Source organism: Flavobacterium cutihirudinis, from assembly GCF_003385895.1.
Lineage (GTDB): Bacteria > Bacteroidota > Bacteroidia > Flavobacteriales > Flavobacteriaceae > Flavobacterium > Flavobacterium cutihirudinis.
In genome coordinates, this window is record NZ_QRDQ01000007.1 from 1268772 (window position 1) to 1326442 (window position 57671).

General features: G+C 32.6%; 50 protein-coding genes (2 of these 50 cut by a window edge). 30 read left to right on the forward strand and 20 right to left on the reverse strand.

All coding sequences use genetic code 11. The features are described 5' to 3' along the window. From BD847_RS05540 to BD847_RS05605, 14 genes are all read left to right on the forward strand, one after another. Positions 1–1634: the 3' portion of a glycoside hydrolase family 28 protein gene (locus BD847_RS05540; RefSeq protein WP_115887241.1), read on the forward strand. It extends 46 nt beyond the left edge of the window; the window shows 1634 of its 1680 coding nt (coding positions 47–1680); its start codon lies beyond the left edge, outside the window; its stop codon occupies positions 1632–1634. Between the two features lie 158 nt (positions 1635–1792). After that, the gene (locus BD847_RS05545) at positions 1793–2554 is read left to right on the forward strand and encodes a Rossmann-like and DUF2520 domain-containing protein (RefSeq protein WP_115887242.1); all 762 of its coding nucleotides are present in this window, start codon (positions 1793–1795) and stop codon (positions 2552–2554) included. After that, positions 2538–3065, forward strand: coding sequence for a KdsC family phosphatase (locus tag BD847_RS05550; RefSeq protein ID WP_115887243.1), 528 nt, complete (start codon positions 2538–2540; stop codon positions 3063–3065). The genes BD847_RS05545 and BD847_RS05550 overlap by 17 nt, the downstream gene beginning before the upstream one ends. 96 nt (positions 3066–3161) lie before the next feature. Then, positions 3162–4088 carry a geranylgeranylglycerol-phosphate geranylgeranyltransferase gene (locus BD847_RS05555; RefSeq protein WP_115887244.1) on the forward strand — a complete coding sequence of 309 codons (927 nt, stop codon included), beginning with the start codon at positions 3162–3164 and terminating at the stop codon, positions 4086–4088. Further along, the gene (locus BD847_RS05560) at positions 4081–4665 is read left to right on the forward strand and encodes a Maf-like protein (protein WP_115887245.1); all 585 of its coding nucleotides are present in this window, start codon (positions 4081–4083) and stop codon (positions 4663–4665) included. The genes BD847_RS05555 and BD847_RS05560 overlap by 8 nt, the downstream gene beginning before the upstream one ends. A gap of 11 nt (positions 4666–4676) precedes the next feature. Continuing rightward, on the forward strand, positions 4677–5207 hold the full coding sequence (locus BD847_RS05565) for a mechanosensitive ion channel family protein (protein ID WP_115887246.1): 531 nt from the start codon (positions 4677–4679) through the stop codon (positions 5205–5207). 113 nt (positions 5208–5320) lie between these two features. Then, the gene (locus tag BD847_RS05570) at positions 5321–6421 is read left to right on the forward strand and encodes an AI-2E family transporter (RefSeq protein ID WP_115887247.1); all 1101 of its coding nucleotides are present in this window, start codon (positions 5321–5323) and stop codon (positions 6419–6421) included. 85 nt (positions 6422–6506) lie between these two features. Further along, positions 6507–8339 (forward strand): BamA/TamA family outer membrane protein, encoded by a 1833-nt coding sequence (locus tag BD847_RS05575; RefSeq protein ID WP_115887248.1) that lies wholly within the window; start codon positions 6507–6509, stop codon positions 8337–8339. A 186-nt stretch (positions 8340–8525) separates the two neighbouring features. Then, positions 8526–9023, forward strand: coding sequence for a hypothetical protein (locus BD847_RS05580; RefSeq protein ID WP_115887249.1), 498 nt, complete (start codon positions 8526–8528; stop codon positions 9021–9023). A gap of 241 nt (positions 9024–9264) precedes the next feature. Then, a complete protein-coding gene (locus BD847_RS05585) occupies positions 9265–10854 on the forward strand; it encodes an LVIVD repeat-containing protein (protein ID WP_244201562.1) in 1590 nt (529 codons plus the stop codon). A gap of 213 nt (positions 10855–11067) precedes the next feature. After that, positions 11068–13599 carry a PIG-L family deacetylase gene (locus BD847_RS05590; protein ID WP_115887251.1) on the forward strand — a complete coding sequence of 844 codons (2532 nt, stop codon included), beginning with the start codon at positions 11068–11070 and terminating at the stop codon, positions 13597–13599. A 122-nt stretch (positions 13600–13721) separates the two neighbouring features. Further along, positions 13722–15443, forward strand: a complete 1722-nt coding sequence (locus tag BD847_RS05595) for a sodium:solute symporter (RefSeq protein WP_115887252.1) — start codon at positions 13722–13724, stop codon at positions 15441–15443. 39 nt (positions 15444–15482) lie between these two features. Continuing rightward, positions 15483–16796 (forward strand): serine hydrolase domain-containing protein, encoded by a 1314-nt coding sequence (locus BD847_RS05600; protein ID WP_115887253.1) that lies wholly within the window; start codon positions 15483–15485, stop codon positions 16794–16796. Positions 16797–16985: 189 nt separating this feature from the next. Continuing rightward, positions 16986–17615 carry an MCP four helix bundle domain-containing protein gene (locus BD847_RS05605; protein ID WP_115887254.1) on the forward strand — a complete coding sequence of 210 codons (630 nt, stop codon included), beginning with the start codon at positions 16986–16988 and terminating at the stop codon, positions 17613–17615. Between the two features lie 131 nt (positions 17616–17746). Here the strand turns inward: BD847_RS05605 and BD847_RS05610 are convergent, their stop codons facing one another. From BD847_RS05610 to BD847_RS05630, 5 genes are all read right to left on the reverse strand, one after another. After that, positions 17747–18589: a DUF2911 domain-containing protein gene (locus BD847_RS05610; RefSeq protein ID WP_115887255.1), complete on the reverse strand. Its 843-nt coding sequence runs from the start codon at positions 18587–18589 to the stop codon at positions 17747–17749. A gap of 69 nt (positions 18590–18658) precedes the next feature. Beyond that, positions 18659–19321, reverse strand: a complete 663-nt coding sequence (locus tag BD847_RS05615; protein ID WP_115887256.1) for an HAD family hydrolase — start codon at positions 19319–19321, stop codon at positions 18659–18661. Between the two features lie 105 nt (positions 19322–19426). Beyond that, on the reverse strand, positions 19427–20143 hold the full coding sequence (locus BD847_RS05620) for a tRNA threonylcarbamoyladenosine dehydratase (protein ID WP_115887257.1): 717 nt from the start codon (positions 20141–20143) through the stop codon (positions 19427–19429). Between the two features lie 93 nt (positions 20144–20236). Beyond that, positions 20237–20893 carry a TatD family hydrolase gene (locus BD847_RS05625; RefSeq protein WP_115887258.1) on the reverse strand — a complete coding sequence of 219 codons (657 nt, stop codon included), beginning with the start codon at positions 20891–20893 and terminating at the stop codon, positions 20237–20239. Next, positions 20893–21492 carry a DUF1684 domain-containing protein gene (locus tag BD847_RS05630; protein WP_115887259.1) on the reverse strand — a complete coding sequence of 200 codons (600 nt, stop codon included), beginning with the start codon at positions 21490–21492 and terminating at the stop codon, positions 20893–20895. Before BD847_RS05630 ends, BD847_RS05625 begins: the two co-directional genes overlap by 1 nt. A 98-nt stretch (positions 21493–21590) precedes the next feature. Here BD847_RS05630 and BD847_RS05635 point away from each other — a divergent pair, with 98 nt between their 5' ends. The 9 genes from BD847_RS05635 to BD847_RS05670 all read left to right on the forward strand — a co-directional run bounded on the left by BD847_RS05635 (position 21591) and on the right by BD847_RS05670 (position 29853). Then, a complete protein-coding gene (locus BD847_RS05635) occupies positions 21591–22808 on the forward strand; it encodes an MDR family MFS transporter (RefSeq protein WP_115887260.1) in 1218 nt (405 codons plus the stop codon). 164 nt (positions 22809–22972) lie between these two features. Further along, a complete protein-coding gene (locus tag BD847_RS05640; protein ID WP_115887261.1) occupies positions 22973–23341 on the forward strand; it encodes a BlaI/MecI/CopY family transcriptional regulator in 369 nt (122 codons plus the stop codon). 7 nt (positions 23342–23348) lie between these two features. Further along, positions 23349–24206 (forward strand): M56 family metallopeptidase, encoded by an 858-nt coding sequence (locus tag BD847_RS20940; protein ID WP_244201563.1) that lies wholly within the window; start codon positions 23349–23351, stop codon positions 24204–24206. Continuing rightward, entirely contained in the window at positions 24178–24966 is a 789-nt protein-coding gene (locus tag BD847_RS20945) for a hypothetical protein (RefSeq protein ID WP_244201564.1), read from the forward strand. The genes BD847_RS20940 and BD847_RS20945 overlap by 29 nt, the downstream gene beginning before the upstream one ends. A gap of 28 nt (positions 24967–24994) precedes the next feature. Next, a complete protein-coding gene (locus BD847_RS05650) occupies positions 24995–25363 on the forward strand; it encodes a BlaI/MecI/CopY family transcriptional regulator (protein WP_115887262.1) in 369 nt (122 codons plus the stop codon). A gap of 5 nt (positions 25364–25368) precedes the next feature. After that, the gene (locus BD847_RS21115; RefSeq protein ID WP_115887263.1) at positions 25369–27213 is read left to right on the forward strand and encodes a M56 family metallopeptidase; all 1845 of its coding nucleotides are present in this window, start codon (positions 25369–25371) and stop codon (positions 27211–27213) included. 90 nt (positions 27214–27303) lie between these two features. Beyond that, positions 27304–28731 carry a serine hydrolase gene (locus BD847_RS05660; RefSeq protein WP_115887264.1) on the forward strand — a complete coding sequence of 476 codons (1428 nt, stop codon included), beginning with the start codon at positions 27304–27306 and terminating at the stop codon, positions 28729–28731. Positions 28732–28808: 77 nt separating this feature from the next. Then, positions 28809–28949 carry an SsrA-binding protein gene (locus BD847_RS05665; protein ID WP_115887369.1) on the forward strand — a complete coding sequence of 47 codons (141 nt, stop codon included), beginning with the start codon at positions 28809–28811 and terminating at the stop codon, positions 28947–28949. 58 nt (positions 28950–29007) lie between these two features. After that, positions 29008–29853, forward strand: coding sequence for an EamA family transporter (locus BD847_RS05670; protein ID WP_115887265.1), 846 nt, complete (start codon positions 29008–29010; stop codon positions 29851–29853). Between the two features lie 85 nt (positions 29854–29938). On the opposite strand, the gene BD847_RS05675 is transcribed toward BD847_RS05670, so the two are convergent. Then, positions 29939–30493 (reverse strand): fasciclin domain-containing protein, encoded by a 555-nt coding sequence (locus BD847_RS05675; protein WP_115887266.1) that lies wholly within the window; start codon positions 30491–30493, stop codon positions 29939–29941. Between the two features lie 211 nt (positions 30494–30704). On the opposite strand from BD847_RS05675, the gene BD847_RS05680 reads away from it, so the two are divergent. Further along, the gene (locus BD847_RS05680; RefSeq protein WP_115887267.1) at positions 30705–31241 is read left to right on the forward strand and encodes an ExbD/TolR family protein; all 537 of its coding nucleotides are present in this window, start codon (positions 30705–30707) and stop codon (positions 31239–31241) included. 119 nt (positions 31242–31360) lie between these two features. Here the strand turns inward: BD847_RS05680 and rpsA are convergent, their stop codons facing one another. The 8 genes from rpsA to lon form a co-directional block, all read right to left on the reverse strand. Next, entirely contained in the window at positions 31361–33136 is a 1776-nt protein-coding gene (rpsA, locus tag BD847_RS05685; RefSeq protein WP_115887268.1) for a 30S ribosomal protein S1, read from the reverse strand. Between the two features lie 398 nt (positions 33137–33534). Then, positions 33535–34776: a TPR end-of-group domain-containing protein gene (locus tag BD847_RS05695; protein WP_115887270.1), complete on the reverse strand. Its 1242-nt coding sequence runs from the start codon at positions 34774–34776 to the stop codon at positions 33535–33537. Between the two features lie 143 nt (positions 34777–34919). Further along, the gene (locus tag BD847_RS05700; protein ID WP_115887271.1) at positions 34920–36296 is read right to left on the reverse strand and encodes a nucleoside permease; all 1377 of its coding nucleotides are present in this window, start codon (positions 36294–36296) and stop codon (positions 34920–34922) included. Positions 36297–36365: 69 nt separating this feature from the next. Next, entirely contained in the window at positions 36366–37058 is a 693-nt protein-coding gene (gene cmk / locus BD847_RS05705; protein WP_115887272.1) for a (d)CMP kinase, read from the reverse strand. A 43-nt stretch (positions 37059–37101) separates the two neighbouring features. Further along, a complete protein-coding gene (locus BD847_RS05710; RefSeq protein WP_115887273.1) occupies positions 37102–37671 on the reverse strand; it encodes a murein L,D-transpeptidase catalytic domain-containing protein in 570 nt (189 codons plus the stop codon). A 139-nt stretch (positions 37672–37810) separates the two neighbouring features. Further along, positions 37811–38413: a murein L,D-transpeptidase catalytic domain-containing protein gene (locus BD847_RS05715; RefSeq protein WP_115887274.1), complete on the reverse strand. Its 603-nt coding sequence runs from the start codon at positions 38411–38413 to the stop codon at positions 37811–37813. Positions 38414–38417: 4 nt separating this feature from the next. Next, positions 38418–39437, reverse strand: a complete 1020-nt coding sequence (gene porQ / locus BD847_RS05720; RefSeq protein WP_115887275.1) for a type IX secretion system protein PorQ — start codon at positions 39435–39437, stop codon at positions 38418–38420. Positions 39438–39652: 215 nt separating this feature from the next. Beyond that, positions 39653–42106, reverse strand: a complete 2454-nt coding sequence (gene lon, locus BD847_RS05725; RefSeq protein ID WP_115887276.1) for an endopeptidase La — start codon at positions 42104–42106, stop codon at positions 39653–39655. A gap of 281 nt (positions 42107–42387) precedes the next feature. On the opposite strand from lon, the gene BD847_RS05730 reads away from it, so the two are divergent. The 5 genes from BD847_RS05730 (at position 42388) to BD847_RS05755 (ending at position 47360) form a co-directional block, all read left to right on the forward strand. Beyond that, positions 42388–42942, forward strand: coding sequence for an RNA polymerase sigma factor (locus BD847_RS05730; protein WP_115887277.1), 555 nt, complete (start codon positions 42388–42390; stop codon positions 42940–42942). Then, on the forward strand, positions 42939–43475 hold the full coding sequence (locus BD847_RS05735; protein WP_115887278.1) for an anti-sigma factor: 537 nt from the start codon (positions 42939–42941) through the stop codon (positions 43473–43475). The genes BD847_RS05730 and BD847_RS05735 overlap by 4 nt, the downstream gene beginning before the upstream one ends. Then, the gene (locus BD847_RS05740; protein WP_115887279.1) at positions 43459–44517 is read left to right on the forward strand and encodes a DUF4097 family beta strand repeat-containing protein; all 1059 of its coding nucleotides are present in this window, start codon (positions 43459–43461) and stop codon (positions 44515–44517) included. Before BD847_RS05735 ends, BD847_RS05740 begins: the two co-directional genes overlap by 17 nt. Before the next feature lie 21 nt (positions 44518–44538). Then, on the forward strand, positions 44539–45264 hold the full coding sequence (locus BD847_RS05745; RefSeq protein WP_115887280.1) for a head GIN domain-containing protein: 726 nt from the start codon (positions 44539–44541) through the stop codon (positions 45262–45264). A 248-nt stretch (positions 45265–45512) separates the two neighbouring features. Continuing rightward, positions 45513–47360 (forward strand): serine hydrolase, encoded by a 1848-nt coding sequence (locus tag BD847_RS05755; RefSeq protein ID WP_115887282.1) that lies wholly within the window; start codon positions 45513–45515, stop codon positions 47358–47360. 10 nt (positions 47361–47370) lie between these two features. On the opposite strand, the gene BD847_RS05760 is transcribed toward BD847_RS05755, so the two are convergent. The 6 genes from BD847_RS05760 to BD847_RS05785 form a co-directional block, all read right to left on the reverse strand. Continuing rightward, a complete protein-coding gene (locus tag BD847_RS05760) occupies positions 47371–48687 on the reverse strand; it encodes an MFS transporter (RefSeq protein WP_115887283.1) in 1317 nt (438 codons plus the stop codon). 153 nt (positions 48688–48840) lie between these two features. Beyond that, positions 48841–49653 (reverse strand): M48 family metallopeptidase, encoded by an 813-nt coding sequence (locus tag BD847_RS05765; RefSeq protein WP_115887284.1) that lies wholly within the window; start codon positions 49651–49653, stop codon positions 48841–48843. Between the two features lie 85 nt (positions 49654–49738). After that, entirely contained in the window at positions 49739–52138 is a 2400-nt protein-coding gene (locus BD847_RS05770; RefSeq protein ID WP_115887285.1) for a glycoside hydrolase family 31 protein, read from the reverse strand. 192 nt (positions 52139–52330) lie between these two features. Beyond that, the gene (glgB, locus tag BD847_RS05775) at positions 52331–54235 is read right to left on the reverse strand and encodes a 1,4-alpha-glucan branching protein GlgB (RefSeq protein ID WP_115887286.1); all 1905 of its coding nucleotides are present in this window, start codon (positions 54233–54235) and stop codon (positions 52331–52333) included. A 72-nt stretch (positions 54236–54307) separates the two neighbouring features. Continuing rightward, the gene (locus BD847_RS05780; protein ID WP_115887287.1) at positions 54308–55588 is read right to left on the reverse strand and encodes a glucose-1-phosphate adenylyltransferase; all 1281 of its coding nucleotides are present in this window, start codon (positions 55586–55588) and stop codon (positions 54308–54310) included. After that, complete coding sequence (locus tag BD847_RS05785; protein ID WP_115887288.1) at positions 55578–57005, reverse strand: glycogen synthase; 1428 nt, start codon at positions 57003–57005, stop codon at positions 55578–55580. The genes BD847_RS05780 and BD847_RS05785 overlap by 11 nt, the downstream gene beginning before the upstream one ends. 137 nt (positions 57006–57142) lie before the next feature. Here BD847_RS05785 and BD847_RS05790 point away from each other — a divergent pair, with 137 nt between their 5' ends. Further along, positions 57143–57671 carry the 5' portion of an alpha/beta hydrolase gene (locus BD847_RS05790; RefSeq protein WP_115887289.1) on the forward strand. The gene runs 338 nt beyond the window's last position, so 529 of the gene's 867 nt are visible here — the first part of the coding sequence; its start codon is at positions 57143–57145; its stop codon lies beyond the right edge, outside the window.

A 57671-nucleotide genomic window follows, 5' to 3' on the forward strand; every position in this document is an offset into this window, starting at 1 on the left:
TTTCCAGCGTAGCAAACCGAACTCTTGCCCAAAATTCAAAATCAAATGATTCTTATAAAGGTATTGAGTTCAAAATGACAAAAATTCCAGAGCCTGTAATTCCAAAAAATTCTGTAAGTATTACAGATTTTGGAGCAGTAAACGGTGGTTATGTTTTAAACACAAAGGCTTTCGCCGATGCTATAGAAGCTCTTTCAAAGAAAGGCGGAGGAAAAGTAATTATTCCACCCGGAATTTGGCTTACAGGTCCAATTATTTTGAAAAGCAACATCGAACTGCACGCCCAAACTGGCGCATTGATAAAATTTTCAACGGATAAAAGCTTATATCCAATTATCGAAACTAGTTTTGAAGGTTTAAATACATGGAGATGCCTCTCTCCTATTTACGGAAAGAATCTTGAGAATGTTGCTTTTACAGGAAATGGAGTTTGGGACGGTTCCGGCGAGGTTTGGCGTATGCTTAAAAAAGAAAAAGTAACTGAAAGTCAATGGAAAAAAGTAATAACTTCCGGTGGTGTGCTTAACGAATCAAAGACAAGTTGGTATCCATCTGAACAATATTTAAAAGGAAATAAAAATGCAGATCAAAATGTACGTTCAGATTTAAAAACTAAAGAACAATTTGAAGAAATTCATGATTTTCTTCGTCCAGTGTTGGTTAGTATTCAAAATAGTAAACGAGTTCTTTTTGACGGTCCTGTTTTTCAGAATTCACCAGCTTGGAATATTCATCCACTGATGGTTGAAGATTTAATTATTCGAAATATAACAGTTCGAAATCCCTGGTATTCCCAAAATGGCGACGGACTTGATGTTGAATCCTGTAAAAATGTTTTAATCGAAAATTCAAGTTTTGATGTTGGAGACGACGCAATTTGCATTAAAGCCGGCAAGGACAAAGACGGCCGTGATCGTGCTGTTCCGTGTGAAAACATCATTGTAAAAAACAATATTGTTTACCATGGTCATGGCGGTGTAACGGTTGGAAGTGAAATGTCGGGAGGTGTAAAAAAACTTCATGTTTCTAATTGTTCTTTTATGGGAACTGATGTAGGCTTGCGTTTTAAAAGTACCCGCGGACGTGGTGGAATTGTCGAAAACATCTTTATTTCGGATATTTATATGACCGATATTCCTTCTCAAGCGATTTCATTTGATTTGTATTATGGCGGAAAATCTATTGCAGAAACATTGGCGGAAGGTGGTGTTCGAAATAAAACAATGCCTGTTAGTATCGAAACACCTCAATTTAAAAACATATCAATTAAAAATGTGACAATCGCAGGAGCTTATCAAGCTGTATTTTTGCAAGGTTTACCTGAAATGAATCTGGAAAACATAGAAATTTCTAACTTGATCGCTAAAGCAGAAAATGGTTTTTCAATAATCGATGCAAACGGAATAAAAATTACCAATGCTAAACTGGATATCGAGAAACCAACCGTTTTTGAAATTTATAACGGAAAAAATATTTCTTTTAAGAATGTTGAATTCAGTTCAAAATCAGAAAAAGCCATTTCAATCAATGGTGAAGGAAGTCATAATATAGAATTTGTCAAAAATGTAAATTTTGATTTTTCTAAAATAATTTCAATTGGCGCAGAGGTTTCAAAAGGCGCTGTAAAATTCTAAAAAGATTAAAACCAAAGAACTAAACCCGCTTTCTTATAAATAATTAAGGAGCGGGTTTTTCAATTCTTAGAAAAGGAAAGAATAAATGAAGTTTAAAATTCTATCTAAACGAAAATAAACCAATCCGCTTTTAAAAAAAATAATGTTAATTTTGTCGTATGATTCGACTATCAATAATTGGTTCCGGAAATGTAGCGCAACATTTAATTAAAGCTTTCATAAAAAGTGAAGCTGTCGAAATTGTGCAGGTTTTTTCGAGAAAAAAAGAAGTTTTATTTCCAATTATTGACCCATCTAAAATTATTTCTGCTTTTGCCGATTTAAAGCGAGCTGATTTATACATCATTGCAGTGTCAGACGATGCTATTGCTGAAGTTTCTCAACAATTGCCTTTCCAAAACCGACTTGTAGTACATACCTCTGGTGCCGCTCCTATCGATACATTAGATTCAAAAAATCGTCGAGGCGTTTTTTATCCGCTTCAGACTTTTTCTAAAAATAAAACTGTTGATTTTTCAACAATTCCAATGTGCTTGGAAGCTGAAAATACGATCGATTTTGATCTCTTAGAAAAAACAGCAAAGAGTATTTCAAAGGCTGTTTTTGCTATTGATTCGGAACAGCGAAAAGCACTTCATGTTGCAGCCGTTTTTGTGAATAATTTCACGAATCATCTTTACCAAATCGGAAAGGACATTTGCGATGAACATCGTGTTCCTTTCAAAGTATTAAAACCTTTAATTAAGGAAACTGCAGAAAAAATCAATGCGCTGGAACCAATCGATGCACAAACAGGTCCCGCTAAACGCAATGACTCCGGTACTATAGAAGCCCATTTGGCGCTTTTATCCAATGAAAATCAAAAGAATATTTATAAAATACTAACACAATCTATACAGAATAATGGCAAAAAGTTATAAAGAAATAATGAACGACATCACCACTTTTATTTTTGACGTTGATGGCGTACTTACAGACAGTTCGGTTTTTGTAACCAATGAAGGTGAAATGCTTCGCACGATGAATATTCGTGACGGCTATGCAATGAAAGCGGCAATAGAAAGCGGTTACAATGTTTGCATTATTTCTGGTGGAAGCAACGACGGAGTACGTATTCGTCTAAATAATTTGGGTGTTAAAGATGTACATTTAGGAACTCCGGATAAAGTGCAAACTTTTAAAGACTATATCAGTACCAACAATATAAATCCAGAACATGTGTTGTATATGGGTGATGATATTCCTGATTTTCATGTTATGAAATTGGTTGGACTGCCAGCCTCTCCTCAAGATGCAAGCCCGGAAATTAAAAATATCTGTCGCTATATTTCGCACGTAAAAGGTGGGCGTGGTGCTGCACGTGATGTAATTGAACAAGTAATGAAAGTGCAGGGTAAATGGATGGAATATTTTAATGGAAAACACGACTAATATAATTGTGAATTATGAATTGTAAATTGTGAATTATCACTTTTTGCTGATAACCTTTGCCCCTCTGAACCTCAAAACCTTTGTAACTTAAAACAAATGAAATATCTAAAACTTGTTCGCTATAAAAATTTGCTTATGCTTGCTTTCATGCAGGTTTTATTTCGTTATGCATTTCTAAAACAACAAAATATTCCACTTGCATTGACCGACTGGCAATATGGATTACTAGTTTTAAGTACCGTTTTATTAGCAGCGGCTGGTTATGTAATCAATGATATTTTTGACATACCAACAGATATGATCAATAAACCAAATAAGGTTATTATTGGAAAAGGAATTTCAGAAACAAGAGCGTATAACATTTACATTGGGTTAAATATTACGGGGGTTGCTATTGGTTTTTATTTATCAAATGTAATTTTGAGACCAAGTTTTGCAACCATCTTTATTTTGATTGCGTCATTGCTTTATTTTTATTCTACGAGCTTAAAGCAAATAATGATTTTAGGCAATTTTATAGTAGCGCTTCTTTTAGCATTAAGCGTTATAATAATTGGTGTTTTTGATTTGTTTCCTGCTATAGATGCTGAAAACCAAGCGCAGATGGCTAGTCTTTTTTCAATTTTAATTGATTATGCCTTATTTGCTTTTATGATTAATTTTATTAGAGAAATAGTTAAAGATATTGAAGATGTAAATGGTGATTACAATCAGGGAATGAATACATTACCAATTGCAATAGGAATTAGCAGAGCTGCAAAAATCGCACTAGGATTTGCCATTATTCCGTTTATTTTGTCGTTGCTTTACATCAATACTTATTTCATGCAAAACAAACTTTATATCGCTACAATTTATGGGTTTGTTTTTGTTTTGGCACCTTTATTATATTTTATAGTGAAAATTTTTAGTGCAAAATCTCAGAAAGAATTCCATCATTTGAGTACGGTTCTAAAACTTATTTTGCTTTTCGGAATTTTATCAATTCTTGTAATTACTCTTAATATCAAGTACAATGCTTAAGGAAAAACTTAAAAAATACACTTTGATTCTTGCATCAGGATCACCTAGAAGACAGCAATTCTTTAAAGATTTGGATCTTGATTTCGAAATTCGCTTAAAGGAAATTGAAGAAATCTACCCGCCTGAATTAAAAGCTGTCGAAATAACTAATTTTTTAGCCGAATTGAAAGCGAGCGCTTTTGAGGGCGAATTAAAAGAAAATGAAATTTTAGTAACCAGCGATACTATCGTATGGCACAAAAATAAAGCTTTAGGAAAACCAAAAAATGCCACAGAAGCTTTTGAAATGATCAAATCCTTGTCAAATACAACTCACGATGTAATCACATCAGTTTGTTTTAAAACAAATACTTCTTCTACTCTATTGCATGATGTTACAAAAGTGACATTTAATGACTTGTCAGATGAAGCAATTTTATATTATATAGAGAACTACAAACCGTATGATAAAGCCGGAGCTTATGGCATTCAGGAATGGTTTGGTTTTATGGCAGTTGCAAAAGTTGAAGGTTCTTATACCAATGTAATGGGGCTTCCAACGGCTAAAGTTTACGAATATTTGAGTACATTAGTGTAAAAAATTATTTTATGTTTTCTTTTAAAGAATATAGTCAGGAAATCATTGCTACAATAGTTCTTCTTTTTGCTTTACTGGCATTGAGAGTTATTATAGCTAAATTGATTAGGCGTTATGCCAGCAGCAGTCAGTTGTTGGAACATCGTACAAATTTGGTGATAAAGTACATTCATTTGCTGATGAATATTTTGGTTACAATAAGTTTAATTGTAATTTGGGGAGTTGAAACTAAAGATATTTTCATAACAGTTTCTTCAATTGCAACAGTAATTGGCGTGGCAATGTTTGCTCAATGGTCTATACTTAGTAATATCACTTCAGGGATGATTCTTTTTTTTTCATTTCCATTTAAGATTGGAGACACGATAAAAATTCATGATAAAGATTTTCCTATTGAAGCTGAAATAGAAGATATTAGCGCTTTTCATGTTAACCTAAAAACGAAAGACGGCGAACGAATTATTTTCCCAAATAACCTTCTGCTTCAAAAAGGAATCTCAATAATGCCAGTTCAATACGAGGAAAAGGAGTTTTTTGATTAAAAATGTTAATGGAAATTTTATAAACTAAATACAAAAAGGTAAAACGAACTTACACTTATAAAGTTTAATATTTGTTTACACCAATTTTAAGTTTATTTAATACTCCAAAAAAAATGATTCATTCAGTAAAATTACCTTTTTATGCAAAGCTTGCTTGCGTATTAATTAGCTTAATTTCTTTTGCCTATATTTTTTGCATCGCCAAAGATGTAATAACGCCAGTACTGATGGCGTTTTTGTTTGCAGTTTTATTATTACCAGTCTTTACTTTTTTTAATACCAAACTGAAGTTTCCGCGACATCTTGCCGCAATTATTTGTGTTTTGCTTTTCGCTGCTTTTATAATCGGAATATTAGTGTTCATATCCTATGAAGTCACAGATATGGCAAATGATTTTGAAACTATTAAAAAAAATGCAAATGCCTTTATTTCGGATCTTCACAGATTCATTAAAGAAAATTTTAATATCAGTATAGGAGAACAAAAAAAGTATCTGGATAATGTTACTAAAGATTCTGTAAAAAATGGAAATGCCACAATTGGTTCAGCATTAATTTCGATTACAGATCTTCTTGTTGACTGTACCATTATTCCAATTTATACTTTTCTGTTTTTAATTTATAAAGACCATTTTATTCTGTTTCTAGCCAAACTGATTAATAAAGAAAATCATGCGGCATTAAAGGATATACTGTCTCAAATCAAAGTTTCGATAAACAATTACATTGTTGGTCTTCTTATAGAAATGACTACAGTTGCCGTTTTAACAAGTTTAGGACTTTGGATAATAGGTATAAAATACTTTATTTTATTGGGACTAATAACGGGAATTCTAAATCTAATTCCTTACATCGGAATATTAATTGCGGGAATTATTACCGTTCTTGCTTCACTAACAGGATCAGGTGAAACCTCAATAATTCTTGGAATTCTGATCGTTAATGTTATTGTTCAATTAATTGATAATAATTTATTAGTTCCTTTAATAATTAATTCTAAAGTCGAAATCAATGCCTTTGTTTCTATTATGGGAATTATTGTTGGTGGTGCTGCCGCCGGAGTTTCAGGAATGTTTTTGGCAATTCCGCTTTTGGCAATGCTAAAAATTATTTTTGACCGCATAGAATCCATGGAAGCTTGGGGTTATTTGATGGGAAATCATGTTCCGCGAAAGTTTACATGGCGAGTAAGAAGAGTCAAAACTGAAAGTTAAAAAAAAGCCTGTTTTTGAAGATATTCGCGTTATTTAGCTTATATTCATATAATAATCAACAAACCTAAAGTCAAAAAAAATCTGGATGCTTTTAAATAGAAAAATAGTAGTTTTTATCTTGCTATGCTTTTGCCTTCAAAGTATTCATTCTCAAACAGATTCGATAAAAAACAAAAAAACCGAAAGAAAAGACACTACCGAAGTCTATAATCGAATTCGGAATTATTCAAAAAAGAATAAATTTACACAAACCCTTCATAAGCTTCTTTTTAAAGCGAAAAAGCCAAGAAAAAAAGAAGAACTTTTGATTCAAACAGATACAGCCAATTATAATGGAAAAATAATCCGTCATATAAATATTGTGACTTTAGATCCATTTGGCCATTCTGTTGCCGATACAACTCAAATGCCAAGAAACTGGGGAGAACGCACTGGTAATAGATTACATCTTAAAACAAAGAAAATTGCGATTTACAATTTGCTTCTGTTTAAACGAAATTCCACTTACGATAATTATAAAGTTCAGGAATCGGAACGTTTAATTCGTGCGCAAAAATATGTGACAGCAGTTCGAATAACAAAGCAGCTAGCGGGTCAAGCTTCAGATTCTGTTGATGTTACCATTCGGGTTTTAGATTCTTGGAGTACAATTCCAAAGTTTTCAATTTCAAGTAACCAAATGTCTATCGGCTTTAAAGAGAAAGATTTTTTTGGTTCGGGGCAACAATTAGAATACCGTTATACCAATCGTTTTGATGATGGTCGAAATGGCAACGAAGTTACTTATACTGTACCAAACATAAAGAATACTTATATTGGAACAACACTTTACTACAAAATGGATTTGGATAATAATTATCTAAAATCAATTAATGTAGAGCGTTTGTTTTATTCTCCACTTACACAATGGGCAGGAGGTGTTTATGTGGGCCAAAGTTTTAGAAAAGATACGTTGCAAGCACCTGATATGACATTTGCGTTTCAGCCTTTTAAATACAATTTCCAGGATTTTTGGGGAGGAAAAGCCACCAAAGTTCATGAAGATAGTGATAACGGAATAACCAATTTGGTCACTACTGCCCGATTTTTAAACGTCGATTATTCAGAATCTCCTTCTGATGTATACGATCCGACGCATTTTTATTCCGATGAAAAATTAATTCTTACCGGAATTGGACTAAACAGAAGAAAATTCATAAAAGACAGTTATATTTTTAGAAATGGTCAAACCGAAGATGTTCCCATAGGCCGAATCTATGGACTCACATTTGGATATCAGTATAAAAATCAAATGTGGCGGCCATATGCAGGAGCTCAGTTTTCTTTTGGGAACTATTACAGACTCGGTTTTTTAAGTATGAATTTTGAGGCTGGAACCTTTTTTCATCAATCGAAAACGTATCAAACCGCGTTTTTGATGGAAACCAATTATTTTACAAAACTTTACAATATAGGAACCTGGAGATTAAGACAGTTTGTGAACCCTAGAATTGTTCTTGGTAGTAACCGCGAAGATATTATAGGTGATCAATTAAATATTAACGATCAAAATGGTCTTGCCGGTTTTAACGCGGCGGTATATGGCACGAGTAAAATGGTTTTATCTTTGCAAACCCAAACTTATTCGCCACATGCTGTTTTGGGTTTTCGTCTAAATCCATTTTTTAATTATTCTGTTGCTGTATTGGGAAGTCCTGATAATGCAATGTTAAGAAGTAAACCTTATTCAAAATTTACATTGGGTGTAATTGTCAGTAATGATTATTTGGTTTTCAGTTCATTTCAATTGTCATTGTCTTATTATCCAACAATACCTTATCAAGGAGATAATGTTTTCAAAACAAATACCTTCGAAACAACCGATTTTGGTCTACAGAGTTTTGAACTTGCGAAACCAAGGGTTGTCGATTACAAATAATTTTTATTTTTTTTTAAAACAGAAAAAACACTCAAAACCTTTCATAACCAAAACCTTAGATATAAACCAAGCCGAGAACAACTCGTTAAAATGCATATTTTATCCGACGAAATACATATTGTTTTTATTTTTGGCACAGTATATGGATATTACTAGACAAGAATAACATTAAAAAATTTAGAAAAAATGAAAACAATAAAAATAGCAATCGTCGGATTATTTCTATTGGTTGCAAACGCCACACAAGCTCAAGTATCAATTAATGTTAATATTGGAACTCCACCAGCTTGGGGACCTGCAGGATACGCAGAAATGGAATACTATTATCTTCCGGATATTGAAGCTTATTATGATGTACGAGCATCTCAGTTTATTTATTTCGGAGGAGGAAGATGGGTTAGAACAACGTATTTGCCAAGACAATACAGAAACTACGATTTGTATGGTGGTTATAAAGTAGTTTTGACAGATTACCACGGAAGAACTCCTTATACTTATTTTGATCGTCACAGAGTGAAATATTATAAAGGATATCACGGTGCACCGCAAAGACCTTACAAACCTAGACCGGTTTATGGTTACAATGACCGTCATGATCACAGAGACTACAAACATTATGATAAAAAACATCATGGAAAACACGACCACGATGATCATGATGACCATCACCACGGCAGAAGATAATATTGCTAAATATTTAATTATCAACACAAAAGAGTATCAAAAATTTGATACTCTTTTTTTTATGCATGCATAGTAATTCTACAAATTGTTAATAATTTAAATAATCTTCAAAAATTATACAGGAATCGATTATATTTATAACAATTGTCTTATATTAATATTATTGTACCTTATATTTGCACAATATTTTAAAAACTAGCAGATTATGAGGAATAATTTCTATCTATTCGCCTTTTTAACTATGTCACTTTTTATTTCGTGTGACAACAATGATGATAACTCAGGCAACCAAAGTTTAGAGAACGGTATTACAATCAATTCAGATGCCGCAACTCTTAATAAAAGACTTGACTTTACCAATTCTGGAGTTATCGCAATCAGTAATACTTCTACATCAAAATCATTAAGCAGCGCACAAGCAGCGAGTGATTTGCCTTTGGTACAGATTGCAGAAGTAAACCCGCCAACAGACAGCAAAGGAAGAACTTTACAGGCAAATCATGTGGCTGTAAACGGAAACTATGCATATGTAGCTTATACAATGATGGGAGATGCTTACTCTGGCGCTATTGATGTTATTGATGTTACGGATCCGTATAAACCGAAATTACTTACATCGGCATTAGTTGCTGATACTGATATTACATCTCTTACTTATTCTAACGGAAATTTAATCATTGCCGGAGCAAAAGATATTGACAAAGATGCTTCTTTGACAAATCCTGCAATTGTAATTAATATGCAATTGAGTTCTGGAATGCTTACTGATAAATATACTGTAACTAAACTTGAAAGTAAAGTTACAACTGACGTGGCTGCTAATACTTCTTCTTATTTTGCTGTTACTGGAGATACTGGAAGTTTGTTCAAAATTAGTAATTCTACTAAAGAAGTAACTGCAAAAGTTGCTGTACAAGATTTGCGTACTGTAGCAATAAGCGGAGACAAAATTGTTACTTTGAGCGGAACTAAAGGAGTAAACATTTATAATGAATCTACTCTTGCGCTTCAAAAATCGTTTACAACAAGCAATGATGTTAGTGCTGCGAAAAGAACAATTGATTTTGATGGTACTAAATTATTAGTTGCTGAAGGATACAATGGTTTAGGTGTTTACGACATCAACAGTGGAGCTAAAGTACAAACTATTAGCCTAATTGCTTCTGGAGGCGACAATGTAACAAATGCTGTTTCTGTAAACGATGGCTATGCTTTTGTAGCAAACGGTGCTGCAGGATTAAATGTTTATAAATCTGGAACTACGCTTAGTGCTGTTGGAACTGTTGGAATAACAGGTTCATCAAACTACGTAAAATCAAGTGGAAACTATATTTATGTTGCAAGTGGAAAAGGTGGTTTGAAAATCATTAAGATGGAAAAACCAAATCCTGCGTTTGCAAATTGTTCTTCATACGGAACTTATAACCAAGGTAAAGATTTGATTTTGAATTCTAATGAAGTAAAATCATACAATGGTTCAACAGCTCTTAATTCTATAATTGTGAATTCTGGTGGTGTTTTAACGCACTGTGGATCAATCACTGTTCAAAACTCTTTAATTTTAAACAGTGGAGGAACATTTAATATGACTGGAACTTTGGCTCAAGGCAAATACCAACAGTCAAACCCGACTGAGCTTATCATCAACAGTAACGCATTATTGCAAGTTGAAGGTTCTGTAGTAATCTGGGGTGACTTAAGATTAAACAGCGGTGCAAAAATCAATTTTATTGGAAACGATTCGTCAATTACGATATACGGAAAAGTTACAAAAAATAGTGGTGTTACCATTACCGGTACCTACAAAGACACAGAAAACAAGTTGAAATAATTTTTTCTGAATCCTAAGAAATACCACTCGATTTAATTTATTAAATCAATTCTTAAAAAAAAATGCCGTCGGAGATAATCTGATGGCATTTTTTTTGTGGAGTAGTTTTTCTTAAAAAAGGAAATCAATAACCAAACATTAACAATTCATTTAAATAGTCTTCAGGAATATAATTGCTATTTTTGAAGCTCTTTCAAAAACACTAACCACGCTATGCGAAAAATTCAGTTACAAATTCTTCTATTTTTTTTAACAGGAATTTCAATTTCTTTTGCACAACAACCTCAAAAACCAAGTTCTGTAGAGATTTATAATCAAATCAAAAAATTAAATTTTCTAGGCTCCGTTTTATATGTTGCAGCGCATCCTGATGATGAAAATACGCGATTAATTTCCTACATGGCAAACGAAATGAATGCCAGAACAGGTTATTTGTCATTGACACGTGGCGATGGAGGTCAAAATTTGATTGGTCCGCAACTTCGTGAATTGTTAGGTGTTATAAGAACTCAGGAATTAATTGAAGCCCGTAAAATTGATGGTGGTGAACAGTTTTTTTCGCGTGCAAATGATTTTGGTTTTTCAAAAAATCCAAGTGAAACTTTAGAAATATGGGATAAAGACAAAGTACTTGCGGATGTTATCTGGACTATTAGAAAATTTCAGCCGGATGTTATTATAAATCGTTTTGATCATCGTTCTCCGGGTACAACGCATGGACATCATACATCATCGGCAATGTTGAGTGTCGAAAGCTTTAAATTGACAAATGATCCAAAAATATATCCTGAACAATTAAAATATGTAAAGCCATGGCAGGTAAAACGCCAATTCTTCAATCCATCATGGTGGTTTTACGGAAGCCAGGAAAAATTTGACGCAGCCAATAAAACAAAATTTTCAAAATTAGAAACTGGAGTTTATTATAGCGGAATTGGAAAATCGAATCAGGAAATTGCAGCTTTAAGCAGAAGCCGCCATCAGTCTCAAGGTTTTGGAAGTACCGGAGCACGTGGCGAAGAAGCAGAATATCTTGAACCAATAAACGGAGAAGCACCAATAGAAAGAGATAATATTTTTGATGGAATTGATACGTCTTGGAACCGTGTTAAAAACGGAAAACCAATTGGAGAATTAATTTCAAAAATTATTGCGAAGTACGATTTCAGCAATCCATCGGCGAGTATTCCTGAGTTAGTACAAGCCTATAAAATGATTGAAGCTTTAGACGATGATCATTGGAAACCGTTAAAAGCAACTGCAATCAAAAACATAATTGCATCATGTACAGGTCTATACCTTGAAGCTGTTGCTACAGAACAAGAAGCAACTCCAGGAAGTTCTATCAAAATAACACTTGAGGCAATCAACAGATCTGCTGTAAAAATGGAATTGCTAAGCGTAACTTCTTTACCGGATAATAATTCACTAAATCAAAACACGGATTTAAAAAACAATAAAAATCAGAGAATCGTTTTTCAAATGCAGCTTCCGTCTTCTCTTGAATACACACAGCCTTATTGGCTAAAAGAAAAAGCGACTGTTGGAATGTACACGGTTTCTAATCAGGAAATTATCGGAGTTCCCGATATTATAAGAGAAGTAAAAGTTGTTTTTAATGTCAAAATAGATGATGTTGAGTTCCCGTTTGAGCGTACTGTTGTTTATAAATACAATGATGGCGTAAAAGGCGAAATGTATAATTTTCTGGATATTGTTCCCGAAGTTACCACTTCAATTTTAGAAAAAGTATTAATTTTTAAAGACACTAAAAGTAAAATGATTCCGGTAAAAGTACGTGCCGGAAAAGATGGGATTTCGGGTAATTTACAATTGGAATTGCCTAAAAGCTGGGTGGTTTCGCCAAAGCAAATTCCGTTTGCTTTAGACAAAAAAGGAACGGAACAAATTTTCTATTTTGAAGTTACTCCGCCTGTAAATCCTGAAGAAGCGACCTTAAAAGCGATTGCTGTTGTTGGAAACAAAAGTTTTGACAAAGATGAAACTATTATCGATTACAGTCATATTACTAAACAAATGGTTTTAAAACCAGCTGAATCAAAATGCATCCGAATAGACTTAAAAACTTCTGGTGATGCTATTGCTTACGTAATGGGCGCTGGCGATGAAGTTCCTGAAAGTTTAGCCCAAATGGGATACAAAGTAACTATTTTGAAACCGGAAGAAATTACGCCTGAGCGTTTAGAATCTTTTAGTACGGTAATTACCGGAATACGTGCTTACAATACTGTAAATGCTTTGGCTAATAAGCAAAAAATACTTTTTGATTTTGTAAAAGGCGGAAAAAATATGATTGTGCAGTACAACACTTTTGGAAAACTAGTTACCGATCAAGTTGCGCCTTATCCTCTTAAAATTTCTAATGATCGAGTTACTGAAGAGAATGCTAAAATTACCTTCTTAGCGCCAAATCACCCCGTTTTAAATACACCCAATAAAATCAGCGAAAAAGATTTTCAGGGATGGACACAAGAACAAGGTTTGTATTATCCGGATCAATACGATTCTGCCTTCACTCCTATTATTTCGTCGCATGACAAAGGTGAATCTCCAAAAGATGGCGCTTTATTGGTAGCACCATACGGAAAAGGATATTATATTTACACAGGATTAAGTTTCTTTAGGGAATTGCCGGAAGGCGTTGCGGGCGCATATCGCTTATTATCAAACATAATTTCGCTAAAGCAACCTATTGAAGCTCCTAAACCAGAATTTAAGAAGTAAATTTTAAAAAAATGGAAGCCAAAAAAACAAAAAAATGGAAAAAAAGCTACACCTATGTTTTGGTGGCTAATGCTATTTATATTCTTATTTTCTTCTTAATCATGCAATTATACTCTTAACCTATGCAGCTATTTGATTGGATCGTACTTATTGTTACACTTTTATTCATTGTTGGATATGGTTCCTGGAAAACCAAAGGGAGTAAAAATGTTGAAGATTTCATTTTAGGAAACAACGAAACACCTTGGTATACTGTCGGTCTTTCAGTAATGGCGACTCAGGCAAGTGCTATTACTTTCCTGTCTACGCCCGGACAAGCTTATCATGACGGAATGGGGTTTGTCCAGTTTTATTTTGGATTGCCAATTGCAATGATTGTCATTTGCGTAACGTTTATTCCGCTTTATCATAAAAATAAAGTTTTTACAGCTTATGAATTTCTTGAAAAACGTTTTGATGTAAAAACCCGTTCGCTGGCTGCAATTCTATTTTTGGTTCAAAGAGGATTAGGAACTGGTTTGACTATTTATGCTCCCGCAATTATACTTTCAGCTTTGTTAGGCTGGAATCTTACCATTATGAATGTTATCATTGGTGTTTTGGTTATAATTTATACCTTTTCCGGTGGAACCAAAGCAGTAAATGTTACGCAAAAACAACAAATGTTTGTCATCATGTCGGGAATGTTTATTACTTTTTTCCTGATTTTGCATTATCTGCCAAACGATATGACTTTTACCAGTGCCTTGCATATTGCGGGGGCAAATGATAAAATGAATATTGTTGATTTTTCATTCAACCCAGAAGAAAAATATACTTTCTGGAGCGGAATTACGGGAGGTTTCTTTTTGGCCCTTGCCTATTTTGGAACAGATCAATCGCAAGTTGGTAGATATTTATCGGGAAAATCTGTTGCTGAAAGTCAGATGGGACTTATCATGAACGGACTTTTAAAAGTACCTATGCAATTTTTTATTTTGCTAACCGGAGTAATGGTTTTTGTGTTTTTTCAGTTTAATCCTGTTCCGTTAAATTTTAATCCAAACAATAAAATTGTAATCGAGAAATCGGCTTATAAGGAAGAATATCATACTCTGGAGAAAAAACTTGTAAAACTTTCCGAAGATAAAAAAGTCATCAATCTTCTTTATATCGATCAGTTGAATCAGGATTACGACAATCCAATTTTGCGAAAAGAACTTGTAGCCTTATCAAATAAAGAAAAAGATTTACGTGATCGCGCCAAGGAAATCATTTCAAGAGCCGATAGCAATAGCGAAACCAATGATAAAGATTATGTGTTTTTTCATTTCATTCTTCACTATTTACCAAAAGGTCTAATTGGTTTATTGCTTGCGGTAATTATTTCGGCAGCAATGTCATCTACAGCTTCAGGTTTGAATGCACTGGCTTCTACAACGGCAATCGATATTTACAAACGAAATTTAAAAACCGAAAAATCAGAGAAACATTATCTTAATGCTACAAAGTTTTTTACATTATTTTGGGGGATTGTAGCAATACTTTTTGCATGCGTAGGAACATTGTTTGAGAATTTGATTCAGTTGGTAAACATTATTGGTTCGATATTCTACGGAACTGTTTTAGGTATATTCCTTGTTGGTTTTTATCTTAAAAAAGTAAAGGCAATGCCTATGTTTTATAGTGCAATTATTAGTCAGATTACCATTTTTGTAATCTATTATTTTATGATTTATACGCAAGAAAAATTAGGCTATTTATGGTTGAATTTTATTGGAGCAATCTTGACAATTATACTGGCACTTTTATTTCAGCTTTTGTTTTTTGAAAAAGAAAAAACAAATAATCCAATTAAGTATTAAAAAAAGTTGATCTTAGCTTAAAATTGATATTGAAATAAAATGAAATTAAAATTTTGTGCGGCTTTTGTTTTTGGAATTGTAACGCTTAGTGCAAATGCACAAAAACTAGATAACATTAAACTCGACAGTCTCTTTCAAGCTTTAAATGAGAAAAATCTTTTTATGGGAAATATTTCTATTTCTAAAAATGGAAATGAAATTTACTCCAATTCCATTGGGAAAGCTGATGTAGAAAGCAATAAAGCATTAACAAAAGACACTAAATTCCGAATTGGTTCGACTACAAAAATTTTTACCTCTGCGTTAGTACTAAAAGCGGTTGAAAACAAAAAGATTACATTAAACCAAACCATCAATACTTTCTTCCCAACGATTGTAAATTCACAAAAAATTACAATTCGCAATTTACTGAATCATCGCAGTGGAATTCATGAACTTTTGTCTGCTGACGAATTTTCCAACGGATATACTGAAGCAAAATCTCAGGAAGAAATGATTTCCATAATTAGCAAATTTCAAAGTGATTTTGAACCAAATACCAAAGCTGATTATAGTAATTCCAATTATTATCTGCTTACTTTAATTCTAGAGAAAGTTTACAAAAAAACATACTCAGAATTATTAAACGAACAAATAATAAAACCTTTACGACTAAAAAACACCTATTTCGGAGGAAAAATCAGTATCCAAAATAATGAATGTTATTCGTATTATTTTTCAACAAAATGGGAAAAAGATACTCAAGGAGATATGTCTGTCCCTTTAGGTGCTGGCGCGATAGTTTCTACTACATCCGATTTGACATTTTTTATTGAGAAACTTTTCGAAGGAAAAATAATTAGTAAAGAAAGTTTAAAGACAATGACTCAGATTCAGGATAAATATGGCATGGGGATTTTTGAACTTCCTTTTTACGATAAAAAAGGTTTTGTGCATCGCGGTCAAATAGATAGTTTCAGTTCGCTCCTATCATATTTTCCTAATGAAAAATTATCGATTGCAATCATCACAAATGGTGCTGTTTACGATAAGAAAAAAATATTAACTGCAGCATTAAGTAATTATTTCAATAAGCCAAATTCAATAAACTTTGAAACTTATCAGCCTGCTCAACAGGATCTGGAAAAAATAGCAGGAACTTATAAAAATCCCAAAAACCAACAAGAAATTACAATTACGATTAATAATAAAAGACTTTACGCAAATTTTAGAAATCAATCGCTTTTTCTTCTTGAACCAGTATCAAAAGATAAATTTGAGAATATTTGGGAAGGGAATAAAATCGATTTTCAACTTCCTAATGAAATGACTTTTGAGGCTGACGGAGAAAAGCTTAAGTTTTTAAAAATATAAAATTAATTTTTAAGAAGTCTTGTTTAGTTCTCAAAAGCAAGTTTGCAATTTAAAGTACTATGAAGATGTTCTTAACTGTTTGTACGTAAAAAAACATTATTTTAGTACGTTTAAAGACTGATTTAAACCAAACCCAAAATAATAAAAGCACACAATTAATAAAGCTTTATTTTTTTACAATACATCCTTATGAAAGATTTAAAAAGATATAGTAACAAGACAAAAGCCGCTTTCATCTTATTGATTGTCATGCTGATCATTTTATTGGGAAACTTCAATACCCTTCAGAATTCCAGAAAGGTAAATGAAAATATAAATGCTATTTACAAAGATCGTCTGGTGGTGGCACATTATATTTTTCAGTATTCAAAACAACTTCATTTTATAAAAGCCGAAGCCGAAAAGCTCGACTTAAGTGATAATATAAAGAAAGATGAAATTGCTCATACACTAACAATCATTCATAATATCGATGATCTTTACGCCAAAACGGTTTTAACAGACAAGGAAAAGCAATATTTTGACACTTTCCTAAGTTCCTGTAAAGAAATCAACAATCAGGTTGAAATGAAAAACTGGGGTAAAATAGCCAACTCAAGTGCTGAAGCTTTAAAAACCCTAGAATCTTTATCGCAAATTCAAATTGAAGAAGGAAAATCGAAACTTGCTGCTGCCAACGCCATGTATAATAAAAACAATAGTTTAGGTCAATTACAAATTGCTTTGCTTATCATTTTGGGCGGAATCACTTTTTATCTTTTAATTGTCAAGAAAATCAAAAGAACCATTAAAATTCCTGAGCCACCAAGTATGAATTAGAAATTTTAAACTTTAAAATTGCAACCTCCAAATTCTAAATTCCAAAACGTTACAGTTAAAAAAAGGCATAAAAAAATTCCAAAACCCGAAAGCTTTGGAATTTGGAATTTTAATATTGAGAATTTAGACAATTATCTGCTCCATTCAGCGATACTATCTTTGTTCATTTTTACGTAATCCTGATTGTTTGCAGTTTCAGCAGCAGCTAAAGAAGCTTTTGCAGTTTCAACAGCTCCTTTTTTATCACCTTGTTTTGCCTGAATCAACGATTTTAATCTTAAAATGAAATACGGTTTCTCTGTAACCATATCTAAAGATTTGTCAACATAAGTTCTTGCAGTTTCGATATTTCCGTTTGATTGAAACAAATATTGTGCAGCTGCAAAATAGTCATTTGAAGATGGTCCGGCCAAAGTTTTTTCGATACTTGCTGTAGCAGTTTTTGCAGTTGGAACTTCAAATTTTAAAGCAACGTGAGAGTTTTCCCAAGCCATTTCCAAATATCCAAAATTCGGATCCAATCCATTAATTCCGATAGTAAATGTTTCAACTGGAGTTGGTAATGCATCTTCTTTTACTGTAGTTCTTAACGCTACATAAGAATCGCTCCAGTTTTCAGGTAATCCCCAATTGTCTGTTGAAAGGTAAAAAATAACTTCCCAGCTTTCGATTTTTGGAATCGTGTAAAGTGCATATTTTCCTTTTTTCAGTGTTTTTCCATCGATAATCACATCATCACTGAAATTAATAATTGTATTTTCGTTTGCACCAGTTCTCCATAATTTACCAAATGGAACCAAATTTCCGAAAACAGCTCTTCCGCGTGCGCCAGGTCTTGAATAAGTAACTTCAACATCTGTTAAACCAACTGTTTGTTTGATATACGCTTTTGGGCTTGCTTGTGGTGTTTTAACTTGAGCTTCAGCTGTAAAAGGAGCTATTACAATCGCTAATGCAATAAGTAGTTTTTTCATCTTAGTATTATTTTGTTTTGTTCAAATTTACAAATTCAAAAAACGAACAAATGTTAAATTTTATATAATTCAAGCATTGATCTGTGATATTTTTTCTGCATTCAATTCATTAAAATGATTGATAATCATATCCGCTTTTGATAAATCCTGGAGATTCGAATGAATACTATTATAACCCACACAATAAATTCCGGCAGCTTTTGCCGCTAATACTCCATTTGTGCTGTCTTCGATAATAATGCAGTTCTCTTTTGGCGCAACCGATAAAGATGCGGCATGAATAAATATAGCCGGATTTGGTTTAGACTGCGGAAAATCTTCTCCACTAACAATAGCCGAAAAATACTGGTGCAAATTAAATCTTGTAAAAACGCGATTTATCGTAACTTTTGAAGCTGAAGAAGCTAATATTAACTGAATTCCATTATCGTATAAATCCTTAATCAGATCTTCTACTCCATCAAGCAAGTACAAATCGTCTTTAGTATCGAATGCATCATTGAAAATATCTCTTTTTCTTTGAATTAAATCTTCTACTTCGTGTTCGATTACAGGAAAAAATCCTTTTAAAGTCTGAAATGTATTTCGGGTCGAAAATCCAGTAAAAGAAGTATACATTTCTTCTGAAACTTCAATATTTAATTCTGAAAATTGCTTGTAATAGGCATAACGATGAACGGGTTCTGTATCGACAATTACGCCGTCCATATCAAAAATTACTGTTTTAATCATTTTTTTAAGTTGCTAAGGTTCTAAGCTACTAAGTTGCTAAGTTTCTCAATTGATACTAAAAAAACTTAGCAACTTAGAATCTTAGCATCTTAGAATCTTCTTTATCTATTCTTTTTTCAACAAGTGACGAATTACGGTTTCAGCTGCATGAAGACCAAATAATCCGGGCATATAGCTGTTTGTTCCGTAAAAGGATTTTTTAAAATTTTTTCCGTCAGTTAATTTCAGACTTTTTTCATCTTGGATTTCAGATGAAAAAACCACTTTAAGTTTATTGATTTTTACTGCCTTTAATCGTTTTCTGATTGTTTTAGAAAAATAACAGTTTATTGTCTTAGAAATATCTGCAACTTTTACTTTAGATGCAAGCATCTTACCTCCTGCTCCCATGCTGCTTATGGTTTTAACTCTTTTGCGTTTTGCGGCAATAATTAAATTCAATTTCGGCGTGATACTGTCAATACAATCCATAACATAATCAAAATCGGAAGAAACAATTTCGAATGCACGTTCCGGCGATAAAAATTCCTGAACACGAGTTAGATTCAATTCCGGATTAATATCCATTAAGCGATCTCCGACAATTTTGATTTTTGGCTGACCAACGGTAGAATGCAATGCGGGTAATTGTCTGTTGATATTTGTAATATCAACCACATCACCATCAACAATTGTCATATTTCCGACACCGGCTCTTGCTAAAAATTCAGCTGCAAAAGATCCTACGCCACCTAAACCAACCACCAAAACGTTAGCATTTTTCAAATTTTCTAATCCTTCTTTTGTAAATAAAAGTTCGGCTCTTTCTGTCCACTCTGCCATATGTAATCTTTATGTTTGTTTTATTTTTTGTTTCACGTTTCACGTTTCAAGTTTCAGGTTTAACGCTCAGCCTGACAAAATCTTACGTTTAACCTATGATAAATCACTTTTAAATATTCTTAAATAATTACTTAAAATAATATCTTGTAATTCTTTTAATTCTAATTCTTTATATTCAGCAGCTAAACTATAAACTTGCTGAATTTTTTCTTCAATTGTATCGGTTTCCAAAAGAAATTTATCATTCGGAACATTTTGGAAAACTGTCTTTAGATCCGGATTTTTTAGCAGATATTTTCCAAATGAAATATAAAAACCTTCTTTAATAAGCTGATTGGCAACCTGACTATTTTTAGAAAATCCATGAATAATCATCGGAACCGAAATATTCAATTTCTTTTTTATTTCAATTACTTCCTGAAAAGCAGCTACGCAATGAATCACAACTGGTTTTTTATATTTTTCGGCTAAAGCCAATTGCTTTTCAAAAACTACTATTTGATTTTCAAATGGCTGCTCACTTCGTTTATCCAGACCACATTCACCAATCGCCAAACAATTTTCTGTTTGCAGTTTTTCTTTTATAATCTTCAAATCAGTTTCCAGCCTTTCTTCTGAAATATGCCACGGATGAATTCCAATGGAATAAAATGGTATCGATGCATCAAATTCATGTGGATATTGATTCACCAATTCCAAAACATTGGATTGATTTGTAAACTGATGCGTATGAAAATTAAAGAATTCCATTAATGAAATGTTTTAACTCCAGCTTTTATCTCAACATTCAAGTCATTTTCCAAAGGAACAAGCGGACATGAATATTTATGATTATAAGCACAATATGGATTATAGGCTTGGTTAAAATCGATTGTTATAGAATCTCCTTTCGGAATTTTTAGATCAATATATCTTCCGCCGATATAACTTTCTTTTCCGCAGGTCAAATCAGAAAAAGGCAAAAACAAATGATCTTTATATTCTTTTTGTTTTGAAAGTTCAATGTTTCTATAAACATTTAGTTTTAGTTCTGTGCCGTTTAAAGTAAAATAAAGTGTTCCAAACTTTATATATTTTGGTGTTCTTGTGCCGGTTGTTTTCATTTCAAAAACCTTTTCGTTTTCGGCTTTTACAAATTTTGCATTTACAAAATACTGACTGTTTATAGGATAAAATTCGAGTGTTTTAAAAACTTTCAAATCCTCTTCCATCAATGGACTTGTCTTAGCATCAGCATATTCAGAATTAATTTGCTTCTGAAACTTCTCAGCTTCTTTCTGACTGAATTTCTTTTGACTAAAGCCAAAAGTAAACACCAATAAAAAAAATAGGATAAGGTTGTTTTTCATCTTTAAAAATTTTCTGCAAAAATAGTTTAAAAGTAACAAAGCAACAACCGTTCTACGTTACAAAGTTTCCTAACTTTGTTGCAAATACAAGAATTCTAATGCTTAAAACTGCTTTCAACCATTACATCAATAATTTTAAAGGATTTACTAGAGAAATTTGGATACTTACTTTGATTACTTTTATCAATCGCGCGGGAACAATGGTACTTCCGTTTCTATCGAAATATTTAAAAGAAGATCTTCATTTCACTTACAATCAGGTTGGTTGGATAATGGTAGCTTTTGGTTTGGGTTCCATGTTGGGTTCCTGGCTAGGAGGCAAACTCTCAGACAAAATTGGCTTCTATAAAGTAATGATCTTCAGTTTGTTTACCAGCGGAGTTTCACTTTTTTTCGTTCAATATATTACAACATTCTGGACGCTTTGCTTTGCAATGTTTGTATTAATGACCATTGCCGATATGTTTAGACCGGCCATGTTTGTCTCTTTAGGCGCCTACGCAAAACCTGAAAACAGAACTCGTGCTCTGACTTTAGTAAGATTAGCGGTAAATTTAGGATTTGCTGCCGGCCCTGCTCTCGGAGGTTTAATTATAATGGGAATGGGATATTCTGGCCTTTTTTGGGTTGATGGCGCGTCGTGTATTCTCTCGATTTCAATCTTTGCACTATTGGTAAAAGAAAAGAAAAAAGCGATTCACGATGATAAAGCAGAAAGTGCGGGAGATATCAAATCGGTTTTTCATGATAAAATTTTCTGGGTATTCTTATTTGTAAGCTTTGTGACGGCAATGATTTTCTTTCAGTTGTTTACGACATTGCCTTTATATCATAATGAAAAATTTGGTCTAACGGAATTTCAGACTGGTTTATTAATGACCTTAAACGGGCTTCTTATTTTTGCTCTCGAAATGCCTACAGTTGGTTTTATGGAGCGAAAAGGTGTTCCTAAAATCAAAATTATAATTGTAGGATCTTTTGTAATGGCATTTAGCTTCATGCTCTTATTAATTAATGTTTGGGCCGGAATCCTGGTTATTGCAATGATTTGTATTTCGATTGGAGAAATTTTAACCTTTCCTTTTTCCAATGGATTTGCTTTGAGCCGCGCTCCACGTAGTCAGGAAGGACGCTATATGGCGCTTTATACGATGAGTTTTAGTTTGGCTCATATTGTAAGTTCTAAAGTTGGCTTCGAAATTATCGCCGATTTTGGCTATCAGACCAATTGGTTCTTTATGGCTTGCATTGGTGTTTTTGCAACATTCTGTTGTATTTGGGTAAAAAAAGCATTGGTCCGCGAAAAAATATCTTAAAGTTTATTTTCTTCTAAATAATTAAATTTCAATTCATTACATTTGAATTGAATTAGCTTTTTACATCTAAATCTAAACCTTTAACTTAAAAAATAGTTAAATAACTACTTTTATAGTTGCGTAACTATAAAAATAGTTGTAGGTTTGAATTAAAATTAAAAGAGATGCAAAAGTTAACCAACAAAGAAGAAGAAATAATGCAAATTTTATGGAAGCTTAAAAAAGCATTCGTAAAAGAGATTCAGGCCGAGATAACTGAAGACCAACCGCATTATAACACGCTTTCGACTATAGTTCGAAATCTGGAGGAAAAAGGTTTTGTGGCGCACAACGCATTTGGAAATACACATCAGTATTACCCAATTGTCACTTTAGAGGCGTACAGCAAAAAGTACATGAAAACAGCTATCGATAATTATTTCAACAGCTCGTATAAAAATATGGTTTCATTTTTTGCAAAAGAAGAAAAAATTTCTGCTGCAGAACTTCGTGAAATTCTGGCAATGATCGAATCTCCAAAAGAAGAAAAATAATAGTTCTATGGAAGCACTTCTTATTTATATTGCAAAATCTACAGGTTTAGTTATTCTATTTTTCTGTGCTTATCATTTTTTACTGCGAAAAGAAACTTTTTTTAATAGTAATCGTTGGTTTCTGCTTATTGGTTTAATTACTTCAGCTGTTTTGCCACTTGCAGTTTATACAAAAATTATCTGGGTCACTCCTGCTCCAATCCGCAATTTAAATATGAACCAGATTGCTTCCATTCAAAACTCACAAACTGAAAAAATCTTTGAGATCAATTGGTTCATAATTGCCACTACTATATATTTTATTGGCTTTCTTGTTCTAATGATAAAACTGGCAATGGATTTTTACAGTCTTCATTCTATTTTAAGAGGAAAGAAAATTCAGCAGCAAGCCGACTTTAAATTTATCGATACAACCGAAAACATTGCTCCATTTTCTTATTTTGAATATATCGTGTACAACTCATCAATGTATACTGATTCAGAATTGAAAAACATTATCGAACATGAAAAAGTACACAGCGATCAAAATCATACTGTTGATGTTCTTGTATCCCGCTTTTTTTGTCTGATATTTTGGTTTAATCCCGTAATCTGGCTTTATAAAAAAGCGATTACTCAAAACCTGGAGTTTATTGCTGATAAAGAAGCTGCTGAAAAAATAGCAGATAAAAAAGCGTATCAGTACACCCTTTTAAAAATCACAACACATGAAAGCTGTGTTGCAATCACCAATCATTTTTATCAATCATTAATCAAAAAACGAATTGTTATGTTAAACAAAAATCAATCAAAAAAAAAGAAGTTCCTGGAAATTCTACGTAGTGATTCCGGCGCTTATGGCTTTTGTTTTGTTATTTCAGATTGAAATAATTGCAAAAGAGAAAAGATCAATCAAAACAGAAGTTCATCAGAGTAAAAATACTTCTGAAGATGTGTACAAAATCAGTAAAACAACATCCGATAAGGAAATCAAAGAAATTATTGAGAAATTAAAGAAAGACCACAATATCGAAGCTATAATTTCTGACGTTGAACGAAACTCTAATAATGAATTAACAACACTAAAGATTGAGCTAAAAAGAAATACTGAAGAGGCGCAAGTTTTTTTAATTAGAGGAAGTGTAGCTATTAAGGATTGTCAAATTGTGATAGGTACTGAAAGTGATGGTTCAAAAAAGATCGATTTTTTAACTGAAAATGATATTGATGAAGTAAAAGTCGTAAAACAAGACCAGAAAGTTGAAGTGAAAAAAATTAAGAATTCTAAAATCAATTGCGATGTTAAAACTAATAGTAATACTCATACAAGCATTAGTACAAGCACTTGTACAAATACTGCCGATGTTAATGTAAATGTAAATACAAACGTTAACACAGATGCTAAACCTATCGTTGTAAGCTATAACTCTAACTTTTCAAATGAACCTAAAATTGTATACGTTTCAACAAATGAAAAGGGTAAAGTAAAATATGAAACAAAAGTTGTGTACATAGATAGAAATGTTTCAGATGATGCAAAAGATAAAGACAACAGTACATTTAAAATCAAAACCATCAATATCAAAAATGGCGAAGATGCTTCAAAGGATAACAAAGAAAGTGTAATTGAGATTGAAAGAAATTAAGAATCCTCTTTAAAAAGTAAAAAAAACAATGCAAAAACTCACCAATAAAGAAGAAGAGATAATGCACATTTTATGGAAGTTAAAAAAAGCTTTCGTAAAAGAAATTCAGGCAGAAATAACTGAAGATCAACCGCATTACAACACGCTTTCGACTATAGTTCGCAATCTTGAAGAAAAAGGTTTTGTAGCACACAATGCTTTTGGGAACACACATCAATATTATCCTGCAGTTACTTTAGAAGCCTATAGTAAAAAGTACATGAATACAGCTATTGATAATTATTTTAACAGCTCATATAAAAATATGGTTTCATTTTTTGCAAAGGAAGAGAAAATTTCTGCCGATGAATTGCGTGAAATCTTAGCTATGATAGAAAACCCAAAAGAAGAAAAATAACCACTATGGAAGCACTTTTCATTTTTATCGCCAAAGCCAGCTGTTTAATAGCAGTATTTTATTTTGCCTATTATTTCCTGCTACGCAAAGAAACTTTTTTTACAGGAAATAGATATTTTCTACTGGCTGGATTACTAACTTCTGTTATTCTACCCTTTATAATTTATACAAAAGTCGTTTGGGTAGATCCTGTTCCTGTTTCGTACGCGCCAGTTGCAAATTATCATTATGCATCTTCATATACACCACAAATTGCAGAAGAAGAATCTTTCGAAATCGACTGGAATTTAGTTTATCTGGCAATTTATGTCATCGGGTTTTCGGCATTTATGATAAAGTTTGCTATAGATTTTTACAGTTTAAATTCTGTTTTAAAAGGAAAAAAAATTAAGCAACAGGAAGATTTCAAATTGGTAGACGTTAATGAAAACATTGCACCTTTCTCCTATTTTGACTATATCGTGTACAATTCATCACTGTACAGCGAAGCAGAATTGCAAAGTATCCTGGAACATGAAAAAGTGCACAGCGATCAACATCATACAGTTGATGTAATCATTTCAAGAATTTTCTGTATTCTTTTTTGGTTCAATCCGCTTATATGGTTTTATAAAAAAGCCATTCTTCAAAATCTGGAATTCATAGCGGACAGTGAAGCTTCCAAAAAAATATCAGACAAAAAAGCCTATCAGTATACGCTTTTAAAAATAACAACACATGAAACTTGTGTTGCAATCACCAATCATTTTTATCAATCATTAATCAAAAAACGAATTGTCATGTTAAACAAAAATCAATCAAAAAAATGGAACTATTGGAAGTATTATGCAATAGTTCCGGCACTTGCAGCATTTGTACTTTTATTTCAAATAAAGACCATTGCGCAGGAAAAAGCAGCGACGGCAAAAACTATAAAAGAAAGCTCAACATCAGCTAATCAGGATTCAGAGACTTTCAAAATTACCAAAACAACTACAGATCAGGAATTAAAAGTAATCGCTGAAAAAATCAAACAAAGTCATGGTTTTGATGTTGCTATTTCTAATATAAAAAGAAATGCAAATAAAGAATTAACAGGTATAAAAATAAACATCAAGAGAGGATCTCAAGAAGTTCAAACTGTACAAATTAATGGAGATGAGGCAATAAAAAGTTTTGGTCTTGTAGTGTCAACAGAAGGGAATGATGTCAAAAAAATTGGCGTTGTAACAGATGCTGAAACAAACAAATCAATGCAGCTTCAAGATCGCATCGCCGATGCTGAAGAAGTAAACAGCCCAGCAAATAACGATATTGTGCCTCCTACACCTCCAACTCCTGCGAGTGTAGGCAATATTGTGCCTCCGGTACCACCAGTTGCTCCGGTATTTCCTGCAGGAGCGCTTCCACCTGCGCCAGCTGTCGACATGTCTAAAATGCCAAAACCTCCAGTTCCACCAAAGAATACAATGGACAAAGTTGCCATGCAAAAATTTGAAAAGGAAATGGAAGAATTTGAAAAAAAGATGGAAAAATTTCAGCCTAATATAGATGCAATGTCTGCATATGGTGACGCTGTTAGTGAAATCATGTCGAAACGCGGAGCTATCTTTGAAAAAGAAATGGAAAAATATGAAGTTGCCATGCAAAAATTTAATTTTGACATGGACAAATTCAACATGGACATGAAAATGAAATTTGGTCCTGATTCACAAGAATATGAAAATAGCATGAAACAGTATCAACAGGATATGAAGCAACATCAACTTGAAATGAGACAATATCAATTGGAGATGAAGCAAAAGGAAAAACAAATGAAATTACGTGAAAAAGAATTGAAAAGATGGGAAAGAGAGAATAAAAAATCTTAATCTATAGTTTAAACATCATTTAAAAACCAGCGCCAAAAGCACTGGTTTTTCTATTAATAAAGTATTTTAATTTTATAAGAATAATATAAAATGGAAAAAAAACTTATAATTCTTTTTTTATGTTTTAGCTTTTCAGTTTTAGCACAACAAAACACAAAAGACATTTATATTCTGATGGATAAGACAGCTTCTGTATTAAAAGAAAAATCAAAAGCTAATTCTATCTCTATTGGCGTTGTCAAAAATGGCAAAACATATACGCGTCATTACGGCGAAATTGACAAGGGAAAAGAAAATATTGCCAATAATAATACTGTTTTTGAAGTAGCGTCTATTACTAAATTATTTACTGGTTTACTTACCGCCCAAGCTGTTCTAGAAGGAAAATTAAACCCTGATGACGATATTAGAAAATATATTTCAGGCTCGTATCCAAATTTAGAATATAACGGAAAACCAATAACTGTAAAGGATTTAGTCTCTTTTAGAACTGGTTTTAACAAAGATCTTCCGGATAATGATGAACTCCGAAAAAATCGCAATGATAGTAGTTATTTAGCTTTCAAAAAAATTGATGAATCTTACACCAAAGAAAAATTCTTTGAAGATCTCAAAACCATAAAACTGGACACTTTACCGGGAACCAAGTTTAAATACAGTAACGGAAGTTTGAACCTGACAGCTCATATCTTAGAAAATGTCTACAAGAAAAGTTACGAAACCCTGCTAAAAGAAAATATATTCTCTAAGCTGAATATGACGTCAACTGGAATAAATTTAGATTCAAACACAGTTATCGCAAATGGTTACAATCTAAAAGGAGTTCGAATGCCTGGCATTTCTGATAATCTTTGGGGTGCTGCTGGTAAGTTAAAATCTACTTTAAGTGATTTGACTAAATTCATTGCTTATGAGTTGAATAACAAAAATAAAATTGTTCAGGAATCGCAGCGAAATCTCTTAAATAGCTCAACAACCTGGAACGGTTATTTTTGGGATTATATAGAAGTTGATGAAAACGGCAAAAATTGTTGGAAACATGGCGGTGCATTTGGTACCCAAAATATGCTTCTCATATATCCTGAGCGACAACTTGGTATATCTATTATTGTAAATATAAGTGATGAAAATACCGGAAATGCTTTAGGAGAAGCAATTATAAAATTATCTACTGATTTACTGAGTGAGAATAAAAAACAATCCGGAATTTATGGCTATAAAATAGTTGATGATAAAGTTGTTTTTACATATGAATATGACAAATCTTTAAATCCTGATCTAGTTAAAACTGTTTCAATTGCAGGTTCGTTCGATAATTGGAATCCAAATGACAAAAATTATCAAATGATTCAGAAAAACAAAAACACATTTGAGTTAGCGATTCCAAAATCGCAATTTGAAAAAGACAAAACGTACTTATTCAAATTTGTGATTAATAAAACCGGATGGATGGAAGCTCCAAAAAATGTGATTAACAGAGAGGTCGATGGTGACGAAAATCTCATTCTTAAAATCTGATTTTTCAATATTCTAAACTCAAAAAGACTTTGCAGGTGCAAAGTCTTTTTTTGTATATCTTTGCAAAAAAATCTCCTATGTATAAAATTTTAGCCAAACTAAATAAAATCCTTTTACCAAGCTTTACGAAACAAGGTTTAGATATCTCAAAAGCAAAGAAATGGCAAATGGCTTTAATTGGCTACCGTGCTTATGTAACGAAGCGCGCTTTAGGATAATCAGTAAAAATACAGTCTCTATTAGGCAGAAAAATTTTCTTTTTCTGTGTCTTTTATAATGAAAAATAAAGAAATTACCCTTCCTCCCGTTCCTGCAGTATTATTGGCAATTATTAGTGTACAATGCGGAGCGGCGATTGCAAAAACACTATTTCCGGCAATTGGAGCCGCAGGTACCGCATCGATGCGTATTGGCGTTTCGGCAATACTACTTTTATTAGCTTACAGGCCCAATTTAAAAGCAATAACTGCTGCACAGTGGAAAATTGTTATTCCTTACGGCTTATCATTAGGCGCAATGAATTTGGTCTTTTATCTCGCAATCGAAAGAATTCCAATTGGATTGGGTGTAACTTTAGAATTTATTGGCCCACTCGTGGTTGCAATAGCAGGTTCAAAACGATTAGTTGATTATTTTTGGGTATTGCTTGCCGCAATGGGAATTTTATTAATGGCACCATGGACAAACAGTCGCTTGGATTCTGTGGGCGTTATATTCGCTTTACTAGCGGGCGCATTATGGGCGACATATATTGTTTTAGGCGGAAAAGTTTCAAAAATAATGAATGGCGGCGAAGCTGTTTCAACCGGAATGTTATTTGCAGCACTTCTAATTTTGCCTTTTGGTTTCTTTGAAAATGGACTTTCAAATCTAACTCCTAAACTTTTCGGAATGGGAGTTGCTTTAGCACTTTTATCCAGTGCGATTCCCTTTACATTAGAAATGAAAGCTTTAGGTCAGCTTCCTCCAAGAACTTTTAGCATTTTAATGAGCCTCGAGCCCGCTGCTGCTGCAATTTGCGCTTTTATTTTCTTGCAGGAAAATCTAAGCTTTTCAGAAATTCTGGCAGTAGTTTGCGTTGTAATAGCTTCTGCTGGTTCGACATTGACAGCAAAAAGATAAAGTTTTAAAATCTCAAAACTAAAAATTCCAAAATCCAATTTTAAACTTGGAACTTGGAATTTTTAGTTTTTGAATTTGATTAGTTCTATTGTTTTGGCAATAATACAGCATCAACTACGTGAATTACACCGTTCGATTGATTCACATCAGCAATTGTTACTTTAGATTTATTTCCGTTCTCGTCTGTAATGTATAATTCTTTTCCATCCATCCAAGCTGTTAAAGTTCCACCGCTAACCGTTTTAAGCGTTGCTTTTCCTTTTCCGGCTTTTATTGCTTTAGCAATATCTGATGCATTCCATTTTCCTGCAACAACATGATAGGTTAAAATCGTTTGAAGCATTTTTTTGTTTTCTGGTTTCAATAATGTTTCAACCGTTCCTGCAGGCAATTTATCAAATGCCGCATTTGTTGGAGCAAAAACTGTAAATGGCCCTTTTCCTTTTAAAGTTTCAACTAAATCGGCAGCTTTTACAGCAGCTACTAATGTTGTGTGATCTTTTGAGTTCACGGCATTCTCAATAATATTTTTGTTTGAATACATTGCAGCACCACCAACCATTACTGATTTTTGAGCAAAAGATGTGAATCCGAATGTCAAAGCTAAAACTGCTGTGGCTAAAAATTTTCTAGTTTTCATAATTAATATTTTAAGTTATATTCTCATTTACGCTGGATTATTTGTTTTGGTTTTAGAGAAAATCAAAACAAACAGAATAAAACATGAAATATTCTCAAAATTCATTATAAAACAGACCTTTAGAAGCATAAAATATTTTTAATTATTTTTTGCAGATACCTAAATTTTGTCTATATTTTATTATTAACTTTAAAATAAAAATCAGATTCATATGCAAAATCTACCTAAAAAAGTCAGAAGTAAAAAGTTAAATTCAAGAGTTGATTTAACTGCAATGGTCAGCGTTTCTTTTTTGCTGATTATATTTTTTATGGTTGTTGGGGAATTGTCTAAGGCGAAAGCTATGGGTTTGAGTTTACCTGAAAAATATTCTGATAAAGAATTTACCTGTATAATTCGTTGTGGTGGGGATTCAAATCGTATTATTACAATTTTATTAGATGAAAATAATAAAATAATTACGTATTCAGGTCTTTTAGCTGTGACAAGGGAAAATCCAAAAAAATTAGATTATAGCAAAAACGGAATTCGTAAAGAATTATTTAAAAAAAACAGTAAAATTATAGAATACTCGACAGCACTTGGAAAACAAAAAAATGGTGCAATTGTAATCATAAAACCAAGTAAAAAATCAAATTTTAAAAATCTGGTAGATATTCTAGATGAAATGGCCATTGCTAAAATAGATACTTATGCAATTGTAAATGATTTTTCACCAGAAGAAACAGAACTATTAGCCTCAAAATAAAAAAAATATTTACAAAATGATTCATGACTCCGCGAATTGACAAACGTAAAACCTGAAACTCTAAACAAAAAAAAGTCCCACATTGCTGTGGGACTTTCTATTTATAAAAAAGCTAAGAATTATTTTTTCTCAGTTTTTTCCATTTTAGCTTTTAAAGCAGCTAATACATCATTGTTGTCACCTAAAGTCGCAGCTGGTGCGTTTGTAGATGCAGATGTAGTAGTTTCAGCAGCAGCTTTCACGTTTTTCTCTTCTTCTTCACGGAAGATAGCAGTGTGAGAAGCAACTACTCTTTTGAATTCTTTGTTGAATTCAATTACTTTGAAATCAGCAGTATCACCTTTTTTCAATTTCTTTCCGTCTTCTTTTTCAAGGTGACGAGTAGGAATGAAAGCAACGATATCATCTCCGAATTCTACAGTAGCTCCTTTGTCAACGATTTCAGAAATTTCACCATTGTGGATAGTTCCTACAGCGAAAGAATCTTCGTATTGATCCCAAGGATTAGCAGTAGTTTGTTTGTGACCTAAAGATAATTTACGTCCTTCAACATCTAATTCTAATACTACAACATCAAGTTTTTCACCAACATTTACAAATTCAGATGGGTGTTTGATTTTCTTAGTCCAAGAAAGGTCAGAAATGTAGATTAATCCATCAATTCCTTCTTCTAATTCTACGAAAATACCAAAGTTTGTAAAGTTTCTAACGATACCTGTATGTTTAGAACCTACTGGGTATTTAGAAGTAATGTCAGTCCATGGATCTTGAGTCAATTGTTTGATACCTAATGACATCTTACGATCATCTCTGTCAAGAGTTAAGATAACTGCTTCAACAACATCTCCAACTTTCACGAAGTCCTGAGCAGAACGTAAGTGAGTTGACCATGACATTTCAGAAACGTGGATTAAACCTTCAACACCTTCAGCAACTTCGATAAATGCACCGTAATCAGCGATTACAACTACTTTACCTTTTACTTTATCACCAATAGTTAAATTAGCATCTAAAGCATCCCATGGGTGAGCGTTTAATTGTTTCAATCCTAATTGAATTCTTGTTTTCTCATCATCGAAATCAAGGATTACAACGTTTAATTTTTGGTCTAATTCAAGAACTTCACTTGGGTGGTTGATTCTGCTCCAAGAAAGGTCAGTAATGTGAATTAATCCGTCAACACCACCTAAGTCAATGAACACACCATAAGAAGTAATGTTTTTAACAACACCTTCTAATACTTGTCCTTTTTGTAATTGACCGATGATTTCTTTTTTCTGTACTTCAATATCAGCCTCGATAAGCGCTTTATGAGATACAACAACGTTTTTGAATTCGTGGTTAATTTTTACCACTTTGAATTCCATCATTTTGTTTACATATACATCGTAGTCTCTAATTGGCTTAACGTCAATTTGAGATCCTGGTAAGAACGCCTCGATACCGAATACGTCAACGATCATACCTCCTTTAGTTCTACATTTAACAAAACCGTTAACGATTTCTCCAGTTTCATTAGCTGCAATAACTCTATCCCAAGATTTGATAGTACGTGCTTTTCTGTGAGATAATACTAATTGACCTGTTTTGTCCTCACGGATGTCGATTAATACTTCAACTTTGTCACCTACTTTTAAGTTTGGGTTGTAACGGAATTCATTTAAAGAAATAACACCTTCAGATTTAGCATTGATATCAACGATAACGTCTCTATCTGTAATTCTAACAACAACTCCTTCAACTACTTCTTCTTGATCTGTAGCGATGAAAGTTTTAGATACTAGTTCTTCAAACTCTTGTAAGTTTTTCTCATCTACTGCATCAATTCCTTCTTGGAAGTTATGCCAGTTAAAATTTGCTAAAAACTCTTCTTGTGATTTTAATTGTTCAGACATGCTGATAAAAAATTTGTATTCTGTTTTTCTCGAGTTTCTTCATGCGATAGAAAATACAGAAGTTGTTTTACATAAATGGTTGATACCTAAAGGAAACTCTTCTCCGCCAAAAGGTTTGCAAAATTACTACAAATATTTCGACTTACAAAATAAATTCGAGTTGATTATCAGTGAATTGTTTAGAAGCAGAAGTTTTTAGGTTTTTCGAGACGTGAAGTCCCGCTATCCGTTGCAATCTTTTATGCCTCCCGATAGCTATCGGGACCGGCATAAAAGGATTTTCACTTCTATCGGGGCTAGGTTAGAAATTTCGTTTTCATAAGATTCATGCCAAGCAAAACCCGACAGGTTTACTATGTGTAACTATCTTTGTCATAGTTTTGAACTTTGACAAAGGTTTATTTCAGATCTAACTCAAATAATTTTGGATTTTCAAATTTATTTTCGTCAAGCTGAAAATTTTTATCATAAAACTTCCATGGAGAATTAGCAAAATAATATAATTTATCTCCAACTAAAGTAGCTAGCGCTGGCTCATTCAATTCTTCTCTATTATTTTCTAAAACTTTAAAATCAATTATTTTAGCTTGTGCTTCATTCAAATTAAATTGCATAAGTCGAATAGGCACTACTCCATTTTCAATAGCTATTAAAGAATTATTATAGAAAAGCAATCCATCGATTCCTTTTTTAGAAACTTCTTTCGGGAATTCGAGCCAAAAATCTTTTTTGTTTTTCAAATCAATCACAAATATTCCTTTCAAATAATCGGCAACAAATAGTTTTGATTCACTCGCATTAAATGTAATTCCTTGCAGATTAAAAGCTTCTGTCCGTAAATCTTTCCAAAGAATCAGATTATCTTTTTCAATTTTATAAAGAATCGGTTCAACACTGTCCGAAATATAAATTTCATTATTCTTTGCTACGATAAGATCTCCAAAAACATGGTTTCCTTCAATTGTATATCGTTTTACTAATTTTTTAGTCGCAATTTCAATCTTCAAAATCTCACTTTTCCCATCTGTTTCTTTGGCAAAATTTTTCATTTCAGGAATAGCAGAGCAAGCAACCCAAAGATATTTCTCGTTGTGATCTGTTTTTAAAGCAAATACAGCATAAGAACAATCTGCAAACCAATCTGAGCATTTTCCGAAAGCATCAAACGAAACGATTTTTTTATTCCGAATACTCGATGATAGCCAAAGTTTTTCTTTCTCCAAATAAAGCAATCCTTCAGGATGCAAATCTTTCTCAGAAAGCTGTAGTTTCTCCACCGAATTTTTAATGGTTTTAGATTGAAGATTTTTCAATTCGACTAAATCTTTAAAACCTTTATCATTTTTAATAGAGATAAAATCAGCATCGTCTTCAAAAGCAATTGTATTATTTGCCAAAACCATCTTTTTTAAAACAGACAAAGCTTCTTCTTTACTGCCATTCAAAGCATAAGCCGATGCTAAATTATATGTAAAAGCAGGATGTGCCGGACGAATACTATCTAATTGTCTTGCCAATTTTAAAAACAAAACATAATCCTTGCTTTTATATGCTTCAATACTTTGATCATACAGAACTTTAGTTTGAGCAAATCCGGAAATTCCAATCAAAAGCAAAACAAATAGTTTAAGTTTCGGCATAGTTAAAGCATTAAAAAGAATTATTAAAGTTATTATTTTTATTTCAATACATCATGTTATTACACAAGAAACCCGACAGGTTTTAAAAAACTGTCGGGTTTCTTGTGTAATTATCTTTATAACTAAAATCTAAAGTTAGAATCTTAATGACTCAAATTCTCAATTTCCTTCGGATCATGTTTATGCTTAAATAAAACAGCAAACGCAATTGCAATAACCAAAGCATAAGCTGCAAACGAAAGCCAGATTGTATGCCAATCTTTCATCAAAATTGGATTCGCAAAAATTCCATCTGTAGAAACTGAATTTCCTTGGCTTTTTACAAATTCTAACATTTTAGAATTTGTTGTGTCCGTTTGTAAAAAACCCGCTAATTCTGTTGTATTGGCAAATGATTTTGTAAAGAAACGATCGATTGCCCAACCTGAAGTCAAACTTCCTAAAACTGCTCCCACTCCATTGGTCATCATCATAAACAAACCTTGCGCAGAAGAACGAATTTTAGAATCTGTATTACTTTCAACGAACAAAGAACCTGAAATATTAAAGAAATCAAATGCCATTCCGTAAACGATACAAGACAAGATAATCATCCATAAACCATTTACAGGATCTCCAAAAGCAAACAATCCGAAACGTAATACCCAAGCAAGCATACTAATCAACATTACTTGCTTAATTCCAAAACGTCTTAAGAAAAAAGGAATTGCCAAAATAAACAAGGTTTCCGAAACCTGAGAAATTGACATAATAATAGTCGAATATTTAATTACGAAAGAATCAGCATATTTTGGAAAATGCTTAAATTCATCTAGGAAAACATCACCATAAGCATTCGTTAATTGAAGCGCTCCTCCTAAAAACATAGAAAAAACAAAAAACAAAGCCATTTTATAATTAGCAAACAGCTTGAAAGATTCTAAACCAAAAGTTTCCATCCAAGTTGCATTCTCTTTAATTAGACGCTGTGGTTCACATTTTGGCAATGTAAATGCATACAATCCTAAAATCAACGCACCAATTCCGGCAATATAAAACTGATATTCAGTCGCTTTACTTCCGGTTAAATTCGTAATCCACATAGCAACAATAAAACCAATTGTTCCCCAAACACGAATTGGAGGAAAATCTTTTACAATGTTTTTATTGTTCAATTTAAGCGAAGTATAAGATATCGAATTGCTTAAAGCGATTGTCGGCATATAACAACACATTGCCAAAAGCATTACTATAATAAAAGTATCTGGTGTAGCAACTTGTGCAATTCCAAATAAAACAGCTGCATAAAGTATATGTAGAGCACCGTATAGTTTTTCGGCATTAATCCATCTGTCGGCAATAATACCTGTAAGCGTAGGCATAAAAAGAGAAGCGATTCCCATGGTTCCAAAAACGAGTCCAAATTGAGTTCCTTCCCAGTTTTTTGTACCAAACCAATAATTTCCTATTGTTATAAGCCAAGCTCCCCAAACAAAAAATTGAAGAAAGCTCATTATAATCAATCTATTTTTAATCCCCATATGATAAAATTGTCTTTAAAATAAAAATGAAGCGGTAAAACTACCATTTAAAATAATATCTGCAAAGAATTACGTTGTTTTTACAACATCATTTATTAATTCTAAAACAGCAGCAAACTGTTCTTCTTTATTTAAGTAAGAATTATCTATTTCAATTGCATCATCGGCAATTACCAATGGAGAATCTTCACGATGAGTATCCATATGATCGCGATCAACAACATTTTTTAAAACTTCTTCATAGGTTACGTTATCACCTTTTTGTTGCAATTCATCAAAACGTCTTTGCGCACGTGTTTCAGCACTAGCTGTCATAAAAATTTTAAGTTCTGCGTTAGGAAAAACAACAGTTCCGATATCTCTTCCATCCATCACAATACCTTTATTTTTTCCCATTTCCTGTTGTTGTTCTACCAATTTAGAACGAACTTCAGAAACAGCAGCTACTGCGCTTACAAAATTAGAAACCTCAATAGTCCTAATTTGCTTCTCTACATTTTCACCGTTTAAGTACATTTCAGCAAAACCTAAATCAGTATTAAACTTAAATTCCAATTGAATTTTAGGTAAAGCTTCAATCAACGCGTTTTTATTGAAAGAATCAATTGTAATAAATTCATTTTGCATTGCAAAATAAGCCACTGCACGGTACATTGCTCCAGTGTCTACATATACATACTCAAGTTCTTTTGCCAATTGTTTTGCCAAAGTACTTTTTCCTGTTGATGAAAATCCGTCGATAGCAATTGTAATTTTTTTCAATTTTTTATTTTTAAAATTTTTATTCTTCTAAAGTTCCAGTTCTTTAATAATAAATATTTAGCAAAATATTTGATTCAGAAGCGTCTATTAACTTCGCTATTCTTTCGAAATATTTCTTATTCACCATCGGACAGCCAAAACTATTGCAAATGTAACCATCTTTCTCTTTATATGGAACATCATAGTAATAATGAAAGACAATATCTCGCCTAAATGCATTGCTATTCGTTTTATCCAAACCATGCAATCTATAAGCCTTCCCAAACTTTCCTACATAACTATTTCCAATACAATAACTTCCCAAAGAAGTACTCAATGAATTGGGAACATTGCTAAATTTAAGCTTTCCTTTTATCTCAGTTTCAGAACCCGAACCATGCGCAACCAAACCTTTATCTAATATTTTATTTGCTTTTAAATCATACACGAAAAATCTATTTTTCCCTGAAGGAATTTTCATATCGATCAAAAAAGCGATTCGTCTATTGTATTTCGAATCACTTTCAATAATCCTTTTTAGAATTTTAATCTGATTTTCAAATCTTTGATTTTCAATAATCTCAGCTGTATCCTTATTTCTCCATAAAGCTTTATAAGCAATAAAAGACAGAATAGTAAAAAAAACATAACCATAAAACTTTTCTCATACTTGAAACAGCTCCAAAAAAAAACTTTTTATCATCGAAAATTAAATTAATCTCGATAATAAAAAGTTTTTTTTTACTCTTTTATATTTTTTAATAAGAACTATTTTAATAGTAAATATCCATCAAAATATTCGTTTTAGAACTATCAATTAGCTTTTGAATTCTTTTGAAAAATTCTTCATTCACCATAGGACAACCATGACTATTGCTGATATAATACTCTTGCTCATCATAAGGTACAGCTGAATAAGAATGCAATACAATAGCTCTCTCTAAGGCTTTGTTATTAGTCTCTTCTAATCCTGCCAATCTATAAGCTTTTCCAAAAATTCCTTTATATGTTTTTCCAATTGCATATTTACCTAGTGCGGTGCAATTAGAATTTGGCGTATTGCTGAATCTCAGCATGCCTTTGATACCAGTTTCAGAACCAGAACCATGAGCTACAAGACCTTGATCTATAACTTCGTTCTTTTCTAAATCATACACAAAAAAACGATTTTTCCCGGAAGGAACTTTCATATCAATCAAGAATACAATTTTAGAATTGTATCTACGATCGTTATTAATCAAATTTTTTATGTCTGTAATTCTGCTGTTAATTCTTTCGATCTCGACATTGGTTATCGTAGATTCTTCTTTGAAATAGTGTTTAGCTCCCGTAAAAACACTCACAGTCATGAACATAAATAAAGTAAATATTTTCATATTGTCACTGAAAATTTAAAATTAAACCAAAAAGACTTGTATTTGCTGCCAACGTATACCTTGAATAAGAATAGTTAAATTTTAATTTATTCATTCTTAAGCCAAATCCTAATGAAACTCCAGAAAAATTACGCTGTTCATCGATTCGTAATTCTTCTCCTCTTCTAAAATTATATCCTAAACGCACATTAAATGCTCTTTGTGGAAAAAGCTCTAAACCTAAAACCACATGTCTTAAAGCATTATTTGCAAACGAGACTTTCTCGTTACTTGTTGATCCATCAATATTGGTTTCTCCACGAACGGGGTTCGAAAAAGAAATATTCCATTGCTGTAAATTTTCTAATGAAAGATGCCAGCGAAGTGGTACATGTTCTAATTCTTGTGAGATACCAGCAATAATTTCAAAGGGCAAATTCTCTTTAATTCCTGAGTAAGTTGTAAATTGGGTTCCCATATTACGAAATACTAAGGCCAAATTTACATTATTTTTTTCAATTTGATACATAATTCCCACATCAATTGCACCGCCAATTGAATTATAACTTTCTAAAGTCGAAGTTATTAACTTTCCATTTACTCCAATATGAACATCTGTATAAGGAATATTGTACGCGTATCCCAACGTGAGCGCACCCTCACTCCCAGTAAAATCGGAGGTTGACTGACCATTTTCGTCGTAACCTTCAAAGCTGCCATAGTTTATATAACTCACTCCAGCATAAAAGGTCTGGATGTGTCTGTCATAAGTATAAGCATATGAAGCAGTCCCATAAGATGCTTCTCCATAATAGCTTCCGTAATTCATCGCAAGATGATTGTCCATATCTTCATTTAAAACCGCGGGATTAAACATCACCTGATTAACATCTTCATCATAAATTGTAATTGTCTTTCCTCCTAACGCTGCCTGTCTCGGCGAAGACGTTAAATTCAGAAATTGATAGGTGTAGCGCCCTCCAATTTGCCCGAAAGATGTCGAACAAATTAGCAACATAAAAAATAAAACAATCTGTTTTAACATGTTTTTGGAACGTTCCTATGTGGGAATAACGTAAAAGCAAAGATAAAATTATATAACAGCAAAAATAAAATTAAAACTTAATTAAATTCCAATAAAAAAATTCCAAATCCCAATTGAATCAAAAGCTGAAAATCCAACAAAAAAATCCAAACTCCAACCTGTTAACTTACAGTTTGGAATTTGGATTTTATAATATTGAAATTTTTAAATAAAGCTTATTTCAATTGTTTTGCGTTTTTTACATTTTGATCTGTAAGAGCTAAAGCCAAAACTTCGCTCATTTCTTTTACATAATGAAAAGTAAGACCTTCCAGATATTCTGCTTTGATTTCATCAATATCACTTTTGTTTTCGTGACACAAAATAATTTCTTTAATGCCCGCTCTTTTCGCAGCCAAGATCTTCTCTTTAATTCCGCCAACAGGCAATACTTTTCCGCGAAGTGTAATTTCTCCTGTCATCGCAAGGTTTTTCTTCACTTTCTTTTGCGTTAACAATGAAACTAAAGATGTTAGCATCGCAATACCGGCACTTGGGCCATCTTTTGGAGTTGCACCTTCCGGCACGTGTAAGTGAATATTGTATTTTTGGAAAAGTTCAATTGCCAAACCAAGCTTTTTAGCATTTGCTTTGATGTATTCTAAAGCAATCGTAGCCGATTCTTTCATTACATTTCCAAGATTTCCTGTAATAGTAAGAGAGCCTTTTCCTTCAGAAATCAATGATTCAATGAATAAAATATCGCCACCTACACTTGTCCAGGCTAAACCTGTTACAACGCCGGCAACATCATTATTTTCATATTTATCTCTTTCTAATCTCGGAACACCTAAAACACTTACAATATCTTCATCTGTAACTTTTTTGTTGTACTCCTCTTCCATCGCAACAGCTTTTGCAGCGTTACGAATTACCTGTGCAATTTTCGTTTCAAGATTACGAACTCCAGATTCTCTTGTATAGCCTTCAACAATTTTTTCTAATTGTTTTTTACCAATTGTCAAATCTTTTGAAGTTAAACCGTGTGCCTCCAACTGTTTCGGAAAAAGGTGTCTTTTTGCAATTTCAACTTTTTCTTCAATAGTATAACCAGACATTTTGATTACTTCCATTCTGTCGCGCAATGCTGGCTGAATTGCAGCCATGTTGTTTGACGTTGCAATGAACATTACTTTAGATAAATCATATCCCATTTCAAGGAAATTATCATAAAAAGCACTGTTTTGTTCTGGATCTAAAACTTCTAACAAGGCAGAAGAAGGATCTCCACTGTTTCCGTTTGATAATTTATCAATCTCATCTAAAATAAATACTGGATTTGAAGTCCCAGCTTTTTTTAAACTCTGAATAATACGTCCCGGCATTGCACCTATATACGTTTTTCTATGTCCGCGAATTTCTGCTTCATCGCGTAAACCGCCTAATGAAATACGGACATATTCACGTCCTAAAGCTTCAGCAACTGAACGCCCGATAGATGTTTTACCAACTCCCGGAGGACCTGTTAAACATATAATTGGAGATTTCATGTCATTTCGCAGTTTTAAAACTGCCAAATGCTCAATCATTCTTTTCTTAACTTCATCAAGTCCAAAATGATCTTTATCTAATATTTTCTGAGCATGTTTCAAATCGAATTTATCTTTAGAATATTCACCCCAAGGCAACTCTAAAAATAACTCCAAATAATTTCTTTGAATTCCGAAATCCGGAGATTGCGGATTCATACGACGCATTTTAGACAATTCTTTTTCGAAATGTTTCTGCGTTTTTTCATCCCATTTTTTGGTTTTCGCTTTCTGCCCCATTTCGTCCATTTCCTCTTCCTGCGAAACGCCTCCCAATTCTTCCTGAATGGTTTTCATTTGCTGATGAAGGAAATATTCACGCTGTTGCTGATCCAAATCAAAACGAACTTTTGACTGAATATCGTTCTTCAATTCTAATTTTTGAAGTTCGACATTCATATAACGTAATGTTTCCAAAGCACGTTCTTTCAATCCATTTATAGATAAAAGACCTTGCTTTTCTTTTACAGATAAATTCATGTTTGAAGAAACAAAATTGATCAAAAACGATTGACTTTCAATGTTTTTGATTGCAAATGTAGCTTCAGATGGAATGTTTGGACTTTCTTTAATGATCTGAATTGCTAATTCTTTTACAGAATCTAAAATCGCTGTAAATTCAGTGTCGTTTTCGTCTGGACGTTCTTCAGAAACTTCTTTAATTGTAGCGGTCATATAAGGATCTTCTGAAACCACATCATCGATTTCAAAACGTTTTTTTCCTTGTAAAATAACTGTAACATTTCCGTCAGGCATTTTTAAAACACGCAGAATTCGGGCTACAGTTCCTATTTTATGAATATCATCTTTAGACGGATCTTCATCTTCTTCATTAATTTGAGAAACAACTCCAATGATTTTTCCGCCTGCATTGGCATCATTAATCAGTTTAATAGACTTATCTCTTCCCGCAGAAATTGGTATAACAACCCCCGGAAATAAAACAGTATTACGCAAAGGCAAAATTGGCAACGAGAGCGGCAACTCTTCGTTGTTCATTTCTTCTTCGTCTTCTGGAGTTAATAATGGAATTAATTCTGCTTCTGAATCAAATTCCTGAAGTGACAGATTGTCAATAGTGAGTATTTTATGATTTGACATAATAATATATAAGTCGTTTTGTCATTAAAAGTTTAATACAGTCTACAAAAGTAACATTACTTGGGGCAGATTCTAGTAAAATTATGCTAAATGTTATCTTTACAAGACAGGCCATAAAAATAGACAATCATTATGCCAAAAGCAAAAAAGGAAATTCTTATTCAATTTTAGATGCAATTTGGTAATCTGAAAAATAATTTTCAAAAAAAATAAAATTAATTTTATAAAAGTGTAACAAATAAAAAAATCACAAGTCATTATAAAAAACTAGCAACCATTACTTGAGTATAACCAATCAAAATATCGAAGAATTAATCGCGCTTTGTAAAGAAAACAATCAGAAGGCTCAGTTTGAAATTTACAACCGATACAGTAAAGCTATGTACAACGTAGCGTATCGTATTGTAAAAGACGAACATTTTGCACAAGACGTCATGCAGGAAGGTTTTTTGAAAGCATTTACAAAAATAAACGACTACAAACAGGAAGTCGCTTTTGGCGCGTGGCTGAAAAAAATAATTGTCAATTACAGCATTGATTTTTATAAGAAGCAAAATGCTTTTCAGGTTGAAGATTTAAGCAAAACGCTTTATAAAATTGAAGAAAATGACACTTTATATTCTGACGGCATTGACATTGATTCGCTCAAAGTAAAACAGGTTCTTGATACCATTTTAGGCCTAAAAGATAATTATCGAATGGTATTAACGCTCTTTTTTATTGAAGGTTACGATCAGGAAGAGATTAGCGAAATTTTGAATATCAGTTATGCAAACTGTCGCACCACATTAAGCAGAGCAAAAGAAAGTTTGCGAAAAAAATTAGAGGAATTATGAAAAAGGAAAATGACAATTTAGATCAATTATTCAACAAATTTGAAAACCAATGGGATGTTCAGGAAATGAATCCGGATCATCAGGAAGTTTTTTTGAATAAACTAAACAGAAAACAACCCAAAAAGAAAAATTATTGGTTTGCAACCGCTATTGCAGCTTCAATAGTATTAATGCTTGGAATATCTGTTTTTTACAAGAATGAAAAACCAAAAGAATTCAAATTTGCCTCTAAAGAAACGCAACGAACTGATTCTATTTTCAACATCTTAATTGACAACGAACTAGTTAAACTAAAAGAAAAAAGTTCGCCTGAAAATGAGCAAATCATTAATGATGCCTTAAATCAAATGAAGCTTTTCGACGCCGACTATCAGAAGATTATTAACGAATTGCAGAAAAACGGTGAAAACAAACAAATTATTTATGCGATGATCAGTAATCTACAAACCAGAATATCTTTCTTACAGACTGTATTAAAACGAATTGAAGAAAACGAAAATTTAAAAAACACTACCGATGAAAAAACATTATAAAATAGCGTTTCTATTTCTTTTGATTCCTTTTTTAGGATTCTCAAATGATGATACTTTTATTTCAAAACAAAAAAGCATCAAAAAAACCTATATCGTTAATTCAAATGCCGGAATTGACATTGATAATAAGTATGGAAACATTTCGGTTTCGACTTGGGATGAAGACAAAATTGATCTTGACATTACAATAAAAGTAACCGGAGGAAATGAAAAATGGGTAGATGAAAAACTAAACAGTATCGATGTAAATATTACAGCATTAAAATCGATGGTTACTGCAGTTACACAAATAGGAAATTCATCTATGAAAAGCAAAGGAAGCAGTAATAGTTTTGAAATAAACTATGTCATTAAAATTCCTAAAAGTGGAAGTGTAAAACTGATGAATAAATATGGTAACATTTCTACTCTCACAATCGAAGGAGCGACTAATATTGCCTGCAAATACGGAAAAGTTACTTTAGGAAAACTAAACAACGCCAGCAACAGACTGCAAATTGATTATTGTCAAAATTCTTCGATTGATTTCGTTAAAAGTGCTACAATAGAAGCCCGTTATTCTGGTTTAAAGATTAATGATTCAGGCAATGTAACTCTTGATGCAAATTATACTGATGTCACTGTTGGCCAGGCGCAAAACATTAAATATGAATCAAATTATGGAAATTTAAAGTTTGAAAAAGTAAACTCTATTACTGGTGCAGGAAATTACCTTACAATTGGTGTTTCTGAACTATCTAACAGCTTAAATATTGATGCTACTTATAGCAAACTAAGTGTTTCTACTATTACAAGCAGCGCAAGTAATATAACTATTTCAACTGGTTATACGGATGTTTCACTAGGTTATGATCCTAATTACGCTTTTGATTTTGATATTAACACCAGATATGGCGGAATCAAAGCTGACAATTCTTTGGATATTTCAGTAAGTGAAACTAAAAATACCAGCAAAAGAATTAGCGGAACTAATAAAAAGAAAGGTCAGAATAGTATAAATATAAATTCCAATTACGGAAACGTAACATTAATCAAAAAGTAATAATCTTAAAAAATCAAACCAATGAAAAAATTAATTCAATTATCAGTTTATGGGCTATTTTTAATAGGCTTTACAGCTAATGCTCAATCAAATAAAATAAAAGGTAACGGTCACATTGTAAGCGAAACCAGAAAAACTTCAGATTATGATGCTATCAAAGCAACAGGTTTTTTTGATATTGATTTGGTTGCGGGCAATGAGGGAAATATCACTATTAAAGGAGAAGAAAACATTTTAGCCGCAATAGTTATTGAAGTTGAGGATAATGTACTAAAAATCTACACAAAGAAAAATTTTAATATTTCACCTAGTGCGGGTAAAAAGGTAGAAATTACAGTTCCTTTTGAAAAAATTTCAGAATTAACAATGTCAGGTTCAGGAGATGTTACATCAAAAAATCCGATTAAAAATGACAAATTCGTAGCAAAACTTTCAGGATCTGGAGATGTTGATTTAGATGTTCTGACTAATTCTTTTGAGTTTAATTTAAGTGGTTCAGGTGATGTTAAATTAAAAGGAAGTTCTGACAATCTAGCAGTTAAACTTTCAGGATCTGGTGATATTCAGGCAGGTGATTTGAAAGCTAAAAATGCTGACGTAAGTATTTCAGGATCGGGAGATGTAAAAATTAATTGTAATGAAAGCTTAACAGCAAGAGTTTCAGGATCAGGCGATATTTCATATGCAGGAAATCCTGAGAAACGCGATGTAAAAGTTTCCGGATCAGGAAGCATTTCAAAAGCATAATTTCATTTAAACAGCTTCATAATACAAGGAACTATAATCATCAATCAAAGTGAAAACAATTATTCCTTTATTATGAAGCTGTTTTTTTTTTGCTCCAAAAATTTGGAAAATTCTTCCAATAGCGAAACTCTTTTTCAAAAGGCGAAATTTTCTTAATTGCACGGAATAATTCGTGCCACTACTTTTCTTCGGATTTCTAAAATCCGCGCCTAAAGCTTCACATAACAAACTTTAAAAAATCATTATAAATGAGACGGATAATTTCAGTTTTCCTTCTGATGTTTTCTTGTGCCTTATCTTTTGCACAAAAAACAATAGAAATAAAGAATCAATCAGATCAAATAACGTCACTAAATGGTTTAAAAACCAGTACTAATGATGTCATGAAGAAGTATAATTTAAAAGGTTTAAGTGTTGCTGTTTTTGAAAATTACAAAATAATCTGGACGAATCAATGGGGAACTAAAGCTACTGATTCCGACGAAAAAATCGATTCGAATACAGCATTTTCTACTGCTTCGATTTCAAAACCAATTACAGCAATTGTTTGTGCAATGTTAGAAGAAAAAGGTTTAATTAATTTAGATGATCCAATTGAAAATTATCTCAGAAGATGGAAACTTCCTCAAAGCGAATTCACTAAAGATTTAAAAGTAACTTGGAAACAGCTTTTATCACATACAGCTGGAACAAGTCAAGGTGGTTTTGAAGATTATTATACTGGAGATTCAATACCAACAATAATTGAAAGTTTACAAGGAAAATTACTGCCACGTTCTAAAGAACCAATTAAGTTTCTTTTCAAACCTGGAACAAACTGGGAATACAGCGGCGGCGGTTATGTAATCATCCAATGTGCACTTGAAGATTATTTCAATAAACCAATAGCACAAATCGTTAGAGAAACTTTGCTTGAACCTTTACAATTGCAAAATTCAACAATGATTCAGCCTAATGAAAAAGGTTTTTTAACCAATATTGCCAAAGTACATAATAATAAAGGGCAAATCATCAGAACTGGGGTTCCAATTACGCCTCAAGTTGCACCGTCTGGTTTATGGTCAACTCCATCAGATTTAGCTTTAATTGCCATAGAAATGCAAAAAGCTTTACTTGGAAAAGGCAACAAAGTCATTTCTCAAACAGTTGCTGAAAAAGTTACCAATATTGTAACGCTAAATGGTGCGCGTGGCTGGAGTTATGGCTGGCAAAGAAGTATAGGATTTGGGAATTTAGAATGGTTTTCGCATGATGGCTCAAATACCGGAACTGGTGGAGATTTACTTGCTACAATGAAAAACGGAAATGGAATCGCAATTTTAGCAAATGGCGACAAACCCAATCGTTTACCTGTTATGGCATATCTTGAAAAAGAAATAATCACAAAACTTCATTGGAACAAATCAATCAATCCGGCTTCTTCAAAACAAATTCCAGCAAATTTAAAACAAGCTATTAAAGGTTATTATACCGAAATACTTTACGGATATGACAGATTAGGAATAACTAAAATATTTGAAGAAAATAATGTTTTATACCTGAACTCTCCCGTATTAAAAGAGACTTACAATTCAGAGAAAAATGAAATGTATTACATTGGAAATAACACCTTTAAAATTGATAATTATCCAAATACAATTCAGTTTAATTTAGTCGAAAATCAACTTCATTCCATAATAATTTCACGTCCTGATTATACTGATAAGAAATTAGAACTTCTTTTAAATGAAATTAAAACTGTACAAACTCAGCTGATTGAAATTTTTACTGAAAATTTATTTGAAACTGCTTTAACAAAATTTCAGAATTTAAAACTGAAATATCCTGATTATAATTTTGAACAAAACTTAAATAGTTTAGGCTATAGTTTTTTGAATAAAAAACAAACAGAACTGTCAATAGCGATTTTTTCTCTTAATTGCTCTGAATATCCAAAATCGGCAAATGTTTACGACAGTTTAGGTGAAATTTATGAGGCCACTGGAAAATTAGACTTAGCCAAAGAAAATTATCAAAAATCTCTAGATTTAAATCCGAAGAATGAAAACGCGAAAGAAATGATTTTAAAAATTGATTCAGCACTTAAATCAAAATAAAAAGAGGCACTTAAAGTGCCTCTTTTTTATGAACTCTCCTCAAAAGGAAAATAGATGTGACAAAGAAAATTCCTAAAATAACAATCGCCGCGCGCGGGCTTCCTGTTAATTGGTCAATAATTCCGTATACACACATTCCTATTACAATACCTATTTTCTCAGCAACATCATAAAAACTAAAAAATGAAGCTGTATCTTGTGTTTCGGGTAATAATTTTGAATACGTTGAACGTGATAATGCCTGGATTCCTCCCATTACAAATCCGGCAACTGTTGCCATAACGTAAAAATGCATTGGCAAAGTTATAAAAAAAGCAAGGGCACAAAATACTGCCCAAATCGCATTTATTACAATTAAAGTTGGAATATTTCCAAATTTTGCAGAGGCTCTGGATGTGATAACTGCACCAACAACTGCTACTAATTGGATGATTAAAATACAAACTATTAAACCAATTGTACTTTCTTCTTTAGACGACCATTGAATCTCTTGAGCACCAAAATAAGTTGCCACAAGCATAACCGTCTGCACAGCCATACTTGAAACAAAAAAGCCGCCCAAATAACGTTTTAGAGGAATGTTTTCCTGTAATAATCCCCAAACTTTTTTAAGCTCTTTGAAACCATTAAAAACAACAGATTTTGTCAATTTTTCACCAGTTTCTTTACTTCCTTTTGGTAAATAATAATAAGTATATTGGCTGAATAGAATCCACCAAACTCCTACCATAATAAAAGAATAACGCATTGCTTTCATAGCAGCATCGTCGCCTGTTATAGAGAAAATTTCCGGTTTCATGATCATTGCTAAGTTTATGATCAATAATATTACGCTTCCTATATATCCTAATGAATATCCTTTAGCACTAATTCTATCTTGTTGTTCCTCAAAAGCGATGTCCGGTAAATAGGAATTGTAAAAAACCAAACTACCCCAATATCCAATTAATCCTAAGAAATAAAATGCCAAGCCTAGATAAATGTTTCCAAGATCAAACCAATATAATCCCATACAAGACAAAGCTCCTAAATAACAAAAGAACTTCATAAAAGCCTTTTTATTCCCAACATAATCTGCTATTCCTGACAATAATGGAGAGATAAAAGAAACTACTAAAAAAGCAAAAGCAGTCGTGAAACTGATTAAAGCTGAATTTTTAAGATGCATTCCAAAAACATCAATATAATGACCGCGATCAGTAAATAATGCTTCATAAAAAATGGGAAATACTGCCGAAGCAATTGTAAGTGTATAAACCGAGTTTGCCCAATCATAAAACGCCCAGGCATTTAATAATTTTTTATCTCCTTTTTGTAGGTTTTTCATAGAAATGGTTTTGTTAATACGCTACGAATTTATTTAATTTTTATCATAATCAAATACAATTTATCTGATTCGTACATTATTAAATTATGAACTACAAAAAAAGCTATCCGTAAAAGAATAGCTTCAATAATTATTTATCTGATAATAAGAAACTTATTTTATAGTTCCTACTTTTAATGCAATTGCTTTAGCTTCAGGGATCAGTGCTTTTATATTAGCAATTCTTGTCGCGTCTGATGGGTGCGTACTCATAAATTCTGGTGTTCCAGCTGCTCCTGATTTTGCAGACATTCTGCTCCAAAAAGCAACAGCATCATCAGGATTATAACCTGCAATAGCCATTAATGTCAAACCTATTTTATCAGCTTCACTTTCGTTGCTTCTGCTGAAAGGCAACATAACTCCTACTTCAGAACCAATTCCATATGCCTGAGCAAAAATTTCCTGAGTCTGTGCAGATTTTGTACTCGTGGCAGCACTTAAAGCCGCCCCTCCTATTTGCTGCAATTGAGCTGCACTCATTCTTTGTGCACCATGATTAGCTAAAGCATGTGAAACTTCATGTCCCATTACAGTTGCTAAACCAGATTCGTTTTGTGTTACAGGCAAAATACCCGAATACACAACAATTTTTCCTCCCGGTAAACACCAAGCATTAACTTCTTTATTATCAACAAGTTTGTATTCCCATCGATAATCTTTTAAATATTGAGTTTGCCCTAAATAATTTAAATATTTTTCAGCAGCCATTTTAATTTTATATCCTACTGTTTCCACAAGTTTTGCATCTGCTGTACCTGTAATAACTTTATTTTCAGTCAGAAACTGATTATACTGTTGAAATGAAGATGGAAATAACTCACTATTTGAAACAAAATTTAAATTTTGTTTTCCCGTAATTGGATTCGTTGCACAGCTGTATACTAAAACCGCTGTAAAAATTCCTGCAATTAAATGTTTTTTCATGATTTTACAAATTTAGCACTAACAAAAATACAACTAAATTTGATTTGACTTTTACATAATTCTTAAAATTCTTATCAGAATTTACCTACTCGCCAATAATGTGAAGTTCATTGAACTCTTTATCAACAATTAAAAATTTATTTTGTTCGAAGCTTAACTGATCAAACTCGATTTTTTCATTGTCAATTTCAATTTCAGTAACCTTAAAAGGAAGTCCTATTAAACTGATTTTATACTTACTATAAGGCGTATCATATTTTCCATCTTTATGAAGCTGAATAATTAATTCTTTTTCTTTTCCGATAGTTCTGAAAGACAAAAAGCTATAACGTCCTTTTTTGTAATCGTAACCATCTTGTGCATCTTCATAAACAACAGATTTCTCTTTGCCTCGTTTAAAGTAAACATCAAGCATTAATTCATCAAATTCTAATTCTCCCACATATTGCTGAACAGGATATTTTGGAATTACTGAACCTGCCTTTACAAAAACAGGAATTTCATCAAATTTGGTATCAATCCAAACTTCTCTTCCTCCAACTGCAAATTCATTTGTCCAGAAGTTATACCATTCGCCTCTAGGAATATACATACGTCTACCTACAGCATTAGGTTCAAGAATTGGACATACTAAAATTTGATTTCCAAAGATGAACTCATCGTTACGATAATGCGTTTGCGTATCATCTTGATCATAATAAACTAAAGGTTTCAGCATTGGAATTCCTTCTTCAATATATTGCCAAAACATGGTATATAAATAAGGAAGTAATTGATAACGAAGGCTCACAAATTTTCTTGTGATATTGATTACTTCTTCGTCAAAAGCCCAAGGTTCTTGGTTTCCGTGATCTCCAGAAGAATGTGTTCTGCAAAAAGGATGAAAAACACCTAACTGAATCCAGCGCGCATATAATTCACCTGTTGGCTGCTCAGCAAAACCTCCAATATCAGAACCCGTAAAACCCATTCCGGAAATTGACAATCGCTGAACCTGAATATTTGCAATCCATAAATGTTCCCAAGTTGCAACGTTATCGCCTGTCCATGACGAAGTATAGCGTTGTGCCCCTGAATACGCCGATCTTGTAATTACAAAAGGTCTTTTTGGATACACAAATCGTTTTACACCATGATAAGTGGCTCTTGCCATTTGGGTTCCATAAATATTATGCGCTTTTCTGTGGCTGCATGGATTTCCATCGTAAACGTGGCGAACATCCATTGGGAAAGTTTTATTTGGAACTTCCATAACAGCAGGTTCGTTCATATCATTCCAAACACCTTTTACGCCAATATCTGAAATTAACTCTTTAAATAATCCTGCCCACCATTCTCTTACAACGGGATTTGTATAATCTGGAAAATTACATTCGCCCGGCCAAACTTTTCCTTTCATATAAGGACCATCGGCTCTTTTGCAGAAATAATCTTTTTCTAAAGCTTCTTGGTAAACCCAATAATTTTTATCGATTTTAATTCCCGGATCAATTATGACAATTGTTTTGAAACCATCTTCTGCTAGCTCAGTAACCATCTTTTTTGGATCTGGAAAATATTCTTTATTCCAGGTAAAACATCGAAAACCTTCCATATAATCGATATCCAAATAAATCGCGTCGCACGGAATCTTAAGTTCTCTAAATTTTGAAGTGATTTCTTTTACTTTGCTTTCCGGATAATAACTCCATTTACATTGATGATAACCTAAAACCCAAAGAGGTGGTAATTCTGGCTTTCCTGTCAAATCGGTGTATGTTGTGACAACATCCTGCATTTGAGGGCCATAAATGAAATAGTAATTCATTTCACCACCTTCTGCCCAAAAACTGGTCACATTTCTTCTTTCTTGGCAGAAATCAAAAAAAGTTCTAAAGGTATTGTCAAAGAAAATACCGTAAGATTGTTTGTTATGTAAGCCAATATAAAACGGAACAACTTTATAAAGCGGTTCTTGTTCTTTTTGGTAAGCGTATTGATCGGTTGCAAAATTCTCTACTCTTTTGCCTTTTAAATTCATTTGAGTGGCTTTGTCGCCCAGACCGTAAAAACATTCTCCATCTCTTGAAGATTTACTCATTTTTACGATATTTCCGCCATATTCATAACTTTCTTCCCAATGAAATCCAAGTTCGTCCTGAAGAATTAAGCCATTATTTAGATCATAAATAGACAATCGGACATCAGCTTTTTTGATTTTACAAACGACTTTACTGGTTGTAATTTCAAAATAATTTTCATCTTCAGTAACTTTCAGAAAATTATAACCATGAAGCTGTGTTTTATCAATAGCATATGAAAAGTCATTACTAAAGTAACCTTTTGTCGTAAAACGAAAACGAATTAAACTGTCACGAAGAATGGTGACTTTTAAGATTACATTATTGTCTGTATAAAAAGAAACCGAATCGCCTTCATGTTCATAAGAAACTATTTTTGATGGAAACAAGTTGCCTTTATGTTCTAATGATGTATTTGTAATCATATCGTTGTTATCTTAATTTATCCTTACTTCAAACATACAAAAAAACTCTGTAAAGCACTATGAATAAAAGGTTTATTCACGAAAACGTTTTTTCTGAATGAGTTGCAAATTAGTTTACAAAAAATCAATAATTCGATAATTTATGAACGCTAAAATGGTAAAAAAACATTAATGTAAATTTTCCCTAAATTTCTATTCAAAAGAATACACGGTTACACTTAATGGAGGTAAAATTAATTCGACAGAAAAATCTCTTCCATCATAAGGAACGGCGTCAATTTTTAAAGGTTTAGAATTTCCAACACCGCTTCCACCATAAATTACAGCATCAGTATTAAAAATTTCTTTTAATTTCCCTTTTTTAGAAATACCAATTCTATAATTTTCTCTGACTACTTGCGTGAAATTACAAACTACAATAATGTTTTCATCAGGATTATTTCCTTTTCGGATATACGAAATAACAGCATTTTGATGATCCGAATAATTGATCCATTCAAAACCTTCTCCTGTGAATTGTTTTTCATACAATGCTGGAGTTGATTTATATAGTTGATTCAAATCTGTAATTACTTTTTTAATTCCAGAATGATAATCAAATTGCAACAAATGCCAATCCAAACTTTTTTCAAAATTCCATTCATCTGTCTGGCCAAATTCAGCTCCCATAAACAACAATTTTGTTCCTGGATGTGTGAACATGTATCCATACAGTAATCTTAGATTTGCAAATCGCTGCCACTCATCGCCAGGCATTTTATAAATGAGAGATTTTTTTCCGTAAACAACTTCGTCATGAGAAAACGGAAGCATAAAATTTTCGGTAAAAGCATAGGTCATTGAAAAAGTCAAATCATTTTGATGATATTTTCTATAAACCGTTTCCTTTTGAAAATACTTTAAAGTATCGTGCATCCAGCCCATCATCCATTTCATTCCGAAACCTAAACCACCTGTAAATGTTGGTCTTGAAACCATCGGAAACGAAGTACTTTCTTCTGCAATAGTCTGAACTCCATTAAAATTAGCATAGATAACTTCATTAAATTCTTTAAGAAAACTAATCGTTTCAAGATTCTCTCTTCCTCCATAAATATTAGGTTCCCATTCACCTTCATTTCTGGAATAATCAAGATAAAGCATTGACGCAACAGCATCAACTCTTAATCCGTCAGCATGATAATTCTGAAGCCAAAAAACAGCATTACTAATTAAAAAAGCACGAACTTCATTTCTTCCATAATTAAAAACCAAACTTTTCCAATCAGGATGATAACCTTTTCTGCGATCTGGATGCTCGTATAAATGTGAACCATCAAAGAAACCTAAACCATGTGCATCATCAGGAAAATGAGATGGAACCCAATCTAAAATCACACCAATACCAGCTTGATGCAGTTTATCAACCAAAACCATAAAATCCTGTGGTTTTCCAAAACGAGAAGTTGGAGCAAAATAACCTGTTAACTGATAACCCCATGAAGGATCATAAGGATATTCCATAATTGGCATAAATTCAACGTGGGTAAACCCCGTTTCTTTTACATAATTAACTAGGTCATCTGCTAATTCTAAATAAGTCAAAAATCGATTATGTTCGCCACGTTTCCAAGATCCTAAATGCACTTCATAAACCGAATAAGGTTTATCAAGAGCATTATTTTCTTGGCGGGATTCCATCCAATTTTTATCTTTCCAATTATAATCTAAGTCCCAGACAACAGATGCAGTGTGAGGTGGTTTTTCACAATATAACGCGAAAGGATCCGCCTTTTCAGTTACGACTCCATCAATATTTGATTGAATTTTATATTTATAAAGTGAACCTTTCGAAATGTCTGGAATAAATCCTTCCCAAATTCCCGAAGAATCCCAGCGAACTTGTAATTGATGCTCATCTTGTGTCCAATAATTAAAATCGCCCACAACAGAAACCGACTTCGCTGTGGGTGCCCAAACGGCAAAATAAACTCCCTTCACTCCATTTACCTCAATTAAATGTGCTCCCAACTTTTCATACAATTTGAAATGTTTTCCAGCTTTGAATAAATCAATGTCAAAATCGGTAAATAGAGAATGCGTAATTACTTTTGTCATATTTGGTTTTTAAGGCAACAATTGAAATTTGAAATTTGGGTTTTGGAATTTTTAAATTGGAATTTCTATTTTTTATTCAATTCTAAAATTATCTGCAAGAATTGCTCCTTTTTTAATGACAACAATACCGTCTTTAATACTGTACAATTCATTGGTAAAATTATCCAAATGTTTACCACCGCTAATATGAACGTTATTTCCAATACGCACATTTTTATCGACTAAAGCATTTTTTATGAAGCAATTTTCACCAATTCCAACATGAATTTTATTGACACTTGCTTCATGATTCAACTCGTCTAAATCTTGATAGAAATCATTCCCCATCACGTAGCAGTTTTCAAGGACAGTTCCAACGCCTATTCGAGAACGAATTCCGATTACGGAACTTTTAATTTCTTTGGCATTTATGATACAACCTTCAGAAATCAATGATTGATTGATAATCGAATTTCTAAATTTTGATGGCGGAAGCAATCTCGGTCTTGTAAAAATTTTATTGTCATTATCAAACAAATTAAACTCTGGAATATCAGCAGTTAAACCAATATTTGCTTCGAAAAATGATTCAATATTCCCAATATCAGTCCAATATCCTTCGTATTGGTAACTTAAAATTTTATGCTTTCCAACGGCTTGCGGAATAATTTCTTTTCCGAAATCTTTTGTTTCTGGATTAGACATTAACTCTTCCAGCAATGGTTTATTGAAAATATAAATTCCCATTGATGCAAGATATTTTTTGCCTTTTTCCTGCATATGTTCGCTCACTTCAGATTCCCATTCCGGCAATAAAGAAGCATCTGGTTTTTCTATAAAAGCCTGAATCGTATTTTCATGATCGGTTTTCAAAATTCCAAATTCTGGTGCATCTTTCGCATTTACAGGCAAAGTTGCGATCGAAATTTCGGCATCTGCAGCGATATGAGCTTCTAACATTTCGTTAAAATCCATTTGATACAATTGATCCCCCGAAAGAATTAACGCATGATCGAAATCGTGTTTTAAAAAGTGAGACATACATTGTCTAACAGCATCGGCAGTTCCTTGAAACCAAGTCGGATTATCCGGCGTTTGTTCAGCCGCTAAAATATCAACAAAAGACTGACTGAAAATACTAAAATTAAAAGTGTTTTTAATGTGTGCATTTAATGATGCAGAATTGAATTGTGTCAAAACAAATATTTTAAAAATATCAGAATTGATACAATTTGAAATAGGAATATCAACTAATCGGTATTTTCCACCAATTGGTACTGCAGGTTTTGATCTTGTTTCAGTTAACGGAAACAAACGTGATCCTTGTCCTCCTCCTAAAATAATAGCAACTACATTTTTCTTTTTAAATTTCATTTTTCTCAATTATTAGGTTGTATATCTCGATATATTCTTGGCACACTCTTTCCCAGGAATGATCTGCTGTCATTCCTCTTTTTAAAACTGTATTGAAACTTATTTTATCATCGTACAGCTTCACTGCACGATTTATAGAATAACAAATATCTCCGACCGAAGCCTGATCATGACATATTCCATTTCCTTCATCTCCAAAATCAATCACTGTATCTCTTAAACCACCTGTTCTTCTCACAATCGGCACAGTTCCGTAACGCATCGCATACATCTGATTTAACCCACATGGTTCAACTCTCGAAGGCATTAGAATATAGTCTGAACCTGCATAAATCAAATGCGCCAATTCTTCATTATAACCAATAAAAACATTGTAGTTGCCTTTATAATCATTACGCAATTGTGTTAATTGCGATTCTATTTCTGAGTTTCCTGATCCTAAAATCAGGATATTAATATTTTCAAAATTTTCAGAAAGTGACAATGCAGAAGCTTGTGGCAATAAATCTCCCCCTTTTTCTTCAAACAAACGACCAATAAAACTAAATAAAGGTTTATCAGGATCTAAGTCAAATTGCTCGCAGAGTTTTTCTTTATTTTTTTGTTTCCCTAATTCAAAATTCTCTATTGAATAATGATATTCAAGCATTTTGTCTTTAGATGGATCCCAAACTTCTATGTCAATTCCGTTTAAAATTCCGTTCGATTTATTTCGAACTGAATTAAAAAGCGACTCTAAACCATTTGCTGCATAATTAATTTCATTTAAATAACTCGGTGAAACCGTTGTGACAGCGTGAGCACATTTAACTCCAACAGCCAAAGAATTAATAGAATTATTCCATTCTAAAAATCCAACATGTCTTAAATCAAATTCCGGCAGATAATACAGTTTGTCAAAACCAAACCAGCCTTGATATAATCCGTTATGAATTGTAATAACAGTTTTCACATTTTGCAAACTTGCATATTTATAAGCGTATTTTATCAAAAACGGAACAACTCCAGTATGATGATCGTGACAATTTATAATAGCTGGAACTTCACCACGAGCCAAAATCCAATCTAAACTTGCAATTTGAAAAGACAAAAATCGTTCAATGTCATCATCATATCCATACACATTTGGCCGATCAAATAATTCTTTGATTTCTATAAGATACAGCTCATAACCCAGTTTATCAGATGTCTCTTTTAAAACGCTGAACGGAAAATCAAAATTTCCTAACTTGACATTTCCCCAATGAACGCATTCGAATTCATTTTCTTTTCTGAATTTGGTATCATAACAAGGAACAACAACTCTAACTTGATGTCCTGCATTTGTTTGATATTTAGGCAATGCTCCAACAACATCAGCAAGTCCGCCAACCTTTGCCATTGGGTAACATTCTGCACTTAAATGAAATATTTCCATTCTAAAAATTTATAACGGTATTAAATAGCAGTAACTGATTTATTTTTTCTGCAAGTAATCATTAATATGCTACTTTTATGTTTTTTAAATTTAGGAAAAAATAAGGAGAATTCAGCTGTCAAAAAAAAATTATCGATATGTCAAAAAAGGAAACTAATCCTATTAAATCATTAAAAATTCCACAATTTATTATTGTATCCTGTAAAATTTGTGCCTTTATTTCAACCAAATTGGTTACTTCATATGCTGCAAAACTATTTACAACACCTATAAAACATAAAGTTCCAAAACGAGAACTTGAAATGGATTCTAAAAGTGTTCACAAAATAATTCACGTTCCTGCAATAAATAAAAACATTGTAACGTATCAATATGGTGAAAGCGATCGTAAAATTTTATTGGTTCATGGATGGTCAGGAAGAGGCACACAATTATTTAAAATAGCAGATGAGCTTTTGAAAAATGGTTTTTCAACAGTAAGTTTTGATGCTCCAGCACATGGAAAATCTAGAGGAAAATCAACCATAATGTCTGATTTTATTGCTTCTATATTAGAAATTGAAAAACAATTTGGGCCATTTGAATTTGCAATTGGTCATTCTTTGGGCGGAATGTCAGTCTTAAATGCAATAAAAGACGGATTGCAGACAAAAAAAGCGATTATTA

Bases quoted from the DNA above. Each gene is read 5' to 3' on its own strand.
- BD847_RS05745 (WP_115887280.1), top strand. From the start codon at position 44,539: ATGAAAAAATTAATTCAATTATCAGTTTATGGGCTATTTTTAATAGGC.
- BD847_RS05765 (WP_115887284.1), bottom strand. From the start codon at position 49,653: ATGAAAAAACATTTAATTGCAGGAATTTTTACAGCGGTTTTAGTATAC.
- BD847_RS05780 (WP_115887287.1), bottom strand. From the start codon at position 55,588: ATGAAATTTAAAAAGAAAAATGTAGTTGCTATTATTTTAGGAGGAGGA.
- BD847_RS05635 (WP_115887260.1), top strand. From the start codon at position 21,591: ATGCTTAAAACTGCTTTCAACCATTACATCAATAATTTTAAAGGATTT.
- BD847_RS05770 (WP_115887285.1), bottom strand. From the start codon at position 52,138: ATGATTACAAATACATCATTAGAACATAAAGGCAACTTGTTTCCATCA.
- BD847_RS05735 (WP_115887278.1), top strand. From the start codon at position 42,939: ATGAAAAAGGAAAATGACAATTTAGATCAATTATTCAACAAATTTGAA.
- BD847_RS05670 (WP_115887265.1), top strand. From the start codon at position 29,008: ATGAAAAATAAAGAAATTACCCTTCCTCCCGTTCCTGCAGTATTATTG.
- BD847_RS05585 (WP_244201562.1), top strand. From the start codon at position 9,265: ATGTCACTTTTTATTTCGTGTGACAACAATGATGATAACTCAGGCAAC.
- BD847_RS05590 (WP_115887251.1), top strand. From the start codon at position 11,068: ATGCGAAAAATTCAGTTACAAATTCTTCTATTTTTTTTAACAGGAATT.
- BD847_RS05565 (WP_115887246.1), top strand. From the start codon at position 4,677: ATGTTTTCTTTTAAAGAATATAGTCAGGAAATCATTGCTACAATAGTT.
- BD847_RS20945 (WP_244201564.1), top strand. From the start codon at position 24,178: ATGGCTTTTGTTTTGTTATTTCAGATTGAAATAATTGCAAAAGAGAAA.
- BD847_RS05740 (WP_115887279.1), top strand. From the start codon at position 43,459: ATGAAAAAACATTATAAAATAGCGTTTCTATTTCTTTTGATTCCTTTT.
- rpsA (WP_115887268.1), bottom strand. From the start codon at position 33,136: ATGTCTGAACAATTAAAATCACAAGAAGAGTTTTTAGCAAATTTTAAC.
- BD847_RS05570 (WP_115887247.1), top strand. From the start codon at position 5,321: ATGATTCATTCAGTAAAATTACCTTTTTATGCAAAGCTTGCTTGCGTA.
- BD847_RS05715 (WP_115887274.1), bottom strand. From the start codon at position 38,413: ATGAAAATATTTACTTTATTTATGTTCATGACTGTGAGTGTTTTTACG.
- BD847_RS05660 (WP_115887264.1), top strand. From the start codon at position 27,304: ATGGAAAAAAAACTTATAATTCTTTTTTTATGTTTTAGCTTTTCAGTT.
- BD847_RS05595 (WP_115887252.1), top strand. From the start codon at position 13,722: ATGCAGCTATTTGATTGGATCGTACTTATTGTTACACTTTTATTCATT.
- BD847_RS05610 (WP_115887255.1), bottom strand. From the start codon at position 18,589: ATGAAAAAACTACTTATTGCATTAGCGATTGTAATAGCTCCTTTTACA.
- BD847_RS05560 (WP_115887245.1), top strand. From the start codon at position 4,081: ATGCTTAAGGAAAAACTTAAAAAATACACTTTGATTCTTGCATCAGGA.
- lon (WP_115887276.1), bottom strand. From the start codon at position 42,106: ATGTCAAATCATAAAATACTCACTATTGACAATCTGTCACTTCAGGAA.
- BD847_RS05680 (WP_115887267.1), top strand. From the start codon at position 30,705: ATGCAAAATCTACCTAAAAAAGTCAGAAGTAAAAAGTTAAATTCAAGA.
- porQ (WP_115887275.1), bottom strand. From the start codon at position 39,437: ATGTTAAAACAGATTGTTTTATTTTTTATGTTGCTAATTTGTTCGACA.
- BD847_RS05600 (WP_115887253.1), top strand. From the start codon at position 15,483: ATGAAATTAAAATTTTGTGCGGCTTTTGTTTTTGGAATTGTAACGCTT.
- BD847_RS05640 (WP_115887261.1), top strand. From the start codon at position 22,973: ATGCAAAAGTTAACCAACAAAGAAGAAGAAATAATGCAAATTTTATGG.
- BD847_RS05675 (WP_115887266.1), bottom strand. From the start codon at position 30,493: ATGAAAACTAGAAAATTTTTAGCCACAGCAGTTTTAGCTTTGACATTC.
- BD847_RS05755 (WP_115887282.1), top strand. From the start codon at position 45,513: ATGAGACGGATAATTTCAGTTTTCCTTCTGATGTTTTCTTGTGCCTTA.
- BD847_RS05615 (WP_115887256.1), bottom strand. From the start codon at position 19,321: ATGATTAAAACAGTAATTTTTGATATGGACGGCGTAATTGTCGATACA.
- BD847_RS05630 (WP_115887259.1), bottom strand. From the start codon at position 21,492: ATGAAAAACAACCTTATCCTATTTTTTTTATTGGTGTTTACTTTTGGC.
- BD847_RS05545 (WP_115887242.1), top strand. From the start codon at position 1,793: ATGATTCGACTATCAATAATTGGTTCCGGAAATGTAGCGCAACATTTA.
- BD847_RS05650 (WP_115887262.1), top strand. From the start codon at position 24,995: ATGCAAAAACTCACCAATAAAGAAGAAGAGATAATGCACATTTTATGG.
- BD847_RS20940 (WP_244201563.1), top strand. From the start codon at position 23,349: ATGGAAGCACTTCTTATTTATATTGCAAAATCTACAGGTTTAGTTATT.
- BD847_RS21115 (WP_115887263.1), top strand. From the start codon at position 25,369: ATGGAAGCACTTTTCATTTTTATCGCCAAAGCCAGCTGTTTAATAGCA.
- BD847_RS05785 (WP_115887288.1), bottom strand. From the start codon at position 57,005: ATGGAAATATTTCATTTAAGTGCAGAATGTTACCCAATGGCAAAGGTT.
- BD847_RS05605 (WP_115887254.1), top strand. From the start codon at position 16,986: ATGAAAGATTTAAAAAGATATAGTAACAAGACAAAAGCCGCTTTCATC.
- BD847_RS05575 (WP_115887248.1), top strand. From the start codon at position 6,507: ATGCTTTTAAATAGAAAAATAGTAGTTTTTATCTTGCTATGCTTTTGC.
- BD847_RS05700 (WP_115887271.1), bottom strand. From the start codon at position 36,296: ATGGGGATTAAAAATAGATTGATTATAATGAGCTTTCTTCAATTTTTT.
- BD847_RS05580 (WP_115887249.1), top strand. From the start codon at position 8,526: ATGAAAACAATAAAAATAGCAATCGTCGGATTATTTCTATTGGTTGCA.
- BD847_RS05760 (WP_115887283.1), bottom strand. From the start codon at position 48,687: ATGAAAAACCTACAAAAAGGAGATAAAAAATTATTAAATGCCTGGGCG.
- BD847_RS05625 (WP_115887258.1), bottom strand. From the start codon at position 20,893: ATGGAATTCTTTAATTTTCATACGCATCAGTTTACAAATCAATCCAAT.
- BD847_RS05620 (WP_115887257.1), bottom strand. From the start codon at position 20,143: ATGGCAGAGTGGACAGAAAGAGCCGAACTTTTATTTACAAAAGAAGGA.
- BD847_RS05665 (WP_115887369.1), top strand. From the start codon at position 28,809: ATGTATAAAATTTTAGCCAAACTAAATAAAATCCTTTTACCAAGCTTT.
- BD847_RS05555 (WP_115887244.1), top strand. From the start codon at position 3,162: ATGAAATATCTAAAACTTGTTCGCTATAAAAATTTGCTTATGCTTGCT.
- BD847_RS05550 (WP_115887243.1), top strand. From the start codon at position 2,538: ATGGCAAAAAGTTATAAAGAAATAATGAACGACATCACCACTTTTATT.
- glgB (WP_115887286.1), bottom strand. From the start codon at position 54,235: ATGACAAAAGTAATTACGCATTCTCTATTTACCGATTTTGACATTGAT.
- BD847_RS05695 (WP_115887270.1), bottom strand. From the start codon at position 34,776: ATGCCGAAACTTAAACTATTTGTTTTGCTTTTGATTGGAATTTCCGGA.